This is a genomic window from Collinsella aerofaciens, from assembly GCF_002736145.1.
GTDB lineage: Bacteria > Actinomycetota > Coriobacteriia > Coriobacteriales > Coriobacteriaceae > Collinsella > Collinsella aerofaciens_A.
Map to the genome: position 1 here is coordinate 2,075,319 of NZ_CP024160.1, position 57,671 is coordinate 2,132,989.

Sequence of the window (57,671 nt, forward strand, 5' to 3'; positions counted from 1 at the left end):
TGGTCGAGCCAAACATCGTATGGGTCGCGCTTGGGGTCCATGAGCTCGGCCTGATGCTTAAGTTGGGCGACGATTCTATCCACATAGGGCTCAAAGCTCGCCCAGTCATTGGCCGTCTTGGCCTTGTGCCACACGGCGTCGGCCTCGCAGGTGAGCCTGGTCCAGGCCTCGGCCTCCTCGGTGGGAATGACGCTCGCTTCGCGCTGGTCGCGGCCGAGTACGCGGATCTCGTCGAGCAGCTGCGGGTCGTCGATCTTGCCGCCGGCGACGGTTTCGCGTGCCAGCGAGCGCACAAGTTCGACAGACTTTTCGCTGGTCAGGAGCTTATGATGCTCGCCGGCAAGGGTGCCCATGGCGTCGGCGCGCGCTGCGGCGCCGTTGGCGGGGGCAATGGTCGCGCCGTCAAACTCGGCAATCTTGAGCAGGTACTCGCGGGTCCACAGCTTGCCCTCGAGCTTGCGGAATTTTTTGACGGCCTTATCGACCTTCATGCTTTTGGGCGTCTTGCCCGCTGCGGGCTCGGCCTTCTTATCGTGCTTCTTTCCCATACCATATCCTTGATCTCGCGAACCGAGCGCCACGGATGGGCGCACGGCCAGTTTACACAGCTACCTGCCTTGTACCCAGCACGAACAAAACGGAACGCGGCGATATGCCCAAACAATGTGGTATCCTGTAGCCCAATGCGTTGACGGAGAGGGTTTTGCCCGCCGCGTCGCCGGCAAGAGAGGGAAGGTCATGGGCTGTAAGCCTTCCTGCGGTGGCAAGGGCCAAGCGTTCACTCCCGAGCAGCGACCTCAACGGGCACGCGGCCGGCGGCGGCGATGTCCCCAGTAGGGAAGCCGTGAGCCTCGCGACAAGGGGCAAAGAGTGGGCGCGGCGGGCCAGACATCCGCCGGGTCAAACAAGGTGGTACCGCGGAATTCAACCGTCCTTGGGCAATGCACATGCCCGAGGACGGTTTTTTGTTACCGAACCGGGCCGCGTTTTCGCAACGTCAGACGGCGGCAGCCGCCTCGGCAAGCGGGGAGCGCGAGAGACGAAAGGGAAGACATGAGTCTGATTGATGATCTGGTCAAACTCGAGGAAGAGGCCAAGGAGCTCGTCGCAGGCGCCGACGACGCCGCAAAGCTCGAGGCCGCGCGCGTTGAGCTGCTCGGCCGCAAGGGCCGCATCACCGGCCTGATGCGCATGATGGGCAAGCTCGCCCCCGAGGATCGTCCCGTGATGGGCAAGCGCGCCAACGAGATGCGCCAGCTGATCGAGGGCATGCTCGACGAGCGCACCACCGAGATGAAGGCCGCCGCCCTCAAGCACGCACTCGAGCACGAGGCCGTCGACATCACGCTACCGGGTATCCGTCCGCAGATCGGCCACCAGCACCTGATCAAGCAGATCATCGAGGAGGCCGAGGACATCTTCTGCGGCATCGGCTACACCGTCGAGTCTGGCCCCATGGTCGACACCTCCTATTACAACTTCACCGCGCTCAACGCCCCCATGGATCACCCGAGCCGCTCGGCCCGCGATACCTTCTATGTGGTCGACAACAACCCCGGCAGCGTCGCGCACCCCGAGGCTCACGCCCACGGCGAGTCCGACGTGCTGCTGCGCACCCAGACCTCGGGCGTGCAGATCCACACCATGGAGTCGCAGAAGCCGCCCATCTACATGATCTGCCCGGGCACCGTCTACCGTCCCGACACGGCCGACGCCTGCCACCTGCCGCAGTTCAACCAGATCGAGGGCCTGGTCGTCGACGAGGGCATCACCTTTGGCGATCTTAAGGGCACGCTCGACTACTTTGTTAAGTGCATGTTTGGCGAGGACCGCAAGACGCGTTACCGCCCGCACTTCTTCCCCTTCACCGAGCCGAGCTGCGAGGTAGACGTGAGCTGCCACGTGTGCGGCGGCAAGGGCTGCAACTTCTGCAAGCACAGCGGCTGGATCGAGATTCTGGGCTGCGGCATGGTCGACCCCAACGTCCTGATTAACTGCGGCATCGACCCCGAGAAGTACACCGGCTTCGCCTTTGGTATTGGCGCCGAGCGCGTCGCGGCCCTGCGCTACGACCTGCCCGACCTGCGCACGCTCATGACAGGCGATATGCGCTTCCTGAACCAATTTTAGGCTGCGGCTTGCCCAAGCACGGCACCTCGGCGCTCATTCGTCGCTTGCGTACCAAAGTACGCGGCGCTCCTCTTTCGGGCCGATCTGCCGCACTTGGACAACCCTCGCTTTGTAAGGAATGTTCACAAAGTTGAAGTTTCCACCTGCATCTCTTCGCAGGCTTTCAGTATGAAAGGAGAGCTAGATGCGTGTTTCTTACGACTGGCTCAAGACCATGATCGATATTCCGGAGGATCCCAAGACCCTTTCGGACGAATATATCCGTACCGGCACCGAGGTCGAGGCGATCGACACCGTGGGCGAGTCCTTCGACCACGTGGTGACCGCCAAGGTGCTCACCAAGACCCCGCACCCCGATAGCGACCATATGTATGTGTGCTCGGTCGACGTGGGCGACAAGAACCTCGACGCCGACGGCAACCCCGCTCCGCTGCAGATCGTCTGCGGCGCGCAGAACTTCGAGGCCGGCGACCACATCGTCACGGCCATGATTGGCGCTGTCCTGCCCGGCGACGTCAAGATCAAGAAGAGCAAGCTTCGCGGCGTCGTGTCCATGGGCATGAACTGCTCCGCGCGCGAGCTCGGCCTGGGCGGCGACCACTCCGGCATCATGATCCTGCCCGAGGATACGCCCTGCGGCATGCCGTTTGCCGAGTACGTGGGCTCGAGCGATACCGTGCTTGACTGCGAGATCACGCCCAACCGTCCCGATTGCCTGTCCATGATCGGCATGGCCCGCGAGACCGGCGCCATCTTCGACCGCGATTTCCACGTTGAGCTGCCTGCCATCAAGGCCGAGACCGGCCGCGCGACCGACGACGAGCTTTCGGTCGAGATTGCCGACGAGGGCCTGTGCGACCGCTACGTCGCCCGCATCGTGCGCAACGTGAAGGTCGGCCCCTCGCCCGACTGGATGGTCAAGCGCCTCAACGCCCTGGGCGTGCGCCCGCACAACAACATTGTCGATATCACCAACTACGTGATGATGCTCACCGGTCAGCCGCTGCACGCCTTTGACCTGGACACCTTTGCCGAGCGCGATGGCCGCCGTCGTGTGGTGGTCCGCGCCGCCCAGCAGGATGAGAAGTTCACGACGCTCGACGGCGAGGAGCGCACGCTCGACGCCGGCATGGGTCTCATCACCGACGGCGAGCGCCCCGTGGCGCTGGCCGGCGTTATGGGCGGCATGGATTCCGAGATCGAGGACGACACCGTCGATGTGATGGTCGAGAGTGCCTGCTTCAACGCCGGTCGCACCTCGCACACCAGCCGCGACCTGTCCCTGATCTCCGACGCCTCCATTCGCTTTGAGCGCCAGGTTGACGAGACCGGCTGCGTGGACGTCGCCAACGTTGCCTGCGCGCTCATCGAGGAGATCGCCGGCGGCGAGGTTGCTCCCGGCTATGTCGACGTTTTCCCTGCGCCCAAGACTATCGACAGCATCAAGCTGCGCCTGGCCCGCGTGCATGCCATCTGCGGTGCCGACATCGAGCCCGAGTTTATCGAGCGTTCGCTCACCCGCCTGGGCTGCACCGTCGAGCGCGACGGCGATGACTTCATGGTCACCCCGCCGAGCTTCCGTCCCGACCTGCCGCGCGAGATCGACCTGATCGAGGAGGTCCTGCGCCTGTGGGGCATGGGCCGTGTGACGGCGACCATCCCGGCTGCCAAGAACCACATCGGCGGCCTGACCCGCGAGCAGAAGCTCACCCGCAAGGTCGGCGAGATCCTGCGCGCCTGCGGCCTCAACGAGACCACGACTTTCGGCTTTGCCGCCCCGGGCGACCTGGAGAAGATCGGTATGTCCACCGAGGGTCGCGGTTGCCCCGTGGTGCTCATGAACCCGCTGGTAGCCGAGCAGACCGAGATGCGTCGTTCGCTGTTGCCGGGCCTGCTGCAGTCCGTGGCCTATAACGAGGCCCACGGCACGCCCAACGTGCACCTGTACGAGGTCGGCAGCCTGTTCCACGGTCGCGAGAACGCCAGCCTGCCCAAGGAGACCAAGTCCGTGGCGGGCGTGCTCTCGGGCCAGTGGAGCGAGCAGTCCTGGAACATGAAGTACCGCAAGCTGCGTTTCTTCTTTGGCAAGGGCATTGTCGAGGAGCTGCTCGCCCAGCTGCGCATCGAGAAGGTTCGCTTCCGTCCCGTCGAGGGCGAGGGCTACGCTTTCTTGCAGCCGGGTCGTGCGGCCGAGGTTCTGTCCGGCGGCACCGTACTGGGCTGGGTCGGCGAGATTCACCCCGAGGCGCGCGAGGCGATGGGCATCGATGAGGTCGTCGTTGCCTTTGAGCTCGATCTGGACAAGCTGATCAAGGGCGCCCGCAATCAGGAGAACTACCGCGAGTTCTCGCAGTACCCGGCTGTTGAGCACGACCTTGCTATCGTGGTCGACAATGCTGTGACCTGCGAGGATCTTGAGCGCCGCATTACCAGCGCCGGCGGCAAGCTGCTCGAGGGCGTGCGCCTGTTCGACGTCTACCGCGATCCCATCCGCATCGGAGCGGGCAAGAAGTCCATGGCCTTTGCGCTTACGTATCGCTCCGACGACCACACGCTCACCAGCGAAGAGGTCGAGAAGGCGCACCAGAAGATCGTCACCAAGGTATGCAAGGGCGTAAACGGCGAGGTCCGCGGATAGGGCTTGCGCTGGGGTATGGGTCAGCGGTGGTTGCCGCCGAGTCTTACGTGACCGCTATGCTCGATATAAGGCACCGTTGAGCCTTCATATATGACACGCGCATTACATAACGGCGTGCTGCTTTGTCGGCAGTGCGCCGTTTTGCTATGATAGCCCGCGGCGTGTTACGAATCTTACAATGCGTAACACTGACAAGGTGATTTAAGCGGCGTTGCAATTCTGTGCGCCGATAACCGGGAGGCGCCCATGCACATTCCAGATAATTATCTGTCCCCGCAGACGGATGCCGTCATGGCAGTGGCAATGGTGCCCGTTTGGGTCCACTGCATCAAAAAGGTGCGTGCCACGCTCGATCGCGAGCACATGGCTTTCCTGGGCATCTGCGCCGCATTTTCCTTCTTGCTCATGATGTTCAACGTGCCGCTGCCCGGCGGCACCACGGGTCACGCCGTCGGCGGCGCGCTCATCGCGCTGCTGCTGGGCCCGGAGGCCGCGGCCATTGCTGTCTCGGTCGCGCTGGCGCTACAGGCACTACTGTTTGGCGACGGCGGCATCCTGTCCTTTGGCGCCAACTGCTTTAACATGGCCTTCGTGCTGCCGTTTGCCGCTGCTATCGTGTTCCGTGCGCTCAACAGCCGTCTGCACGACAAGAGCTGGGGCACCTCGGTTTCGGCCATCGTAAGCGGCTGGGTCGGCCTGTGCCTGGCGGCCCTGTGCGCGGCAATCGAGTTTGGTATTCAGCCGATGCTCTTTACCAACGCTTCGGGCGCGCCGCTGTACTGCCCCTTCCCGTTGTCTATTGCCATTCCTGCCATGATGATCCCGCATATGCTGGTTGCCGGCGTGGTCGAGGGCGTGGCGACGGCTGCGATTTACGGTTTCATTAAGAAGACGGCGCCGAGCGTTATCGTCGGGCCCGAGGCCGTCGATGGCCAGCTTGCTGCCGAGGGCGCTGCTGCCAAGAAGACCTCGCTGGTCCCCACACTCATCCTGGTTGCCGTGCTTGTCGTGGCCACGCCGCTGGGCCTGCTGGCCACGGGTGACGCCTGGGGTGAGTGGGACGCCGAGGGCGCCGCGACCGCCGTTCAGGAGGCTGGTGACAACAGTCTGCAGACTTCGGTCGGCCTCGATACCCCGACCTTTGCCGACGCTCTGCCCACGGGCGATTATCTGCAGGCCTATTCCGAGGAGCAGGGTCTTGGCTTTGCCGGCCAGGCCGCGATGTATATTCTTTCGGGCGTGATTGGCGTGGCGGTGCTCACCATCGCATTCCGTCTGATTTCGCTGACGGTCAAGGAAAGCGGTGCTCATGGCAATAGCCAAGCTGCCTAGCTGGCTTGCGGCCGAGGAGCGATACGAGCCCGCGGGGGTTCGGCATCGAGTGATGCAAAAGAATGTCCTGCACCTGGCGAGCCTGCTTGAGCGGGTTCGCCTGGGTGGAGGCGCGCACGAGGGCGGGTCGATGGTCGACCGCGCCCTTTCTTGCGTTTCGGCTCCGGTGCGCCTGGTGGGGATGTTCGTTTGCGTCCTGTGCGTGTGTCTGACGCAGAGCCCGCTGTACCTCATGCTGATGGCGGCTATCGCACTGGTGCTCGTTGCCGTGCGCCCCGTACGCGGACTGCGGGCAACCTTTGTGCCGGCGCTTGGCGCTGCGGGGCTCGCGGTGGTTCTGGCGCTGCCCGCCTTGCTGCTGGACGCTTCTGCCGCGGGCGCCATGCTCAAGATTGCGCTCAAGACCTTCATTAATGTGTCGCTAGTGCTGGGCGTTTCGTGGACCCTCACGTGGAGCCGCATGTCGGCGTCGCTCAAGATGCTGCATCTACCCGACGAAGTTATCTTTACGTTTGATATGGCGCTCAAGCACATCGAGGTGCTGGGTCGCACGGCGCACAATCTGTGCGAATCGGTCATGCTGCGCAGCGTGGGTCGTGCGCCTGCGGGTTTTTCGCGCACCGACTCGCTGGCGGGTATCATGGGCATGACGTTTATCAAGGCGATGGAATGCAGCCGCGCGATGGACGAGGCTATGCTTTGCCGCGGCTTTGCCGGTGCGTATCCGGCGCCCGCGCGTGTCGGGTTTGGCTGGCGCGATGCGGTCTATGCGGCCGGCGTGGCGCTGCTGGCAGTGTTGTGCGCCGTGCTGTAGACGCTGCTGGTTTCGACTGGGGATGCAAATAGGGAAGGGCGACGTTTTGACGATCGATATGAATAGTGCGGCGGGCACGAACGGCGCGCGCGCCGAGGCCATGCCGCTCATCGAGCTGCGCGACGTGGTGTTCTCCTATGCGGGGCATACGGTTGTCGATGGTGTGTCGCTGCAGGTCGATCGTGGTGAACTCGTTGCCCTGCTCGGTCCCAACGGCTGCGGCAAGACGACGATCATGCGCCTTATCAACGGCCTTGAGCTCGCGGACGCAGGGGCATACCTGTTCGACGGGCATGTGATCGATGCGGCGTTTCTAAAGGATTCCGCGGCTGCTCAGCGTTTTCATCAGCGCGTGGGCTTTGTGTTCCAGAATGCCGATGCCCAGCTCTTTTGCGCTACGGTGGGCGAGGAAGTTGCTTTTGGTCCCGCGCAGATGGGGCTGCCGGCAGACGAGCTCGAGCGCCGCGTGCGCGATGCCATGGAACTGTTCCAGGTTACCGATCTGGTCGATGCCTCGCCTTATCAGCTTTCGGGCGGGCAAAAGAAGCGTGTTGCGCTGGCTGCCGTCGTGTCGATGAACCCCGATATCCTGGTGCTCGACGAGCCTACCAATGGACTTGACGAGGACTCTTGCGACATCGTGGTCAACTTCCTGCTGGCCTATGTTGCTGCCGGTAAGACGGTCTTGATGAGTACACATCATCAGGATTTGGTGCGACGCCTGGGTGCCCGCGCCATCTATATCGATCGATACCACCATGTGGTCGAGGCACCTTCGCCGTCGTATGGAACCGAAAGCGGTGCTACGGACTAGTTGCTGCGTAGAGCGTGCGTAGCCGCCCGCGCGGCTTTGCCGTGATGGTATAGTTATCCAGGTTTTTATGGGGGTGGCTATGCCAAGCTGGAACATTCATATCGCTCAGACGGAGCGTTTGCTGGAGCGCACCGGTGCGCTTGCCAATAGCGTGCGCGACCGCAATGCCTTTTTGTTTGGCTGCGTGGTTCCGGATATCTTCGTGGGCTATATGGTCCCTGGCATCGCCGATCCCATCCCGTACCGCATTACGCACTTTGCCAAGCCTGAGCCCATCCCTAAGCCTCGTGAGCATGAGTTCTGGGATACCTATGTGGCACCGTTGCTTAATAGTTCGCCCACCGGTGCGCCGGCCGCAGCGACCTCGATTATCGAGGAACGCGAGCGACTGAACCGCGTGCACTATCCCCAGCGTTACAAGGATGCCGAGCCGGTTGCCGGTCCCGGCACCTGTGAGTTCTCGCTTGCGTCCGAAGATGTGGCGCAGTCGCTGCTCGATTTAACACTGGGCGTCTGGTCGCATCTGGTGGCCGATACCGTATGGAATACGCGCGTGAATCAGTACCTGGAGGCGCACGGCGGCAAGCCATGTGAGGAGTTCCGCATTAAAAAGCAAGGCGACTTTGACTGGTTTGGCAAGACGCTCGGCATTGTTTCCATCCCGCGTGCGACCGATCGCCTGTATACCGCCGCGACGCGTTTTGGGCAGTATCCCATCCATAAAGAATATGTGCTCAAGACCATCGGCGTTATGCACGAGATTGTACGCGAAAACCCCGGCGAGCCCGATCATCCGCCGTATCGCCTGCTAACTGAGGAGTTCTTCGACTCAACGTTTACCGAGGTCATCGAGCTGACCGAGGCAGGCTTTGCGGCTCGCGTTGCTGCTTCTGACGTTCCGGCAGTCCCCCTGATCGCTAGCTGCTAGCCGGCCGGCTTTACGGAGAACAGTTCATCCCAATTGACCAACAGCTCCCGTCGCAGGCGTCTTCGGTGGTGCGCTCGGCATCGGAGAGGCTTGCGACTGAACGCAAATCGATGAGGCGGCATATGAAGAAGGTCTTAAAAAAGCCCGGAAGGCAATGCCTTCCGGGCTTTTTGCAATGCAAATCTGCTTGCAAGTGCGATTTAGCGCACCTGAGCGACGTAAGCGACGTTGGTCGAGGAGACCTTGTCCTCGAGCTGGACGCTCATGCGGGGATCGCCGGCGGTAGCGACGGTCAGGTCGCCGGCCTCGACGTAGCCGAGCTCCTTGGCGGTCTCGATCGCCTTGACGATCGTGCCGTTGACGGTGCCCTGGGTAATCTCGGCCTGGTGCGGGATAACGCCCCAGTACATGATCATCTGCTGGACGGCCCACTCGTGGCGGGAGAATGCGCAGATCGGCATGTTGGGACGGAAGTGCGAGATCAGGCGAGCGGTACGACCGGTGGTCGTCGGCACGGTGATGCACTTGGCGCCAACGGTGGTAGCCATGTTCACAGCGGACATACCCACAACGTTGTTGACGACGCGGGTGCCGTGAGCGTCAGCCGGAACCTCGAGCGGAGCGTGGGCCGGGAGGTACTTCTCGGTCTCGAGAGCGATGCTGGCCTGCATCTTAACGGCCTCGACCGGGTACTTACCGGCAGCGGACTCGCCGGACAGCATAACGGCGTCGGTGCCGTCGTAAATGGCGTTAGCAACGTCGGCAACCTCGGCGCGCGTCGGGCGCGGGTTCTGCTGCATGGAGTCGAGCATCTGCGTAGCGGTGATAACGGGCTTGTAGGCCGCGTTGCACTTGGCGATGATCTCCTTCTGGATGTGGGGAACGAGCTCGGGCTTGATCTCGATGCCCAGGTCGCCACGGGCGACCATGATGCCGTCGGAAGCCTCGAGGATCTCGTCGAAGTTCTCGACGCCCAGGGCGCACTCGATCTTCGGGAAGATCGTCACGTGCTCGCCGCCGTTCTCGCGGCAAAGCTCGCGGATGCCGCGGACGGACTCGCCGTCACGGATGAAGGAAGCGGCGATGTAGTCGATGTTCTCGGTCAGGCCAAAGAGGATGTCCTGACGATCGCGCTCGGTGATGGCGGGCAGCGAGATGTTGACGTTGGGCATGTTGACGCCCTTGCGCTCGCCGATCAGGCCGTCGTTCTTAACGACGCAGGTCATGTCCTGGCCGTCGACGGACTCGACCTCGAGGGCAACCAGGCCGTCATCGATCAGGATGAGGGAGCCCTTCTCGACCTCGGAGGGCAGAGCCAGGTAATCGAGGGAGATGTGCTCAGCGGTGCCGTGGAAATCCTCGGACGTGGGCTGAGCGGTGACGACGATCTTGTCGCCGGTCTTGACGGCAACCTTCTTGCCATCGACCAAAAGGCCGGTGCGGACCTCGGGGCCCTTGGTGTCGAGCAGGATGCCGACGGGCATGCCGAGCTCCTTGGAAATACGGCGGACGCGCTCGATGCGACCGTGGTGCTCGTCGTAGGAGCCGTGCGAGAAGTTAAAACGGGCGACGTTCATGCCCGCCTTGATCATCTCGCGGATGGTCTCGTCGCTATCGCAGGCGGGACCCATGGTGCATACAATCTTGGTGCGCTTGTACATTCAGACCTCCATCTGACATCGTCTTGCGCTGATAGATAAACCATAAGAAATAAAACTGAGATGATTATAACGAAATGCCGACCGAATACCCCAAAAAATCGACCGTATGCCGAATTAGAAGTTCATTTTTTGCGGAAAAACGGTATATGCAAAAACTTTACCAACCGTTCTAACCGCTGCTATCTGGGCGATATTTCAGTCTGACGATGCGCCGAAGAAAAAACGTTTTATCAATGTTGAGCATCACACTGTCTGCACCGTTGCGCCTGTGCCGTGTTTCCAGATGGAATGTTTTGGCTAGACGCGTCGCTTTGGGGTACCATAGCTCCACTATCAACTGCCGCTCAGCACGGCAGCCTTGATGAGCCCTTGCCCTTCTCCTGGGAATTATGATCGGGCATCAATCTGCTGAGTGGCCCGAATCCCAGGAGGGGACTCTATATGCAAAAGGAATACCTGTCCGCCGCGGCGGAGGTGCTCAGCGACCAAGGTGTCGATGAGAACCTCGGCCTGAGCGACGACGAGGCGTCGTCGCGCCTCGCTAAGACAGGCCCTAACAAGCTCGAGGAAGCCGAGAAGACGCCGCTGTGGAAGCGCTTCTTTGAGCAGATGGCCGACCCCATGGTCATCATGCTGATCGTTGCCGCCGTCATCAGCGCGCTCACGGGCATGGTCAAGGGCGAGGCGGACTTTGCCGATGTCGCCATCATCATGTTCGTCGTTATCGTCAACTCGGTGCTGGGCGTGGTCCAGGAGGCTAAAAGCGAGGAGGCTCTCGAGGCCCTGCAGGAGATGAGCGCGGCGCAGTCCAAGGTGCTGCGCGACGGCAAGCTCGTGCACCTGCCGAGCGCCGAGCTCGTGCCCGGTGACGTGATCATGCTCGAGGCGGGCGACTCCGTCCCGGCCGACTGCCGCGTGCTCGAGAGCGCCACGATGAAGATCGAGGAGGCCGCCCTTACCGGCGAGTCCGTGCCCGTCGAGAAGCATGCCAACGTGATCGAGCTCGCCGCCGGCACCGACGACGTGCCGCTCGGCGACCGCAAGAACATGTGCTACATGGGCTCCACCGTGGTGTACGGCCGTGGCCGCGCCGTCGTAGTCGGTACCGGTATGAACACCGAGATGGGTAAGATCGCCGGCGCCCTGGCCGAGGCCAAGGAAGAGCTCACGCCGCTGCAGGTGAAGCTTGCCGAGCTCAGCCGCATCCTCACTATCATGGTTATCGTCATCTGCGTCGTTATCTTTGGCGTCGACATCATCCGCCACGGCGTGGGCAACGTTCTCACCGACCCGACCGCGCTGCTCGATACCTTTATGGTCGCTGTCTCGCTTGCCGTCGCCGCCATCCCTGAGGGTCTGGTTGCCGTCGTGACTATCGTGCTTTCGCTCGGCGTGACCAAAATGGCCAAGCGCCAGGCGATTATTCGCAAGCTCTCTGCCGTCGAGACCCTTGGCTGCACGCAGACCATCTGCTCCGACAAGACCGGTACCCTTACCCAAAACAAGATGACCGTCGTCAAGCACGAGCTCGCTGCGCCTAAGGAGAAGTTCCTGGCCGGTATGGCGCTGTGCTCCGATGCCCAGTGGGACGAGGACCTGGGCGAGGCCGTTGGTGAGCCGACTGAGTGCGCGCTCGTCAACGATGCCGGCAAGGCTGGTCTTACTGGCCTGACTGCCGAGCACCCGCGCGTGGGCGAGGCCCCGTTCGACTCGGGCCGTAAGATGATGTCCGTGGTCGTCGAGACCCTGGACGGCGAGTATGAGCAGTACACCAAGGGCGCGCCCGACGTGGTGATCGGCCTGTGCACCCATATCTACGACGGCGACAGGGTCGTTCCGCTGACCGAGGAGCGTCGCGCCGAGCTCGTGGCCGCCAACAAGGCCATGGCCGACGAGGCCCTGCGCGTGCTGGCGCTGGCAAGCCGCACCTACACCGAGGTCCCGAGCGACTGCAGCCCCGCTGCGCTCGAGCACGACCTGGTCTTCTGCGGCCTGTCCGGCATGATTGACCCTGTCCGCCCCGAGGTCTCCGACGCCATCCGCGAGGCCCACGACGCCGGTATTCGCACCGTCATGATCACGGGCGACCATATCGACACCGCCGTGGCCATTGCCAAGCAGCTGGGAATCGTCACCGATCGCAGCCATGCCATTACCGGTGCCGACCTCGACCGCATGAGCGACGAGGAGCTCGACGCGCACATCGAGGACTACGGCGTGTACGCCCGCGTCCAGCCCGAGCACAAGACGCGCATCGTCGAGGCCTGGAAGTCGCGCGACCAGATCGTCGCCATGACTGGCGACGGCGTCAACGACGCCCCGTCCATCAAGCGCGCCGACATCGGCGTGGGCATGGGCATCACCGGTACCGATGTCACCAAGAACGTCGCCGACATGGTGCTTGCCGACGACAACTTCGCCACCATCATCGGTGCCTGCGAAGAGGGCCGTCGCATCTACGACAACATCCGCAAGGTCATCCAGTTCCTGCTTTCGGCCAACCTTGCCGAGGTCTTCTCGGTGTTTATCGCCACGCTCATCGGCTTTACCATCTTCCAGCCGGTGCAGCTGCTGTGGGTGAACCTGGTCACCGACTGTTTCCCCGCGCTCGCGCTGGGCATGGAGGATGCCGAGGGCGACATCATGAAGCGCAAGCCGCGCAACGCCAAGGACGGCGTCTTTGCCGGACATATGGGTCTGGACTGCGTGGTCCAGGGCCTAATCATCACCGTGCTGGTGCTGGCGAGTTTCTTTGTGGGCGTGTACTTTGACATGGGCTACATCCACATCGCCGATATGATCGCCGGCAATGCCGACGAGGAAGGCGTGATGATGGCGTTCATCACGCTCAACATGGTCGAGATTTTCCACTGCTTCAATATGCGCAGCCGTCGTGCGTCGCTGTTCACCATGAAGAAGCAGAACAAGTGGCTGTGGGCTTCCGCCGCGCTGGCACTGGTGCTGACGGTGATCGTGACCGTGCAGCCGACGCTTGCCGAGATGTTCTTTGGTCCTGTGACGCTTGAGCTCAAGGGCGTTCTTGCCGCGCTGGGCCTGGCCTTCCTGATCATCCCGCTGATGGAGATCTACAAGGCGATCATGCGCGCGGTCGAGAAGGAGTAACGTTCCTGTCCGGGCCCGACCGCCTGCGGGGTTTCCACGGGCACGTCCTCGCCGCTTTGCGGCTGCGGGATGTGCCCTTAGGAAACCCCTCCCGGCGGGCGGGCCCTGCGGTGTCCTTGCTGCTTTTCTCCCGCGCGGATGAAAAAGGGCTGAGGGAAAGTGTGTGAGTCGGTCGAGCGGTTGCTCGACCGACTCTTTTTTGTGGGTAAAATACCTGCTCAGTTGTGATTTTGGCTGCTGGGAGGCGTTTGTGGCTAAGGCTAAGGCTAAAGCGAAGAAAAAGACGACGGGGGCGCGGGCTAAGCGTGACCGTCGTCGGAAACTCGCGACCGAAGCGCCCGCGTCTGCCGAGGAGTTGTTGGCGAGCGTACCGGGGCTCGATGCGCTGCAGGATGTTCCGGCGTTTGATGACCTGCCGGTCGATGAGGCCCAGCAGACTGCCTTTGATGATTTCTGCGCACATGCCGAGGAGCCCGAGCAGATGCAGCTGGGTGCCGTTATTCGCCTGGATCGCGGGTTTCCGCTGGTGGCCACTGCCGACGACACCTTTCGCGCCGAGCATGCCGTGGGGTTTGCCAAGTCGCGCGGCGAGGACGAGGTCCTGCTGCCTGCCGTGGGCGACCGTGTGGCGGTGCGCCGCGCTCCCGGGCACGATATGGGCGTGATTGAGTGCGTGCTGCCGCGCCGTACGAGCTTTGAGCGTTGGCGCGGCCGTGCCCGTGGAGAGCGCCAGGTGCTCTGCTCCAACGTGGATAGCGTGCTAATCGTGCAGGCGCTCGGTGCCGGTGAGGTGCTGCTCGACCGCGTGGCGCGCTCGCTGGTGTTGGCGCTCGACTGCGATGCCGAGCCGGTGGTGGTGCTTACCAAAGCTGACCGCTGCGATGCCGAGGAGCTCGAGCGCGATCTGGACCGCGTGCGCCGCCTGGTGGGTCCGGACGTGCGCGTGATCGTGACGTCCTCTGCCGAGGGCCGCGGCCTGGACGAGGTCCGTGCCTGCGTGCCCGCCGGGAGCTGTGCCATGATTCTGGGCGAGTCGGGTGCCGGTAAGTCGACGCTGCTCAATGCACTGCTGGGCCACGATACGTTGGCGACCGGCGGTGTGCGCGAACGCGACGACCAGGGCCGTCACACTACCGTTGCGCGCGTGATGGTGGCGCTGCCGGGCGACGCCGGCGTGATCGCCGATGCCCCGGGCCTGCGCAGCCTACCGCTCGTGGGTCACGAGCGGGGTCTGGCGCGCGCCTTCCCCGAGATTGTCGAGACATCGCGCGCGTGCCGGTTTGGCGATTGCACACATACCCATGAGCCGGGTTGCGCCGTTCGCGAGGCCGAGGACGCCGGGCAGATTGACAGCCTGCGTCTGGAAACGTTCCAAAACCTGGCGTCATCCATGCGCGTGAGCGCTCAAATGCTCGATCCCGATGTCCATCTGTAATTGATTTTTCCTATGACAGCCGTCTCCCAACTGTTCGGGAGACGGCTTTTTTTGCTGCGGAAAAGCCTCGAAACATGCAGCTTGCTGACGTGCTGACCAAAACCTTGCCATGAGCTTGACGGGCTGGTCAGCTTTTGGTCAGCGATTGGTTTGACATCGAAAACCAAGATCGCGATTGCGCCGCTTTGCACTCTGACCGCCCAGACAATGGTGGTACGGGCATTCGCCCGGCACTGCCATGAGAGGAGCGGCCGTGAACAAGAGCAAGCGCATCGCCATCAGTCTGGTCGCGGGCGTGCTCGCTGCTCTGCTCTGCATGGTTTACGGCTCGTCGATCCGCTCGCAAGCCGAACGGGTCCAGGCTGAGACCTTGGCCAAGTACGGTGGCGATCGCGTCGAGGTATGCGTCGCGGCGCGCGATATCGATGTGGGCGAGACCCTCGATGAGACCAATGTCATAACCCAGGAATGGCTGACGAGCCTGTTGCCGCGTGACGCGGCGACCGAGCTGCGCCAGGTGCGCGGCGACGTGACGACTTCGCGTATTCCCAAAAACGCCGTGATCTGCAATGTCTACACCAAGGCCGAGAGCCACAAGCTCGAGGTGCCTAAGGGCAAGGTTGCCGTTTCGGTGGCGGTCGATGCCGAGCACTCGGTCGGCGGTGCTACAGGCGTGGGCAGCTACGTGGATGTGTATGTGCAAAAAGACGGCGTAACCGATCGACTGTGCGGCGCGCACGTGATCGATACCAGTGAGGATTCCGGTGCCACGCGCGAGGGCAAGATCGAATGGGTGACGCTGGCGGCTGACCCCGAAGACGTCAAGGAACTGCTGGGAGCCTCGGGCAAGGGAACGGTCAGCTTGACGATTCCCGCCACGGCGCGCGGCAAAAAGAGCGGAGGCGACGAGTGATGAAGGCGATCTGGCTTGCGTGCTGCGCGTGCGGCGATTACGGGCTGTTGCAGCGGGAAGTCGAGGGCCGTGATGCGGGTGCACAGGTGCTTCGCGTGGGTGACCTGGACGGGCTGATTTCCATGGCGCGGGCGTTTCCGTCGCGCCGCGGGGCTGCCATCATCGCGGCGTCTCTGTTTGATACCGAAGATGTGCGCAAGACTGTTGCGCGCCTGACGGCCGAAGGCCGCGTGAGTCGCGTGGTCGTGTTGATAGAAGCGCTCGATCCGTCGGATATCGAGGGACTGTTTCGCGCGGGGGCGACCGAGGTCATCGCTGCGCACAGCATATGCGGCAACGGGCGCGCGGGCGAGGGAGCGGTTGATTCCGATCGGCGCATGACGATTGAGCCCGATGCTTTTGTTGATAGGGAACCCGGGGCGCCTCGCGCTACAAGAGGCCCGCGTGTTGATGATTATGGAAAAGCGGAAGCCGAGCATGGTCGGCGCCCCCGGAACCCCCTTGTATACGATGACGCTGGAGGGCCGGCACAGCATGCTGGCGACTCCCCGGCTGTAGATATGGGATACGTGCACGGCGTGAATCTGGCGGATGAACTCGACGAAGTTGAGGGCTTTGCCGGGTGCGGCGAGTTGTCGCTGATGCAGCATGAGCAGATTGCACAGAACGAGCCTGCCTTGCAGACCGAACAAGCTGCCATGCCGGCTTGGACGCAGCGTGTGGTTGCGGCGGGGGAGACGGGGACGCTGTCGCCGACGCCCGCCCCGCCGCCTCCGATGCCGCCGGCAGACGCTGCCGCTCCGCAGCATCGAGCTCCGGTCATCTGCGCCATTTCGGGTTCGGGCGGTTGCGGCAAGTCGACGATCGTTGCCACCATGGCACACATATCGTCGCTGTTGGGCTTGCGTGCCGCCGTGCTCGACCTGGACCTGATGTTTGGAAACCTTTACGACTTGTTAGGCGTCGATGCTCCGCGCGATATGGCGGCACTTATCGAGCCGTCGGCGGCGGGCGCGCTCACCGAGCCGGATATCGTAGCCACATCGATGCGCGTGGCGCCGGGCGTTACGCTCTGGGGTCCCGTCGCGGCGCCCGAGCAAGCCGAGCTCATGGCACGTCCGGTGGAGCTATTGCTTGATGTCCTGCGTCGCGAATCCGACGTGGTCTTTATCGATACCTCGGTCTTTTGGGGCGACGCCGTGGCGGCTGCGGTGGCGGCGAGCGACCGTTGCCTGGTCGTTGGCGATGCGGCGGTGTCGTCCGCGACATCGGCATCGCGCGTCATTGAACTGGCAAGTCGAGTAGGTGTGCCGCGCACGCGCATGAGCGCCGTGTTCAACCGGTTCGGTGCGCGCGGGGCAGACGAGGACGTCGCCATGCGCTTTGAGATTGCCTGTGCGTTGAGCTCCAAGATTCGTATCGCCGATGGCGGGCAGGATCTCGCCGCGCTCATGGCGTTTGGGCGCGCTGACGAGGCAGTGGGTCAGACGAGCGCTTTCGCGACCAGCGTGCGCGAGGCCACGCGCGAGATGCTCGTGGAACTGGGGTGCGCCGTCGGCCCTTGGAGCGATATGGTCGCCGACCGTGCAACGCGCACCGAACGCCCGCGTATCCGCCTTCCCTGGTCGCGCGAGGGTGATCAGCGATGAGCCTGCAAACGAGGATTAAGGCTGCCGGCGCTGCAGCGGCTGCAGCGCCTGTAGATGCGGGGCGTCGTCGCGCGGTGAAACGACGCACCAAGCGCGCTGTGATGGACCGCATGGGTTACGACGAAGTGGCGCGTATCAGCGCCTATATCGACCCGGCGCTTGCCCGCTCGGAATTGCGTCCCGCGGTGGAGGCGGCGCTCAATGTTGAGGAACCGACCGATCTCGCGACGTCCGAACGCGAGACCATCATCGACGAGATTTTGGATGACGTGGTGGGCCTGGGGCCGTTGCAGCCGCTCATCGAGGACGACACCGTTACCGAGATCATGATCAACGGCTGCCGCTCGGCCTTCTTTGAACGCGGCGGCGTCTTGTACCCTATCGAGCATGCGTTTGAGGATGATGAGCAGATCCGTGTGCTTATCGACCGCATCATCTCGCCACTTGGCCGCCGTATCGACGAGCGCAGCCCCATCGTCAACGCTCGCCTTAAAACGGGCTATCGCGTCAACGCGGTGATTCCGCCTGTGGCGATTGACGGACCGATTCTCACCATCCGAAAGTTCTCGGACCGCATCTGCTCGCTGGACGAGCTTGTGGGGCTGGGGTCACTGCCGCTTTGGTATGCGCAGCTGCTGTCGTGCGCGGTGTCGCTGCGACAGGACCTGGCGGTTGCGGGAGGCACGGGATCTGGTAAGACCACCCTGCTCAACGCGCTGTCATGCGAGATTTCCACCGGCGAGCGCATCGTGACGATCGAGGACTCTGCCGAGCTCAAGTTTGCGCATCATCCGCACGTGGTGCGCCTAGAGGCGCGCGAGGCTTCAATTGAGGGCGAGGGCGCGGTGACGATCCGCGACCTGGTGACCAATGCCCTGCGCATGCGCCCCGACCGCATCGTGGTGGGCGAGGTGCGCGGTGCCGAGTGCTGCGACATGTTGCAGGCCATGAATACGGGCCACGACGGGTCGCTCACCACACTTCATGCGGGTTCAGAACAGGAGACCGTGGTGCGTCTGACGTTGCTTGCACGTTATGGCATCGATCTGCCGAGCGAGCTCATCGAGGAGCAGATTGCCATGGCGCTCGACGGCATCGTGATGTCCGAGCGCCACGCCGATGGCAGGCGCTTCGTCTCCTCGTATTCGGGGGTGCGTCGCGCCGCGTCGGGCGGCGTAGAGCTCGAGCGCTATGTGACTTTCGATGCCGCCGAGCGCACCTGGGCGCTTGACCGCGAGCCGCCGTTTATCGCAGAAGGCCTGCGGTCGGGGACGCTCACACAAGAGGAGGTGGACGAATGGAGGTCGCTGTGCCCCTCGTCGTAGGGGGTTTGGCAGGGTTTTCTGTTGCGACGGCGTGCGGGGCGGAACCTCGTGTGCCGCAGGTACCGCCGGCGGAGCTGGCGCGTCAGGCGCTCGAGACGGTGGCAGAGAAGCTGCCGCGTGAGCTGGTGGAAAACGATCCGCTGAAAAAGATCGCCCGTTCGTGGGCATCGCTGGCTCCGGCGCGTCGCCTTGGCCTCGCGATCGAGGATGCTTCGGGGCGTTTGGCGTTTCTGCTGCTATCGAGCGGTGTCTGCTGCGTTTTGCTAACGATGGTGTCGTTATCGCCCCTCGGATTTGCCTTGGGACTTGTTGCTCCGTTTGCCGTTGGCGCCGCTCGGGATGGCTTTGAGAGCCGGCGCGAGCAACACGATGCAGAAGAGGCCATGCCCGAGGCGTTTACCGCACTTTCCATGTCGCTTGCCTCGGGACATTCGCTGGCCCAGGGCATGCGCTTTGTGGGCGCTCATGCGCAAGAACCGGTGCATACCGAGTTTTTGCGGGTGGCGGCGGCGATCGATTGCGGCATCTCGGCGACCGACGCGCTCGATGACTTGCTCGTGCGCATCGACGCCCCCGGTCTTTCGCTTGTGACCTTGGCGCTTAAGGTGTCACAGCGCACCGGCGCTCCGCTTGCCGACTTACTGTCCGAGGCGTCGAGCATGGTGGGGGAGCGCATTGAGCTCAAGCGCCGCCTAGATGTTAAGACGTCGCAGGCCCGCATGTCTGCGCATATGGTCGCGGCGATGCCGACGGGCATGTGCGCGGTGTTGGCGCTGCTTTCGGCAGATTTTCGTCGCGGTCTTGCGACGCCTGCCGGCGCGGGCGCTGTGGTGCTGGGTCTTGCCCTCAACGCCGTTGCCCTGGTGGTTATCAGGCGCATTATGCGGGTGGAGCTATGAGCGCCCCGGTTGCAGTTGCGGCTTGCCTGTGCGCTCTGAGTGTATTTGTCGCGACGGGTTTGGATCGGGCGGATGCACGCAAGATCGCAGAGGCCTGCAAGCGCGAGGCGGTGCTGGTCGCTGCCGCGGGTCGCTCGGTGGTCGATGCTCTGACCGCGCGAATGAAGGGCGCGGTTGGAGCGGGCGGCCCGGCGCGAGTGTCGCTCGGCGAAGTGTCCGAGATGATCGATGTTGTGCGCTTGGGTCTTTCGGCCGGTCTTTCGTTTGATGCGGCGCTTGAGATTTTCTGCGCCAACCGCCGGTCAGTGCTGGCTCTTCGACTTGAGCGGGCCTGCATGGCGTGGCAGGTGGGCGTGGGCACGCGTGAGGACGAGTTGTTGGCCGCCGCGCGCGACCTGGACGTGCGAGCGCTCGAGACCTTTGCCATCACGGTGGGACAGGCGCTCGCCCTGGGTGCCCCACTTGCCGAGACACTGGCCGCTCAAAGTCGCGAGATCCGTGCGGCTCATCGCGCCGCGGTCGAGCGCGAGATCGAGCGTGCGCCCATCAAGCTGCTGATTCCCACCGGCACACTCATCTTGCCGGCGTTGCTTCTGTCCATATTGGGCCCGCTGTTGGGAGCAGGCGGGATGATGTAGGGAGGAATACATGAACACGATGACTGACGTTGCTGGCAAGGTCTGGAGCTGGGCTGTTTGCCAGTCAATTCGCGCTCGCCAGCATGCCGGGGAGCTACTGCAGGAGGAGAGTGCGCAGGGCACCACCGAATACGCCATCTTGGTCGGCGTGCTCGTGGTGATCGCCATCATTGCCATTGTCGCATTTAAGGGCAAGGTCCAAGATCTATGGAACGCTATCAGCGAGGGCATCAACAGCCTGTAGAGGGCGAGCGCCCCATCGGGGTGCTGCTGGTGTTTGCTTGCCTGACCGTGGCGATAGCGGCGGTGCTTTGGGGGCTTAACGCCGCGCGGCAGCAGCGTCCTGGGGCCGCCTTCGATTCGGGCTCAGATTCGGCGGTGGCGTCTCAAAAAGATGAGATGCGAGATGCGGACGATTCGGATGTCGCTGTCACGGCGCAAACCTTTCTGCGGACGCTCGACAAGCGGTCTGGCACTGCGACGGATTCACCTGAGGACAACGCGATTGCGGTCCGGCTTGCATGGTCCGAGGACCGACCGATGACCGAGGCAGCGGCGGATATGTTACGCGCCTACCGCGAGGTGCCAACGGCCCAGCTCGCCCTGAGCGGCTATCTCGATATTAAGGGCAACGTATGGGGCGCCATTGTGCGCGATGGGCGCGGCTGGGTCGATATGGTGACGGTTGCCGCGGATGCCGGCGATGCCTCGTGCCGCCTGCGCGTGATCCGCCTGAGCCCGCAGGCATCGAACTCAAAGGAGGGGTCGTGAAATGCATGACGTCCTGCGCGAGGAATCTGCCCAGGCGACGGTCGAATACGCCATCGTCACGGTGGCGCTGCTTTCCATCGTGCTGGCGATCGCGGGGCTTTGGCGTGCCGGTGCCGACGGGCGCTTGGCGGCGCTGGTCGAGCGGGCGGCATCCCATGGCGTTGCCTCGACGTCGGTTATCGACGCCGCTGCGGGTGCTAAGGACATCGCGTTGTATTGATATCGCGCGCGAGGACCGGGCGCAGTCTACGGTCGAGGCCGCTTTTTTGCTGCCGACGTTTCTGATGCTCATCCTTCTCGCACTGCAACCGGTGTGCCTGCTCTATACGCGCGCGGTCATGGAGTCTGCCGCTGCCGAGACCGCGCGGCTCATGACCACGACGACGGCGGAGGACGACGATCTTAAGGAGTTCACCCGCCGCCGGCTTGCCGCAGTGCCCAACGTTTCGATCTTTCATGCCGGCGGGCCGTTGTCGTGGGATATCGAGCTTGGTCGGGCCGATGCGGGTGGCGTCTCGTCCGTGTCCGTTTCCGGCGAGGTCAAGCCGTTACCTGTGATCGGTGCGTTTGCGCAGGCTATGGGTGGTACCGCCGAGGGCGGCTACGTTGAGCTCAAGGTCGATGTCTCGTATCAATCACGTCCCGAATGGCTGGAGGGAGATTATGGTTCGTGGATTGCTGCATGGGATTAAGCGTTTCTGGTCTAGACGCGTTTTGACGCGCCGTCCGAGCTGCCATCGCAAGCGAGGCGGCTTTATGGGTCGAGCCGGTATCGACCTGTTTATCGAAGACGGTGCCTACACCACGCTTTCCTCTGCCGTGGTCATCCTAGTGGTGCTCACGTTGCTGTTTTCGTCGACCGCGGCGATATGGAGCATGTCACGCGCCGGAGACACCCAGGTGGCGGCCGATAGCGGTGCGCTGGCGGGCGCCAACGTGGTGTCGTCCTATCACACAGCCGCCACGGTGGTGGATGCGAGCATTTTGAGTTTGGGCCTGGCGGGGTTTGCCACGATCGGCACCGGCTTGGTTGCCATTCTCATTCCAGGCGCCGAGGTTGTCGGTAGCGATATCATCGATACGGGAACCCAGATCATTAAAACGCGTAACAAGTTTGCCAAAAGCGCGGCAAAGGGCCTGCAAAAGATTGAGACCGCCTTGCCGTACCTGGTTGCCGCGCGTGCCATGCAGGCAGTATCGGCGCAGGATACCGACGGCGTGACCTATACCGGTACGGCGCTTGCCGTGCCCAGGACATCCGAGTCGGATTTTGTTGCGCTCGAAGGATCCGAAATCTCGACCGATGCCATTAAAGATGCGTCGGAAGATCTGGAGCGCGCGGCCGAGGAGCTACAAAAAGCATCGGAGGAGACGGCGAAGGCCAAAGAGCGCGCCTGGCTAGCGGATTGCGGTGGATCGGATAAAGGTTCGGTCGGCAGCTGTTCGTGTATGTGGGAGCGCGCAAAAAGCCTAACGGATCTCTCCGGTGTTCATAATCCGCATTACTCATCGAGCATTACGTGGGAGCCTCAAGTTGCTCTTGATCGCTCGAAGGACTACTACCATCGGCGTCTGGCAAATGAGAAGCCCCAAGGCTCGAGTGTCGAGATGAAGGCAGAGTCTGCGGCGCGTAAGGCGTTTTATACCTATGCGAGCGCGGAAGTCGATCGGGCATATATAACCGAGAACGGAGACAGGGTTTCCTCCTATATTCCGCTGCTGCCGCGCAACTCTGATGAGGTTCGGGCGACGGAACTCTATACCGATGCGGTGTGGCCGACGAGCGTGAACGATGGCAAGGCGTATCTGCATTACGGGACGACCTGCCCTAGCTATAAGAAAGGAACGCCGAGCGGATTTGCTTCGGTTGCCGATTACGATGGGCAAGATAAATGCAGCAAATGCCATTTTGGCGTTTCGTCGCTTGGTGCTGTTGCGGCGCCTTCAACCTCTATCGAAAACGGCTTCGAGTATCACTTTGACAAGTTTAAAGACGCCCTGGAGGACTACGTCGACTGTCGCAACAAGGAGCTTGAGCTCGAGCGTCAGACCGAGGACGAAGCCGACCGTGCGGGCAATGCGTTCGATACCGCCATCAAAGAACTATCCGGTGAGCGTCCGCGCATCGCCCCGCCCGGTCGCAACGGCGTGGTCGCCTTTGCGGTCTCGGGCGATGTCACGAGTCCCGACGAGCTCAACTCTTCGTTTAACACGGCAGTTGAGCTTGGCGATCGTGGTGCAATTTCTGCTGCAGTGCTGGCGCCCGATGATGCGACGGCACAGAATAACGTTCTCTCGCGGTTTTTCTCGACGCTGGAGGAGCGTTCGGGCGGCGTTGCCGGCGTGCTCGATGGCGTTATGGATGTTTGGGGCCGCCTGCTTGTGGGGTACGGAGACATCCAGGGTGCGGCCGACGAGCTTATGGGAGAGCTGATCGGTGGCTTGGGAGGGGGTGGCGGCGCGTTGGGTTCCATCGCGTCCTGGCTCGGTGACACCGTCTCGTCCTCCGTGGCGGCGCTGGGACTCGAACCATGCGATTTACGTCTGCGAAAACCGGTGCTGACCGATACCGCCAATGTCATCAAAAGTCCGGGGTCCGATATCGCGGGCATCTCCAAAACTCAAAATACCCTGCGAAAAATCCCCTTGGGCGTGACTGACCCCAAGGCACTTTGCGAGGCCTTGGAATATCACGTCGAGCGCACCATCAGCGGCGCGGTGTTCACGCTTGCGGAGATCCCGCTGCCGGGAGGCGGCTCCATCCCGCTCACTGTCGATGTTGCCACGCTGGTGGGAGCTTTTGGCGGTGGGTCGTAATGGGCATTCGCGCGGGCTTGCGCGAGGAGCGTGCCCAGGCGACGGTCGAGATGGCCGTGGTCACGCCTGTCCTGCTCGTGCTGGCTCTCGTCGCGTACAACGTTATGATCTTTGCCGGCGCGGTCGCGCGCTTCGACCGCGTGGTGCCCGACATCGTGCTGGCGCACGCCGTGGCGCCGGGCGGGGAGGGTGACGAGAGCTCCATTGACGCTTCCGCGACCGTTCAAGCTCAGATTCAGGATGCCATGGAGAGATATGACCTACAGGTTGAGGTCTCGAGCGAGCAAGGCGCGGCGTCATCGGATGGTGGCCTGCTCTCTCTTTCTGGCACGTTTAGGACCTATACCTGCACCATGCACTACGAGCCGTGGCCGAGTTCGCTGAGCATCGCCGGCGTTTCGCTGGGGGCGCCGGCCGTGCTCACGCATGAGCGCGCGGTGACGGTCGATCCATGGCGTCCGGGGGTGGTCATGTGACCGCGGTCTCGTCCTATATCGCCTACGCGCGGGCGCTCAACAGGTTGGGCTGGACGCCGGCCGAGTTTGTGGTGGCGGAGTCGTTTACCGTGCGTCTGCGCGGCATGCTGGGACGGCGTCCGATTGCCGCCAGCGGACTGCCGTTTGTCATGGCGTTTCCGCGCTGCTTCTCGGTTCACACCTGCCTTATGACCTATCCCATCGACATCGCCTTTATCGATCGCAACGGCAATGTCCTTGCTTGCTGCGAAAACGTTCGCCCCTGGCGCACGTGCTCCCACCCAGGCGCCTGGGCAGTACTGGAGCGGCCTTCCATACTCGCTATACCTCCCGCCCTCCAACAAGTGCCGGCGTAAGAATTGGCGACAGCGGACTTTCGTCATACGAAATTTGGTAAGATGGAGGAGAAGATGCATGGATGTTGAGATCCATCCGAACGCCAAAAAAACACTTGACGGAAAAGCAGGTGCTTGGTGCCTGGTTCGCGGTTACTGAGTGCATTCGCCGCGAGTCGGAGGACGAGCCGCCGAGATGGCTTGCCATTGGATGGCTTCCAGATGGTCGAAGTGTGGAACTTGTTGCGGTCGAACTAATTCGTGGATGGCTCATTATTCATGCCCTGTCTCCGGTTCAGAAGAAATTCTGGCAAGAGATCGAGCGAGCTCGGCAGAGGGGTCGATGATGGGCAAGACGTATACGGCCGCTAATGGTCAGGTTGTAACGGATGAAATGATTGACGCGTGGTGCGAGTCGTACGAGCGCGGAGAGTTTCCGGATGGCGAACACACCGTTGGTGGGATCGTGCGTGGACGGCCCCCGCTCTCAGGTGAGGGGACGGCAACGCTGTCGGTCAAGATTCCTCTGGGAATGAAGGAGGCCATTCGTCGACGGGCGGCTGCCGAGGGGATGACGCCAAGTGAGTTTGCCCGTGCGGCTCTGAGCGAAAAACTTCTTGCTGCCGGCTGATGCCTCTGACGTGCCGATTTATAGAACCGAGGCTGTGCTCAAAAACTTTTTTAAAATTCTCGGTTGACCGGAACGCGTCCTTGGTTATACTAATCAAGCCTTGAAACAAGGCACACCTCAAATGGCTGGGTAGCTCAGTTGGTAGAGCAGAGGACTGAAAATCCTCGTGTCAGGGGTTCGATTCCCTTCCCCGCCACCTTGAATTGACTAGGACCTCTGCAAAGGGGTCCTTTTCTTTTATACAGCCCCCACATGGAATCGAACCCCGTGAGGGCGCGGAGCTGAGTAAACGCGTAAGCGTTTGCCAGCGCAGCTCGCAAGGCGCGTAAGCGCCACAGCGGTCCGTCCGCGCAGCGCGCGGACGCGATTCCCTTCCCCGCCACCTTGAATTGACTAGGACCTCTGCAAAGGGGTCCTTTTCTTTTATCGAGGGCTCTGCGAAACTGCGTCCCGGAATTTGGCTTCAGAGTGGGATGCGTTTTCCGCTTTGAGGCCGCTTGGGAAAGCGCGACCCGGAATCCGGCGTCAGAATGGGATGTGCTTTCCTTTTGCGGTCTTTGGCGGAAACTGCGTCCCAGATCCCGCGCTCAGAACGGGATGCGCTTTCCGGCGCGTACTTCCGACGTGCGTGCACATCTCGGCGCGCCATCTCGGGCCCGCTCAGACATTCCTCCCGCTTTTGCGCCACTTTACAGACCGTTCGGTCGTCTGTCCGCACGCGCGGGTATACTCAAAACGATACTTTTCCTATGCAATACGATGCAGGCTCGGCCTGCACGATCCGAAGGGGGCAGTGATGGAGAGGATACTCGGCGTTAATCTCTCTGGCTGGTTTATTCCCGAGCCTTGGGTGACCCCGTCGCTATACGCGGCGACCGGTGCATCCAATGCGGCCGAGCTGCAGGAGGCCATGGGCACCGCCGCCTATAACGAGCGCATGCGCCGTCATTACGAGACGTTTGTGAGCGAGGATGATTTCCGTCGCATGGCGCAGATCGGTCTCAACGCCGTGCGCCTGCCGGTGCCTTGGTATGCCTTTGGCTCACAGGAGTCCGATGCCTCCTACATCTCGGTTGTCGATTACATCGACCGCGCGATTGAGTGGGCTGCCAAGTACAACATTCGCGTGCTGCTTGACCTGGCAACTGTGCCCGGTGGCCAGGGCGATTCCAACGATTCGCCCGCCACGCCGGAGGCTGTTGCCGAGTGGCATTCGTCCACTAACGGCCGCCATGTCGCACTCGACGTGCTCGAGCGCTTGGCCGAGCGTTACGGCGAGGCCGAGAGCCTGCTGGGCATTGAGCTGCTGGATACGCCGCAGATGAGTGTCCGCAAGAGTCTCTTTGCCATGACGGATGGCATTCCGGCTCACTACCTGCGCAATTTCTATCGCGATGCCTACGAGCTCGTCCGTTCGTATATGCCCGAGGATAAGATCGTCGTCTTTTCGTCTTCGGGGCATCCCAGCGAGTGGAAGCATTTTATGCGCGGCGCCAAGTACAAGAACGTCTACATGGACCTTCACCTGTACCATTACCGCGACGAGTATGCGCTCGATATCACGAGCCCCCGCGGGCTGACGACGGCGATTTCCCGTAACAAGCGCGAGCTTAAAGAAGCGATTTCGACTGGGTTCCCCGTGCTGGTGGGCGAATGGTCGGGCGCGGCGATTTTTGCCAACTCGTCGGTTACGCCCGAAGGCCGCAATGCCTACGAGCGCGTGTTTATCGCCAATCAGCTGGCTTCGTTTGCGCCGGCTGCCGGTTGGTTCTTCCAAACGTGGAAGACCGAGAAGCGCATTGCAGCATGGGACGCCCGCGCGGCGCTCGGTACGCTCGAGCGCGGCATGATTGAATAGGTTGATATGACGCAAAACAGCGCCCATACGGGCAAACTCTATGTGGTCGGCACGCCCATCGGCAACCTGGGCGACCTGTCCCCGCGCGTTGGCGAAGCCTTTGCCGCTGCCGATGTCATCTGCTGCGAAGACACGCGTGTGACGTCAAAGCTGCTGATGCACCTGGGCATTTCCAAGCCGCTTGTCCGTTGCGACGAGAATGTGATCGCCAACCGCGCCGCCGGCCTGGTCGACCGTCTGCTGGCGGGGGAGACCCTCGCCTTTGCCTCGGACGCCGGCATGCCGAGCGTGTCCGATCCCGGCCAGGCGCTGGTCGAGGCGGCGCGTGAGGCCGATGTGCCCGTCGAAGTTATTCCCGGGCCTTCTGCTTGCGTCACGGCGCTCGTTTCGTCCGGCATTCCCTGCGAGCATTTTTTCTTCGAGGGCTTTTTGGGCCGAAAGCACGGCGACCGCGTGCGCCGTTTACAGCGCCTTGCCGTGGTGCCCGGCGCACTCATCTTCTACGAGTCTCCACATCGCATCGTGGCGACGCTCGAGGCCGTGGCGGAGGTCTTTCCCCAGCGTGAGGTTGCCGTCTGCCGCGAACTCACCAAGCTGCACGAGGAGGTCTTGCGCGGGCCCGCCGCCCAGCTTGCCGAGGAGCTGTGTGCTCGCGGCGAGGTAAAGGGCGAGATTGCGCTGGTCATCGCGCCGCCGAGCGAGGACGAAGAGGCCGGTATCGCGCCGGTTGGCGCCGCGGCAGCGGATCCCGACGAGGCCCTGCGCGAGGATATCCGCGCCGCGCTCGAGGAGGGGGAGCCCGCGTCTGCGGTGGCCAAGCGCCTGTCTCAGAAGTATTCGCGCCGCAAGCGCGATGTCTATGCCATGGTGCTCGATATGCAATAGATGGAGGATATCCAGCCCTTGCGCTAGAATCATCCTCTGTATGCAACGTTTTTCTGGAGGACAAACCCCATGGATCAAAGCAAGCCTTCGTTCTTTATCACGACGCCCATCTACTACGTCAACGCCGATCCGCACCTGGGCACGGCTTATTCCACCATCATCGCCGACGTTCAGGCTCGCTATCGCCGCTCCGCCGGCTATAACGTCAAGTTCCTGACCGGCATGGACGAGCACGGCGAGAAGGTCGCCGAGGCCGCAGCCAAGCACAACATGACGCCGCAGGAGTGGACCGATAGCCAGGCCCCGCACTTCAAGGAGCTTTGGAGCAAGCTCGAGATTTCCAACGACGACTTCATCCGCACCACCGAGCCGCGCCAACATCATGCCGTGCAGTACCTGTGGGAGCGCATGAAGGAGTCCGGCTACCTGTATAAGGGCAGCTACGACGGCTGGTATTGCGTGCCTGACGAGACCTACTTTACCGATACGCAGGTCCAGAAGGGCGACGAGGAGTACGGCAGCGTCGGCCAGCACCTGTGCCCCGACTGCCACCGTCCGCTTGAGCGCGTGCAGGAGGAGTCCTACTTCTTCAAGCTTTCCGCCTTCCAGGACAAGCTGCTTAAGCTCTATGACGAGCATCCCGACTTTGTCGAGCCTGCGTTCCGCATGAACGAGGTTCGCAGCTTTGTCGAGGGCGGCCTTAACGACCTTTCCGTGAGCCGTACGAGCTTTGACTGGGGCATTCAGGTCCCGTTTGACGAGGGTCACGTGACCTACGTGTGGTTCGATGCGCTGCTCAACTATATGACGGCCGTCGGCTACGGTGTCGACACCGACGAGGCGCGTGCCGAGCTGGCCTATCGCTGGCCCGCGCAGTTCCACATCGTGGGCAAGGACATCATCCGCTTCCACTGCGTCATTTGGCCTGCCATGCTCATGGCCATCGGCGAGGCCCTGCCCGAGCACGTCTTTGCCCACGGCTTCCTGACCGTGCGCAATGCCGAGACTGGCAAGGCCGAGAAGATGTCCAAGAGCCGCGGCAACGCCATCGCTCCGCAGGACGTTATCGACATGCTGGGCGTCGAGGGCTATCGCTACTACTTCATGACCGACGTCGTCCCCGGCACCGACGGTGCCATCAGCTTCGACCGCATGGAGCAGGTCTACAACGCCGACCTGGCCAACAGCTGGGGCAACCTCATCTCGCGTTCGCTCAACATGAGCGGCAAGTATTTTGATGGTTGCGCGCCCGCCAAGCCCGCATCGTTCGATGCGTTCGACAACCCGCTGGCAAAGATCGCCGATGGTCTGGTCGAGCGCTACATGGCCAAGATGGACGTGCTCGATTACGGCGGAGCCAAGGACGAGGTCATGGAGCTCATCCATGCCGCCAACCACTACATCGAGGACTCTGAGCCTTGGGCACTTGCCAAGGACGAGGCCAAGGCTGACGAGCTGGCGTTTGTGATCTACAACCTGCTCGAGGCCATCCGCATTGCCGCCCACCTGCTGATGCCGCTCATGCCTCAGACCTCTGCCGAGGCCCTGCGCCGCCTGTCCTGCGAGGACGAGGCCGCGACCGACGACCTCAAGGGCATTTGCGCTTGGGGCCTGCTTGCCGGTGGTCAGCCTGTCGAGAAGGGCGAGCCGCTGTTCCCGCGTCTGGGCTAAGACGCAGCGCGCCATATCGGCAATTTGCTGTTTAGCTGTAAGGGCATGGCCGCCACGGTCCATGCCCTTTTGTTTCAAGACGCCGCCATCATGCTAAGGAGGCAACCATGACAACTTCGCCTTTGGCAAACCCCACGGCCACCAGGGAGCTGCTGGAGGAGTTTGGCCTTGCGACCAAGCATCGCCTGGGCCAGAACTTCCTGATCGACAACCATGTAATTGAGCGGATTTGCGAGCTTGCCGAGCTTGCAGGCGATGAGCGCGTGCTCGAGGTTGGTCCGGGCGTTGGTACGCTCACGCTTGCGCTGTTGCAGGAGGCGGCGTGCGTCACGTCGATCGAGGCCGATCCCGAGCTCGAGCCGGTGCTCGATGCTCACGCCGCCGACTACGCCAACTTCCGCTTTATCATGGGCGACGCGCTTAAGGTGACGCCGGAGCAGATTGAGCAGGCCGCCGGCGGTGAGCCGACGGTATTTGTCGCGAACTTGCCCTATAACGTGGCGGCGACAATCATCCTGCAGTTCTTCCAGACGATGCCCGCGCTCAAGCGCGCCGTCGTCATGGTGCAAAAGGAGGTTGCCGATCGCATTGCCGCAGTGCCGGGCAACAAGACCTATGGCGGCTACACGGCAAAACTCGGCCTGTACGCGCAGGTGACGGGTCGCTTTGAGGTGCCGCCGCGTTGCTTTATGCCGGCGCCGCACGTGGACTCGGCCGTCGTGCGTATCGACCGTGTTGACAGCGTGGTGCCCGAGGGGCTCGATCGCGAATTTGTGGCCCGCGTGATTGATGCTGCATTTGCTCAGCGTCGCAAGACCATCCGCAATTCCATGAGCGCCAACGGCTTTGCCAAGGACGTGCTCGATGCCGCTTTTGAGGCTTGCGGTATTGCACCCACCACGCGCGCCGAGACGCTTGATGTTGCTGACTTTGTCCGTCTGGCCCAGGAGCTAATCCATGATGCCTAATGCCGAACGTGTGACGTTTACCAAGAAAAAGAAGACGGTTGCTTGTCCCGTGCCCTTGGCACCGCTTGCCGACACGCATGCGCATCTGCTTTCGTTCTGGGGCAAGGATGTGCCTGAGACGCTCGTGCGTGCCAAGGCGGCGGGCGTCGACCTGTTGGTGACGATGTTCGACCCCATCGCTGACAAACGCAGCGTGACGGACTATAGCGACTGGCTGACGCGCGAGATTCTGCCGATGCAGGATATCCCGCAGATCAAGTATCTTGCCGGCGTGCATCCGTATGGCGCGCCGGACTATACCGACGACGTTCACGCACAGGTCGTTGCCGCACTCGATGATCCCTTGTGCGCCGGTATTGGCGAAATCGGCCTGGACTACCACATGGACTATGACGACGATATCGCGCCGGCACCCCATAACGTGCAGATTGACTGCATGGCGCGCCAGCTCGAGCTTGCCGTGTGCCGTAACGTGCCGGTGGAGCTGCATCTGCGTCACGAGGACACGGACCGGGAGCGCACCTCGCACGTGGACGCCTACAACGTGCTTCGTGAGGTGGGCGTGCCCCAGGCCGGTTGTGTGCTGCACTGCTTTGGCGAGGACCGCGCCACGATGGAGCGCTTTGTGGAGCTGGGCTGCTATATCGCCTATGGTGGTGCGGCCACCTTTAAGCGCAACGACGATGTGCGTGAGGCATTTGCGGCAACCCCACTCGATCGAATTTTGTTCGAGACTGATTGCCCGTATATGGCTCCGGAGCCCATCCGCGGTCTTGAATGCGAGCCCGCAATGATCTCCATTACGGCAAACGCGCTGGTTAACGACCGTGTCGATCGCACAGGTGAGGACGCCGAAACAATCGCGCAAGCCGCTTGGGAAAATGCCTGCAAACTTTTTCAAAAATAGTTCTTGCGTTCGCGGTGGCGCTCCGTTATTCTAATTCCTGCACGCGGGCGTGGCGGAATTGGCAGACGCGTACGGTTCAGGTCCGTATGGGGGCAACCCCATGAAGGTTCAAGTCCTTTCGCCCGCACCATTGAATGAAAGAGCTCCCAGCAATGGGAGCTTTTTTGTTATGGGCCGTTTTTGGCAGATTTGGGCTTATAGGACAAAATGTGTGTCCACGTTGGGGGCATCGGCGCAGGTCGATGCCCCTTTTTCAGCCGTTTAAATTCCGTGCCCACTTTTAACCGCTCGGACAGAATGTGTGTCCGGTTGCCTATCGTTCCCGCAGGTAGATAACCTTTTCCGGAACCGTTAAATACCCTTTCGGAAGAGGTGCCCATGAAGGCCGTTTATTGCCCCTACTGCGGCGGTCGGACCAAGCGCAACGGCAGGACCTCATCGGGGTCCCAGCGGTGGAGGTGCACGGCCTGCGGCGCGTCGACGACGGTGAGGTACGACGACACGGCGACGAGGCTGGACGAGTTCCTCGGGTGGCTCCTCTCCAAGGACTCCCAGGCGGCGATGCCGGGCGGCGGACGGTCCTTCAGGCGCAGGACGGCCGAGTTCTGGGAGGTCTGGCCCATGCCCGTCCCCGACGGCGAGCTGCACCGCGTGCTCCACGTCGACGGGATCTGGGTCGCGCGCGACCTCGTCGTGCTCATATGCTGCAGCGGCGAGAGGGTGGTCTCCTGGTACATGGCGAGGTCGGAGAACTCGAGGGCGTGGTCGGCCCTCATGTCGCCGATCCCGGCGCCCGAGGTGGTCGTCACCGACGGCGGGAGCGGGTTCGCCAAGGCCGTGCGCGAGACCTGGCCGCGCACCAGGGTCCAGAGGTGCACCTTCCACGCCTTCTCGCAGGTCAAGCGCTACACGACGACGCGGCCGAAGCTCCAGGCGGGGCGCGAGCTCTACCTCATCGCGCGCGACCTCATGGGCATCGAGACGCTGCACCAGGCCGAGCTCTGGGTCGAGCGCTACCTCGACTGGTGCGGGTTCTGGGCCGACTTCCTGGAGGACAGGACCGTGGTGGACGGCAGGAGGGTCTACACCCACGAGAGGCTGAGGCGGGCGCGCTCGTCGCTGTCGTCGCTGGTGTCGGCGGGGACGCTGTTCACCTACCTCGACCCCGCCCTGGCCAAGGCCGGCCCGCTGCCGTCGACCAACAACATGATCGAGGGAGGGGTGAACTCGCAGCTGAGGGCCGTCCTGCGCAACCACCGGGGGCTGACGTCGGTCAAGCGCGTGAAGGCGGTATTCTGGTGGTGCCACGCGCACTCGGGGGACGCGAGGACGGCGCGCGAGAAGCTCGCCACGATGCCGACCGACGCGGACATCGACTTCCTGTTCAGCGTCTACTCCGCCTCGCCGTCGCGTGACGACGGAGGGCCGGAGTGGGGCGACAGGGCAGTGTGGGAGGACCTCCACCACAGGGACCCGTACCCGTTCTGGCTGGATTAATGGATGGAAACGGGTGTTCTATCGGGACACACATTTTGTCCTATAAGCCCAGATTTGACATATCGATTTCGCGCGGTAGATGCCCCTGTGGTCAAAAAGTGGCAAATATGAGTACTGACATGAAAATAGAGACATTCCATGAAGCCATTTTTGCTCATTTTACGCAACAGATGTACGCTAATTTGGCTCAACCTTGAGACAAAATGAAGTAATTTCGATAGATCTCGGGTTCAACGAGGCGATTTTGACCCAAATACGCTGTTACTAAACTGGTAACAGTACTCATATTTGGCCTTTTTTGACCACGGGTCCTCTTGTTGGTGTCACACAGCTGCTTCGTGCGGGTATCCTAGTCCCAACGTGTGCCTATCAGAGGAGAGACCATGCTGTTGTCCGGTATCATCGCCGCCCTTACCAGCCTTTTGATTCCCATCATCATTCTGTTGCTACTGCTTCCCAACGCCTGCTATGTCGTTGAACAACAGCATGCCGTGATCATCGAGCGCCTGGGCAAGTTTAACCGCATCGTCAACGCGGGCTTCCACATGAAGGTGCCCGTGATCGACCGCAAGGCCGCCACGGTGAGCCTGCGCACCATGAAAAACGGTTTTGGCATCGACGTTAAGACCCAGGACAACGTGACCATCGGCCTTGAGGTCTCTGCTCAGTACCACGTGAGCTATGACATGGGCGCCGGCCCGGCGGATTCGGGTATCTACAAGAGCTACTACATGCTGCAGGAGCCCGTCGACCAGATGCGTGACTTCATCACCGACGCCCTGCGCTCTTCGATTCCCGTCTACACACTCGATGAGGTCTTTGCCAAGAAGGATGACATCGCCAAGGATGTCAACGCTACCGTTTCCGAGCAGATGGCCGCCTACGGCTTCACCCTCGTCTCGACGCTCATCACCAAAATCGCACTGCCGACCGAGGTCGAGAACTCCATGAACGACATCAACGCCGCCCAGCGCAAGCGCGCTGCGGCACAGGAGCTCGCTGAGGCAGACCGCATCAAGCGCGTCACCGAGGCGACCGCCGAGGCTGAGGCTATGGAAAAGGCGGGCGAGGGCATCGCCAACCAGCGCAAGGCCATCGCGCTGGGTATCAAAGATTCGCTCGAGATCATCCAGGAGACGGGTGTCGGCAATGACGAGGCCAACCAACTGTTCATGTTTACGCAGTGGTCCGAGATGATGACGGAGTTCGCTCGCACGGGTAAAACCTCGACGGTCGTGCTGCCGAGCGACTTTTCGCAGTCGGCCTCTATGTTCGAGCAGATGCTGGCTGCCGGTAAGGTTCAGAACGAGTCAAAGGAGTAGACACGCGTGAAATACACCGTCGTTTGTGTCGGTAAGCTCAAGGAGCGCTTTTGGAAGGACGCGTGCGCTGAGTACACCAAGCGCTTGGGTGCCTATGCCAAGGTTGATATCCGCGAGGTGGCCGATATCGACCCGGCTAAGGCGGGCGGCGTGGATGCCGCGCGCGACAAGGAGGGGGCAGCGATTCTTGCTGCCTTGCCGTCTCGAGCGCATGTGATCCTGCTGGCCATTGAGGGTAAAGAGCGCTCGAGCGAGGAGTTTTCGGCGCGGCTCGATGATCTTATGCTGCGTGGTAACAGCGACATCGCCTTTGTGATTGGCGGATCGGACGGCGTGAGCGATGACGTGCGCGCCCGCGCCGACGAGATGCTCAGCTTTGGACGCATTACCTTGCCGCATAACCTGGCGCGTGTGGTGCTGCTAGAGCAGATTTACCGTGCCTGCAAGATCAGTCGTGGCGAGCCGTATCACAAATAGGTCGGCAATACGAAACAATGGCGTGGGACAATACCTTTCGTTTTGAGGAATGTGTCTGAAAGGACTATGCGATATGAAGATTGGATTTGTCGGTTTTGGCAATATGGCGAGCGCTATGGCCGATGGCTGGATCGCTGCCGGTGTAGCTGCGAGCGACATGTGCGCCTGCGCGGGTCGCTACGACGCACTGGTTGAGCGCTGCGAGGCGCGCGGCATGGTCGCCTGCCACGATGTCGCCGAGGTGGTCGCCGCATCCGATATCGTGGTCGCTGCGGTCAAACCGTACATGATCGAGAAGGTATTCGCCCCGCTCAAGGATGCTCTTGCCAAAAAGGTCGTTCTGTCGGTTGCCTGGACTTGGGACAGTGCCAAGTGGGAGCAGATCCTGCCGGGCGTCGCGCATATCTCGACGGTGCCCAACACACCGGTTTCGGTGGGCGAGGGCGTCATCGTCTGCGAGAAGGCTTCCACGCTTAGCGATGAGCAGCGTGCCACGGTGCTCGATCTGCTCGGAAAGCTTGGCACGGTGGTCGAGCTCGATACGAGCCTGCTGTTTGTGGGCGGCACGGTGGGTGGTTGCGCTCCGGCATTTGTCGCATTGGCAATCGAGGCCCTGGGCGATGCGGCGGTCAAGCACGGTATCCCGCGTGCCGATGCCTATCGCATTGTGAGCCAGATGGTGCTGGGTACGGCAAAGTTGCAGCTTGCAACTGGCCAGCATCCTGCGGCGATGAAGGATGCCGTATGCTCGCCCGGTGGTGCCACCATCAAGGGCGTCGTTGCGCTCGAGGATGCCGGCATGCGCAGCGCCCTGGTCAAGGCAATCGACGCAACTCTCCAGTAAAACCGACCAAAAAGGGACAGGTTTATTTTGGCAGGTTTTTTCTGCGGTTTTGTCCTTTTAGCGAAAAGCGCCCCGCAACTGGCTCAATTCCAGTTGCGGGGCGCTTGCGTTTGCCCAGATAAAACCGACCAAAATAAACCTGTCCCTTTTTGGCAGGTTAGTCCCAGAAGCTGTCTTCCTCATCCTCGGACTTGGGTCCGCGGTCGACGTACATCTTATGGGTACGCTTCTCCATTACAAAGGCAAGAATCGCAAATAACAGGATGCCGCCGGCGAAAAGGATGGCAAAACCGGTGCGGGTGCCAAACAAAAAGGAAAAAACTGCGTCCATTGGGTGCCTTCTTGCGTAGTTGAGTTGGGTCGTAAACGCTCATAAGTATATACTTGCCCATACATGTACAAGGTTGCAACCTAAATGGAATGTATATCGCCGGAGGATCTAATGCTTGATATCAAGTTTGTTCGCGAGAACCCCGATGCCATCGATGTCGCCATGGCTAACCGCCAGACGTCTTGGGATCGCGAGAAGTTCTTTGAGCTCGACGACGAGCGTCGTGCCGTCATCACCGAGGTCGAGGAGCTCCAGGCTACGCGCAATGCCGAGTCCAAGAAGATCGGCGCCCTGATGAAGGAGGGCAAGAAGGACGAGGCCGAGGCCGCCAAGGAGGCCGTGCGCGCCGTCAACGAGAAGATTGACGGTCTGGCCGAGCGCCGTACCGCCCTCGAGCAGGAGCAGTACGACTTCATGGCTCACCTGCCCAACATTCCTTGCGAGGCCACGCCGTACGGCAAGGACGAGGACGAGAACATTGAGCGCCGTCGTTGGGGCACCCCGCGCGAGTTCGACTTCGACTTTAAGCCGCACTGGGATCTGGGCACCGATCTGGACATCCTCGACTTCGAGCGCGGCAACAAGCTCTCCGGCAGCCGTTTTACCGTTCTCGGTGGCGCTGGCGCCCGCCTGGAGCGCGCCCTCATCAACTTCTTCCTCGATACGCACACCAGCCGTGGTTTTAAGGAGTGGTGGCCGCCCATCGTCGTCAAGCGTCAGACCATGTTTGGCACGGGTCAGCTGCCCAAGTTCGAGGACGACGCCTACCACGTCTCGGGCGACAACTTCCTGATCCCCACCGCCGAGGTCGTGCTCACCAACCTGCACGCCGGCGAGGTCCTCGACGCCGACACCCTGCCGCGCCGCTACACCGCCTTCACCCCCTGCTTCCGCGAGGAGGCCGGTTCCGCCGGTCGCGACACCCGCGGCATCATCCGTCAGCACGAGTTCGACAAGGTCGAGATGGTCAAGTTCGCTAAGCCGGAGGAGTCCGACGATGAGCTCGAGAGCATGACCGCCGAGGCCGAGTACCTGCTGCAGCAGCTGGGCCTTCCGTATCGCGTGATTAGCCTGTGCACCGGCGACTTGGGCTTCTCTGCCCGTCAGACCTACGACGTCGAGGTCTGGCTGCCGAGCTACAACGCCTACAAGGAGATCAGCTCCTGCTCCAACTGCGGTGACTTCCAGGCTCGCCGCGCCAACATCAAGTATCGCGACCCCGAGAACTTCAAGGGTTCGCGCTACCTGCACACTCTCAACGGTTCCGGCCTGCCGGCCGGCCGCACCATGGCCGCCATTCTGGAGAACTACCAGAACGCCGACGGCACCATCACGATCCCCGAGGTCCTGCGTCCTTACATGGGCGGTCTCGAGAAGATCGAGCCGGTCGCGTAAGTTGGCTGCATAGGGGATATGCAAGGGCGCTCCTTCGGGGGCGCCCTATTTCGTGCGCAGGTCCATACCATGCCGTGCGGACAGCTCAATAGAAAACACACGAACAACTGTTCTGTATACAGCCATCTACCTGCTATGCTTTTGCTAAATAAGAGCGAGAGAAAGGGGACGCGATGGAGTTGTTTGATGATCGGGTGGTTTTGTTTGAGAGCGACGAGGGCGGGGAGTACCTGCTTGTAACGTGTGAGCCGTCTGGCATGGGTGGCCTGGTGGTTCGGCAGGCGAGCGAGGGCCCGTTGACCCAATGGTGCTTTGAGGAGTCGCCGCATGTGGTCGAGACCTTTGTGACGCACGAGGGGCTTGTGGCGCTGGAGCACTTCTATGGAGTTGGGACTTCCAACCAGGTCGCGCGCATGCTGAGCATCTCGTTTGCCGATTATGACTGTGCCCAGCGGGTGAGATCGCTCCTGAGGGAACTTGATGCTAAGTTTGACGTGATCGAAAAGCCAATCGATCGTACGGGGAACGTCGGTATGTGCGGAGCAGCATGACAAAACTGCGTTTCACAAAAAAGTTTGAGATTGTGCTTGACTCCAATAAGCTAAAGTGGTTTTATATGTCTTGCGCTGCGGCGTTACCTCAGCTGGATAGAGGGTCTGACTACGAATCAGAACGTCATAGGTTCGAATCCTATACGCCGCACCAATTGAAATTGAAAGCCTCCGGCAACGGGGGCTTTTCTTTTATGGCAACACTGCCTGGATTCGAACCTCGGTCGAGGCGCGGGCGTAAAGAAAACGCGGAGCGTTTTTAGCCCGCGGGCGAGTCCGCCGGCAGGCGGGCGAAGCCGGTGCGGATCCGCGCAGCGGATGCGCGGAATCCTATACGCCGCACCAATTGAAATTGAAAGCCTCCGGCAACGGGGGCTTTTCTTTTTCGGAAACCATGCATTGATACGAACCTCGGTTGAGGCGCGAGCGTCTTAATCATCACTTCGTAAAATTTTTCCAAATTGTCGCTTGACCCATCGAGGGGTCACGTGCATAATAATCCGTGCGTTGCGGCGTTACCTCAGCTGGATAGAGGGTCTGACTACGAATCAGAACGTCATAGGTTCGAATCCTATACGCCGCACCAATTGAGTTTAAGCCTCCGGAAACGGGGGCTTTTCTTATATCGCGATGCGTCGAAGATCGCGCCAAGCCCTCCAAATGAGTAAAAATCAAATTCAATAACTTTTTTTGAAAAACGCTTGACGATTATTCAGTCCATGTGCATAATAATCAACAAGTCGCGGCGTTACCTCAGCTGGATAGAGGGTCTGACTACGAATCAGAACGTCATAGGTTCGAATCCTATACGCCGCACCATTTGAGATTAAAGCTCCCGGCAACGGGGGCTTTTCTTTTACGTAAACACCGCATTGATTCGAACCTCGGTCGAGGCGCGGGCGTAAAGAAAACGCGGAGCGTTTTTAGCCCGCGGGCGAGCACGCCGGCAGGCGGGCGAAGCCGGTGCGGATCCGCGCAGCGGATGCGCGGAATCCTATACGCCGCACCAATTGAAATTGAAAGCCTCCGGCGACGGGGGCTTTTCTTTTATGCCGCCACCGCATGGATTCGAACCTCGGTCGAGGCGCGGGCGTAAAGAAAACGCGGAGCGTTTTTAGCCCGCGGGCGAGCGCGCCGGCAGGCGGGCGAAGCCGGTGCGGATCCGCGCAGCGGATGCGCGGAATCCTATACGCCGCACCATTTGAGATTAAAGCTCCCGGCAACGGGGGCTTTTCTTTTACGCCAGCTTGAGTGCTTTCGTCCAAAGGGACGATTTCCTGTCGACTCGTGTAAGATTCCGAGTAGGTGTCGCGGCCCGTCCGCGACCACTCCTTCTCTCAACGACCGATCAGGGTGATATTTCGTGGCAGAGCGTCCGACATACAGGCTCAGGTTTCTCGATCCCAAAAAGCGCTTTCCGGCGATGCCCGAGCAGCCTGCGGGGCGCTCATATGGCGTGGTCTGGAAACTCTTTGGCGAGGACCAGCATGAATCTTGTTATGTCGTCGAATTCGTTGGCAAAAGTCATGTGTCGCTTTTGGGCTACGTAAGCGTTTCGGGTGAGGTGTACAAGGTGGACCGCCCCGTCTGCGAGGCTCCGCTGCCCAACGATCCCGACATGGAACTGGTCCTTGACGAGTCGGATTCCAGTATTGGTGAGATTATGGTAAGGGAAGCCAACGGTGCAATGCGCGCGTGTGCGCAAACTGCCGGCTCTCCCGAAGGCCCCATGCGCGAGCAGTCCGACCACGAGACATGGAATTCGACCCGCGCCCTTCCTTACGGCGAGTTCATGGCCTCGATGTTCTTGCGCTACGTGATATTTGCCAACTCCGAAAGCGCTATTGTGAACACGGCGGACGCCGGCGGACTCGACGAGGGTATGCAAAACGTAGTCGACAAGATCAAGCTCGTAAAGTTGCCCGAGCCGGTCGAGGTGTTTTTGGGCTTTAACACGGCACCGCTCCCCGATGCTATCGAGACGCTGCTTTACCGCGTTGACCATGCCGAGAATCCGAGCGGTATCGAGCGCTATGCCGCCGCCCTTATGAGCGAAATTGACTTGCCCCGCCTGCGCACCATCGCTGCCAAGTCCGAGATGAGCCTGGCTCGCATTGATCGCTCAAAGATTTTCTATCTCAATTTTGATCGTAGCCTGCTGGACCAGGACGAGATTGACATGCTGCTTGCCGTCGAGTGCCGTCTCAACCGCCTCTCCGGCATCCTTGAGCGCATCGGGGCCGGATTGGTCCCTACGGCATCCTCGCCGAGCCTTGAGGGCTGCGCGCTCTTTGATGCGTGGCATATCGCCAAGACGACCAACGATGTTCCCCGACTGCTCGATACGGCTTCGAGCGATAACCCGTGGGGCAAGCCGGGTACGGTGGCTTGCCAGCCGGGCGGCGAGTGGGACGTGCGCACCCGTTTTGCGCGAATCGTTGAGGCGCTCAACGTGGTCACGCGGCTCGACTATACCTATCGGGCAAACGTTGCCGAGGGGATTATGCTCGTTCGGTTTGGGCAGTCTGTCGTTGATGCCATGCCGCAACGTGAATACGACGCTCAGGATGACGCCTGGCGCGAGCTGGACGAGGACACGCGGGCGATCTGGGCCGCGGAGCACGATGCGCGCGTGGCACTCACGCTTGCGGCAGCGTGTTTTGCCGCGGGCACCTGCATCACGCGCTGCTATGTGCAGATTGCTGCTACCGACAGTGAGCAGGGCGAGCGCGTTGTCGCAACGTATTTCTTTGGGCGTGCGGCCTATCTGGCCGATTGCGTGCCTGTCGCCAAGGATCTTGAGAGCATGGACATGGACGATATGCCGTGCAAGCGTGTGCTTGAGGCGTATGAGTCAACCGCTCCGGAGACGATTGAGCCTGCGGAGGTTCATGCTCGTCCGCGTGATGACCATCGCACGCTGCCGCCGGCGCTGCGCAATCTGCTGCTTGCCGATACGGCTGACGAGTTGGAGGTCATGGAAGAGGACGACGACCCATACGTGGCCCGTGTTGTTGAATTGCGCGAGCAGGCAAAAGTCGACCGTACAGGTGCTTTTGAAGGCTTTTCCCGTCTTGTCGAGGAGTTGGAGGCTAAGTGCGCCGTCGCCGAGCTTTTGGCGACAGGTCCGGTTCAAACGCAGTTTTGCGATAACCAGCTGGTGCGCATGGTGCTACCGGTGTTGGAAGAAGACCGCTCGGTGCGGATCCTTCGTGCGCCCGATGCGCTGTACTTTGCCCAGCACGAGATTTGCAGCTTTTACGCCGAGCAAGAGGACTTTGAACGAGCACTGCCCGAGGTGCGCCATCTTTACGATCTGGCGCGCTCGTCCATGCAATCGCACTTTGCGCTCATCAACGTGCTTGCGCGTCTGGAGCGCTTTGACGAGATTATCGAGGTGGCGCGCCACGGCCTACGTATTGCCAGCGATCGTTCTGCAATTGGCTACCTGTTCTACCGCTTGGCGTTTGCCTATTGGAATTGCGATCAGCTCGACCTGGCGCTGGCTTGTTACCGTCTGGTGCCGCGCGGTGAGGAATCGGGCAGCAGCGCGCTGGAAGAAATGCAGGGCCTTATGAACGAGATGGGCGTCAGCGAGCCTCCGACGTTCGAGGAAGCGGTCGAGACCATCCGCAAGGCTGGACTCGAGCTGCCGCCAGTGTCCGCCGTGACGAATCAGCTTGCAGATGCCGCTGTTCAACTGGTCGACAACGGCTTCTTTTTCCTGGCACGCGGTTGCATCTTCCAAATGTGGCGCACCATGGGCAACGACGAGCTCGGCTCCTTCAACCGCTCGCTGGGGTAGGCGAAGCCTCCAAGGAGGAAAGGATGCTAGGCAATTAGAAAATTTCCTCTTGCCCATCCTTGGCTGTTTGGTTACTATAGAACGGCTGTTACGGAGAGCTGACCGAGAGGCCGAAGGTGCTCGCCTGCTAAGCGAGTATGCCCCAAAAGGGCATCTGGGGTTCGAATCCCCAGCTCTCCGCCAGTATGACTTGAAAGAAGGGTCCCATTTGGGGCCCTTTTTTGTGCGGAGAAAGGAGGCTGGGGATTCGAACCCTCAAAAAAAGGAGGCATCCTTTCGGACGCCTCCTTTCAGTGGGCTTATTATTCTTGCGCCCTACACCTCGGGCGCCTTGGCGACGGTCTCGCTTTCTGCCGTGAGTGGGCGGTTGTCGATGCGACGGCCCAAGCGATCGAGCTTCACGAGCAGCCATTCAATGGGATTCGGCCCTGCGCCTTCCTCGTCGGCAACTAGGTCCATGACGGCGATCTTGGTGCCGTCCTGCTTGAGCGTGACGCTACCCACCTTGTCGCCCACATGCACCGTGCCCGAAAGATCGTCGTAGCTAACCTTTTCGGTCACCTCGCCGGCAAGGGAAAACACGGTCGCTTGCGCCGTGGGATCGGCGAGTGTGGCGTCGATCGTCTTATCCGTCCAGTCGGTTTGGCCAATGCGCGCCATAAGCGGGTTGCCGTTGGCGGTCTTTTCCTGTGTGTTGGCGATTGCGACCGTCACCTTGTGGCCGTAGTACCAGTTGGCAAGGGTGGCGGTATCGGTAAAGCGCTGGTCGGTGGTGGTGGAGTTCAAAACGACGGTGTAGATCTCGTCGCCGTCGCGGTTGTAGGCGCTCGTGAAGCAGTAGCCCGCGTCGTCGGTGGTGCCGGTCTTGCCGCCAATGTTGCCATCTTGGCCCAGCAAATAGTTATGCGTGTCCATGGAATGCGAATGGTCGGTGCCGTCGGCGCCCGTGACCTCGATCCAGGAATCCTCGCTCGCTACGACCTCGCGGATCGTGTCGTTTTTCATGGCCTCCTGCATCATCAGCGCCACGTCATGTGCGGTTGAGTGCATATCGCCAGCCCACTCATCAAAGTCCAGACCATGCGGGTTTTCAAAAAGCGTACCGGTGCAGCCGAGCTTCTTAGCGCGCTCGTTCATGGCCTTCACAAATGTGGCCTCGGCGTCTTTGGTCTTAGGGTCGATCTTCTTGCCCACATATTCGGCGAGCACGATGGCGGCGTCGTTGCCCGAGGGAATCATCAGGCCGCGCAGTGCCTGCTCCACGGTAAGCTCGTCGCCTTCGAGCAAGCCGGCGGTCGAATTACCCACGGTGGCTGCGGCGTTGCTTACCGTGACCTTCTCGTCCATCTTGCAATTCTCGACGGTTAGGATCGCGGTCATGACCTTGGTGATCGAGGCGATCTTGACCTGCTCATCGGCGCCACGGGCATAGTAGACGGTGCCGTCTTTGCCCATGACGAGGGCATTGGTCGCATCGATATCGGGCAGGTTTTCGGCCGTGATGCCGCGCGCATCGGCGGTTTTGCCGCAAACATTGTCGGTCGTGAGCACTTGGGCGCCGGCGACGGTGGGCACGCCAGCGGCAAGGGCGATAGCGCAGACAAAGCCGGCGGCAAGCTGGGCTGAGCGCTTTGCAAAAGAGGTGAGGGACTTCACGGATTTCGCTTTCGACGGGATGGTCTCTTCTGGAACTAGAGTATATCGTTTGCCGGCGTCGGCGATCATCGCGTGCGTGCGTGGCCCACATCCGCGCCCGAACGGGCACAAGGGTGCTTAAGGCCGACTTAATCACCCACGCTTGTTGTGTGTGGCATGCGTCGCCTCGGGCATAATGGAGCGCGAGAGGAGCACGCATGAACGAGCGCATTTTGGTAGTTGATGACGAAAAGGCCATCGCCGACTTGGTTGGTATCTACCTTACAAAAGAGGGCTTTGATGTCCAGATTGCCTATAGCGGGGCCGATGCCGCCAAGGCAATCTTGGAGCAGGAGTTCGATCTGGCGCTGCTGGATGTCATGCTGCCCGATATCGATGGGTTTGAGCTGCTGCGTACAATCCGTTCCAGCCATACCTATCCCGTGATCATGCTGACGGCGCGCGATGCCCAGCAAGACAAGATCGAGGGCCTTTCGCTTGGCGCGGACGATTACGTGGTTAAGCCGTTCCGTCCGCTGGAGCTCATCGCGCGCGTGCACGCTCAACTTCGCCGCTACACCAGCTACGGTAGCCGTGCACAGGCGGCCGAGTCGCCGACCATTCAGCTCGACGGCCTGGAGATCAACCGCGATGCTCGTTCCGTGACAGTGGACGGTTCACCGGTTCGCCTCACGCCCATCGAGTATTCCATCTTGCTGTATCTGGTCGAGCATCGCGGCAGCGTGGCGGCCGTGGAGGACCTGTTCCGCGCGGTGTGGAACGAGGACTTTATGCCCGGCTCCAACAATACGGTGATGGTGCACATTCGCCACCTGCGCGAAAAGATCGGCGACGACGCACAAAAGCCGCGCTTTATCAAAAACGTCTGGGGCGTCGGCTACATAATCGAATAGCGCCTTTGATGGTGGGGAAGTGGATATGACAAAAGACGATAGGCAGGCATTCGAGGTGCCCGATCGACTCTTTGAATACGTGAGGTCGGTCGTCGACAACCGCGCGCTTGCAACGGTGCTGCTCTTTTTGCTGAGCCTGCTGCTGATTGGCATCGATAACATCGCCGGAATCTTGGCGGTGCTGCTTATCGGCTTTTTGCTGATCGATCGATTTGAGATCGTTCGCCGCTGCGTGGTGATTGGCGGCGCCGCGTGGGCCATGACGTTGGCGATTGGCGCCATGGCGCTCGGCGGCATTGAAGGGCCGGTGCTGTTCGATGCCGGCTTTGTATTCAACATGCTTGGCTTTGTGCTGGCGCTTGCCGTGTGCGTGCTGTTCTTGTGCGGCCGCGCCCTGTACTACCAGGGCTACGAGCAGGGCGAGCAGCATGCCGATTGTGTGCTGGCCGCTCGTATTCAAGATCGCCTGATCGATCACCCCGACACCTGGGACAACATTGACGGCGACTTCTTGGAGGTCGAGGGCGCCCTTAACCGCGTGCGTGACCGTGAGCACAAGGTGCAGCAAGCTCTGCGTGACGAGTCTCATCGCAAGGACGATTTGGTCACGTACTTGGCACATGACCTACGCACCCCGCTTGCCAGTGTGGTGGGCTATCTTTCGCTGCTGCAAGAGGCTCCCGAGCTGCCGGTTGAGCAACGTGCGCACTTTACGGGCGTGGCGCTCGACAAGGCGCACCGGCTCGATGCACTCATCGAAGAGTTCTTCGATATCACGCGCTTTGACTTCCACGATATCGTGCTCACGCGCGGCTATGTTGATCTGGGGTTGCTGCTGGCTCAGGTGGCTGACGAGTTCTATCCCATCCTCAACGAGCAGCATAAGGAAGCCCAAGTTGATATTCGCGAGGACCTGACGGTGCTCGTGGATGGCGACAAGATGGCTCGCGTGTTCAACAACATCATGAAAAACGCCGTTGCCTATAGCTATGAGGGCTCGACCATCACGATCGAGGCCAGACGCCGGGACGGCGGTGGCGTGCGCGTGCGCTTTATCAATCAGGGCGATCCCATCCCTGAGGCAAAGCTCAAGGTGATCTTTGAGAAGTTCTATCGCCTGGATGCGGCGCGTGCGACCAATCGCGGCGGCGCTGGACTGGGGCTTGCCATCGCCAAGGAGATCGTATGCGCGCACGGCGGTACCGTTGCATGTGAATCGACGCCCGAACACACGATATTCACCATCGAGCTGCCCGCCGCATAGCCAGTGTGCCCTTACAAACACTTGACAATGCGCTCACGTGCATATGAGCCGCGATTCCTACTATCGATACTGCTGAATTGATATCGATGTGGAGGTATGCGGTATGACGGCTGCTGCGGCTGTGGAGCCCACGGAGCTTGAAGAACTCATGAAAGCGCAGGCCGAGGCCGCGCACGAGCGCGAGGTTGGGGATGCGACTCGCCCCACGGCAGAGGATCTTGCCGCCTCGCCGACGCGAATCGATGTTGAGGGCCTCGACCTGTTCTATGGCGACCACCATGCGCTCAAGGACGTGAATATCAAGATCCGCGACAAGCAGATTACCTCGTTCATCGGGCCTTCGGGCTGCGGAAAGTCCACGTTGCTGCGCTGCTTTAACCGCATGAACGACGGCATCAAGGACTGCCGAATCGAGGGCAAGATTGCGCTCGATGGTCAAGATATCCTGGGCGACTACGACATCTGCCGCCTTCGCCAGCGCGTGGGCATGGTGTTCCAGCGCCCCAACCCGTTTCCCATGAGCATCTACGACAACGTCGCCTACGGTCCTCGCGGAATGGGAGTGCGCGATCGCGTCGTGCTCGACGAGCTGGTCGAAGACTCCCTGCGACGCGCCGCCCTGTGGGACGAGGCCAAGGACAAGCTCAAAGAGTCGGGTCTGGGTCTTTCGGGCGGCCAGCAGCAGCGTCTGTGCATCGCCCGCGCACTTGCCGTGCAGCCCGACATTCTGCTGATGGACGAGCCGACCTCGGCACTCGATCCTGTGTCGACGCTGGTGGTGGAGCAGCTGGCCTGCGAGCTCAAAGAGACCTGCACGCTCGTGGTCGTTACGCACAATATGCAGCAGGCGGCGCGTATCTCCGATTCGGTCGCATTCTTTTTGCTGGGTGAGCTGGTGGAGCACGCGCCCACCGCGCAACTCTTCAAGAATCCGACCGATCCGCGCACGGCGGATTATTTGACGGGGCGTTTTGGCTGATACCATCTAGTAAAGGTACCTTTAGGGTTAAGATGCGGTCATGCCGGCCGCAAAGGGGTTCAACATGATCTATTACGTCGAGGACGATGACAACATCAGGGATTTGACGGTCTATGCGCTGCGCAAGCAGGGGATTGAGGCCGAAGGCTTTTCGTGCGACGGTGAGTTTAAGGCTGCCGTGGCGCGACGGGTACCCGATGCCGTCCTGCTCGACATCATGCTGCCCGATACCGATGGCTTGGCGATTATGCGTCGACTGCGTGCCGATCGCCTGACGGCGACGGTGCCCATCATGATGCTTACCGCCAAGGATACCGAGCTCGACAAGGTGATGGCGCTCGATGGCGGTGCCGACGATTACCTGACTAAGCCGTTTTCGCTCATGGAGCTCGCCAGCCGCTGCCGCGCACTGCTGCGTCGCGGCGGCATGGTCAAACAGGCAAGCGATGTGCTCAGCGTGGGCGACATCGTGCTCTCGCCCAGCCATCGTGAGGTGACTGTTGCCGGCGAGTCGCTTAAGCTCACCCTGCGCGAGTTCGACCTGCTCGAGTACCTCATGCGCAAGCCCGGCGTGGTCTTTACCCGCGAGTCGTTGCTGCAGAGCGTGTGGGGCTGGGACTTCGACGGCGGTTCGCGCACCGTTGACGTGCACGTGCAGACGCTTCGCCAAAAACTGGGCGAGCATGCCAGCGCCATCGAGACCGTGCGCGGCGTGGGCTACCGCTTGGCCGAGCCTTCTGCCGGTGATGGTGCCGAAGGTGACGACACCGCGGCCACCGCATCGGAGGAGTAACCCGTGGTCTTCGCCCCCCAGGGAAAACATACGCTGTCGCACCGCGTTTTTGTGACGATCTTTGTCTGCGCCATGGCGGTTATCGTGGCGTTTACGGTGCTGGGTGCGTTCTTTGTGCAAAACACCTTGGCGGATGCCACGAGTGCCAACCTGGCGCAAGAAACCGAGCTCATTGCTGCCGCCCTCGACGAGCAGCAGGAGCCCATCCCGTTCTTGCGTAGCCTCGATCGAGAGGACTTGCGCATCACGCTGATTAACAAGGATGGATCGGTTGCCTACGACAACGAGGCGTCGCCTTCCACACTGCCCAACCATGGCGATCGCCCCGAGGTCATCGAGGCCTTTGAGAGTGGTTTGGGTTCCGCGGAGCGCGCAAGCTCTACGCTCGACGAGATTATGCTGTATCGCGCCGTCGCCCTTGATAACGGCCAGGTTGTCCGCTTGGCACAGGCCCAGCCTGGCGTTGCGGCGATTTTGCTGTCGATGGTGGCGCCGATGCTGCTTATCGCGGCAGCGGGTGCGGTACTCTCGTTTTTTATGGCGCGCCGCGAGTCCCGTGCCATCATCGCGCCTTTGCAAGAGGTTGATTTGGACCACCCACGCCGTAGCTATGAGCACGCCTATGCCGAGATGGTCCCCATGCTTGAGCGTATCGAGTCGCAGCGCCAGGAGCTCAAGCGCCAAATGGCGGTGCTAGCGGACAACGACCGTATGCGCCGCGAGTTCACGGCGAATATCACTCATGAGCTCAAGACGCCGCTTACGGCGATTTCGGGCTATGCCGAGCTCATCGCAAACGGCATGGTCGAGGGCGAGGACGACCTGCGCAACTTTGGCGGTCGCATCTATCGTGAGGCGGGCCGCTTGGCAGCGCTCGTCAACGACATCCTTACGCTGTCTAACTTGGACGAGGCCGAGCGTGCAACTGAGGGCGAGACGGTGCCCATTGGGTCCACGGAGCCTATTGAGCTCTCGCGCGCCGTCTATGCGGTTGAGCAGCGTCTTGAACAGGTCGCCCGTCAGGCGAATGTGACGATAAGTCATGAGACCAAGCCTGTGGTCATCGAGGGCGTGTCGCGCTTGATTGACGAGCTCATCTATAATCTGGCAAGCAACGCCATCCGCTACAATCGACCCGGCGGTACGGTTACGCTGCAGTGCGGCACCAACGACGAAGGCCATCCGTTCCTTGCGGTCGCCGACACGGGAATCGGTATCGCGCCTGAAGAACAGGGCAAGGTATTTGAGCGGTTCTATCGCGTGGACAAGAGTAGGTCCAAGGCGCGCGGCGGAACCGGTCTGGGGCTTGCAATTGTCAAGCATGCGGCCCTGTATCATCACGCCACGCTCGATTTGTCGAGCGAGTTGGGCGTGGGAACCACCATTACGGTGACGTTTCCCATACGGCAGGACGAGCCATTCGCATAGCGATACAACATAGATATTGATGCAGACGCCGCATTTGACTTTCGGGTGCGGCGTTGTTGTACAATTTTACGATTGCTTCCGACATTTTTACAGGAGAGCCTGTTTCTTATGTATAGAGTTTGGTCTCGGTAAAAAGATGCGATAACATACGGACAGTTTTGTCAATCCGAACTGGGGAAATGAAAGGCAAGCTGCATGACCCTTCTCGAACTGTTCCAGCTGCTGAAGAAGCACCTTCAGCTGGTCATCACCCTTCCGGTGGTCTGCGCGATCGCCATGGGCATCGTGTCCTTCGTTGCGATGGACAACACCTATACCGCGACGACGAGCATGTACATTCTCGCCAAGACCGACGATAGCGGTCAGATGAGCTACAACGATCTCTCGGCGAGTCAGATGCTTTCCAACGATATCGCCACGCTGCTGGATAGTGATAGCGTTAAGAGCGGCGCAGCCAATGAACTGGGCCTCACCGATCTGGATGACTACAAGGTGTCTGTTTCCTCCGAGACCACCACGCGTGTCATTACGCTTTCGGTTACCGGCACCGATGCCAAGGAGACGGCTAAGGTCGCAAAGGCCATGGCCAGCTCGGTGAGTACGGTCGCTCAGAACGTCGGCGCTGCCCAGAGCATCAACGTTATCGACGAGGCTAAGACCCCCGAAGCCCCCAGCGGTCCCAAGCGTATGCTGTACGTTGCTGTCGCGTTCCTCGCGGGCATCTTTATCGCAGTTGCCTATGTCGTTTTGGCAGACATGCTCAACACCCGCATCCGCGGTGCCGAAGAGGCAGAAGAGCTCCTGGGCATTCCCGTTGTTGGCCGAATTCCGGCTATGAAAGGTGGTAAATAGGCATGGCTAAGGCAAAGAACACCGATAAACTCGTTGTACAGAATGCCGCCAAGACCCTTCTGGCCAACATCCGCTTTGCGAGCGTGGACGACCCCATTCGCACCATCACCGTTACCTCCTCGATTCCCAACGAGGGCAAGTCTACGGTTTCCATTAACCTTGCTCAGGCAATCGCCACGAGCGGCAAGTCCGTGCTTCTGGTCGAGGCCGATATGCGCCGCAGGTCCCTTTCCGATATGCTCGGCGTTCGTTCGCGCGGCGGACTCTATGCGGTCCTTTCCGAGCAGATCTCCATTGACCAGGCAATTGTCGAGACGGGTCAGAAGAACTTCTACTTCCTCGATGCCGAGCCGCATATTCCCAATCCTGCCGACATCATCGTCTCTCACCGCTTTGCCAAGCTGGTAAAGGCGCTGTCCGCCAAGTTCCAGTACGTCATCTTTGATGCTCCCCCGGTCGGCACCTTCATCGATGCTGCCGAGATTGCCAGCCTGACCGACGGCACGCTGTTCGTGGTGCGTGAGGATTTCACCAAGCGCGAGGAGGCGCTCAACGCCATCGGTCAGCTAAAAAAGTCCGAGAAGGTCAAGCTCATCGGTACCGTTATGAACTACTGCGAGACCGAGACCAGCGAGTACTACTACTCCTACTACACCAAGGACGGTAAGAAGGTGAAGAAGGGCTCCGACGATCAGGGGACTTCCAAAAAGGGCATCTTCACCAACCGAGCAAACGTTTAGTTGATTAAGGCTGACCTATGCGTGACATTCATTGCCATATCTTGCCGGGTGTAGACGACGGCGCTGCCGATCTCGATGAGAGCTTGGCGATGCTCGAGGCTGCCAAGCGGGCTGGTGTAACCAGAATTGTTTGCACTCCTCACTGCCGTGATCCCTATTTTGATTACGACAAGATGTGGGATGCCTTTGAGCTGCTGCGCGATAACGCTGACGGTTTTCCGCTCCAGATGGGCTTCGAGGTCAACCATCGAAAGCTCGTTGAGCTTGGTATCGATGCCGCGGAGCACTTGCATTTCGATGGGACCAACGAGTTTCTGCTCGAGCTTTCGACGCATGCCGATGCGTATGCGTTTAGAGAGTACGAGAACACGATTTACGATTTGCAGTGCCGTGGCTACCAGGTGATCATCGCTCATCCTGAGCGCTATCGTGCGGTTCAAAAGGATGTAAGCGTGGCGGAGCGCCTGGTCGATATGGGCTGCAAGCTGCAGGCTTCGGCGGACTTTATTGCCGGCGGTCGCTTTGGTCGCGAGAAAAAGCCGGCACAGCGCCTGTTCGATCAGAACCTGTACAGCTTCATCGCGAGCGATGCCCATAACGTGGGTCATTACGATTGCCTGGCGAAGGCTCGCGCGAAGTTTAGCGTGCGCGGAGCTCATTTTCGCTAAAATCTGTCCCTAACGTTCGCATTGAATGAAAGGGCAGCCATGGATATCCAACTTAAGACGGGATGCTTTGATGACGCGGCGTTGGTGCGCCGCGTCATTTTTATGGACGAGCAGGGCTACGAGAATGAGTTCGACGCTATCGACGAGGATCCGAACTGCATTCATGTGACGCTCTATGTAGACGGCGAGCTTGCCGGTTGCTCGCGCGTGTTTCCCGAAGAGCTTGAGCGCGCGGCTGACGCAGAGGCTCCGGTGTCGCCGGCGTGCGACTTGGACGAAGGTGTCGCGGCGGGGGAGACCTACATTATGGGGCGCGTGGCCGTGCTGCCGAGCATGCGCCGTCGCGGTTTGGCGAGCAAGATTGTCGAGGCCAGTGATACGTGCGCGCGTGATGCCGGCGCCAAGCTCATTAAGCTGCATGCTCAGGAATACGTGCTGCCGCTCTATGCCAAGGCGGGCTACACGCAGATTGCCCCGGTGGACTACGAAGACGAGGGCCAGCCTCATGCCTGGATGGCCAAGCGCGTAGATGGCAGATAGGAACGTTCCTTTCCTGCCGGCAGTTTGGGACACTCCTTGGCAATTGGCGCATCAGAGCGCTCGGACATACAGTTTTTCGATTCCGTATGTATATATGCGCGTTAATGGGTTATAAAATCTAAGTCTGAACATAGCAGGTCTGCGATGCGGCTCGGGCGACCGAGCCGTTTTTGCGGACAGGGGTAGCGCGAAAGGACTGCACATGCGTCAATTTAAGACCGAGAGCAAAAAACTGCTCGACCTCATGATCAACTCCATCTACACCAATAAAGAAATCTTCCTGCGCGAGCTTATCTCTAACGCGAGCGACGCCGTCGACAAGCTCAACTTTAAGAGCCTGCAGGACCCGAGCGTCAAGATCGACCAGGGCGACCTGGCCATTCGCGTCTCCTTTGATAAAGACGCCCGCACCATTACCATCTCGGATAACGGCATTGGCATGACCGCCGAGGAGCTGGAGCGCAATCTGGGCACCATCGCCCATTCCGGCTCCGAGGAGTTTAAGACCGAGAACGCCGAGCAGCAGGGCTCCGATGTCGACATCATCGGTCAGTTTGGCGTGGGCTTCTACTCGGCTTTTATGGTCGCCAGCCATGTGAAGGTCGTCAGCCGCGCCTACGGCGAGGATGTCGCCCATGTGTGGGAATCCGACGGTCTTGAGGGCTACACCATCGAGGACGGCGAGCGCGCCGAGCACGGTACCGATGTCATCCTGACGCTGCGCGAGAACGAGAAGCTCGATGCCGACGGCGAGGCCGAGACCTACGATCGCTTCCTGACCGAGTGGGGTCTCAAGAGCCTGATTCAGCAGTACAGTAACTATGTGCGTTACCCGATCCAGATGATGGTGTCCAAGAGCCGCCAGAAACCCAAGCCCGAGGACGCCGGCGACGATTACAAGCCCGAGTACGAGGACTACCAGGAGCTCGAGACCGTCAATTCCATGACACCGATCTGGAAGAAGCACAGCTCCGATGTCGAGCAGAAGGACTACGACGAGTTCTACAAGTCCACGTTCCACGACTTTGACGATCCTGCGCGCACCATCAGCTTCCACGCCGAGGGCACGCTCGAGTATGACGCCCTGCTGTTTGTGCCGGGACGCGCGCCGTTCGATCTGTACAGCAAGGACTACGAGAAGGGTCTGGCGCTCTACAGCTCCAACGTCCTGATCATGGAGAAGTGCGACGACCTGCTGCCCGACTACTACAACTTTGTCCGCGGCGTCGTGGATTCCGCCGACGTGTCGCTCAACATCTCGCGCGAGACGCTGCAGCAGAACCGTCAGCTCAAGGCCATCGCCAAGCGTGTGGAAAAGAAGATTACCGCCGACCTTGAGGATATGCGTGACAACGACCGCGAGGCCTACGAGAAGTTCTTTGAGAACTTTGGCCGCGGTCTTAAGTACGGCATCTACTCGAGCTATGGCATGAAGGCCGATGAGCTCGCCGACCTGTTGCTGTTCTGGTCTGCCAAGGAACAGAAGATGATTACCCTGGCCGAGTATGCCAAGGGCATGCCTGAGGATCAGAAGGCCATCTACTACGCCGCCGGCGACTCGCGTGAGCGCTTGGCCAAGATGCCCGTGGTAAAGGGCGTGCTCGACCGCGGCTATGACGTGCTGCTGCTGACGCAGGATGTGGATGAGTTCACGTTCCAGGCTATGCGTGAGTACGTTGCCGCCGATATGCCCAAGATCTACGAGGACGATGCTGCCCGCGAGGCTGCCGAGAAGGCTGTGGCCGACGGTGCCGAGCCCGAGGTCGAGGATCGTCATCTAGAGCTCAAGAACGTTGCGACCGGTGATCTTGACCTGGCGACCGAGGACGAGAAGAAGGAGGCCGAGGACGCCACCAAGGAGAACGAGGACCTCTTTAGCGCTATGAAGGAGGCGCTCGGTGACAAGGTCGAGAAAGTCGCCGTCTCCGCGCGCCTGACCGATGCCCCCGCTTGTATCACCACCGAGGGCCCACTTTCGCTCGAGATGGAGAAGGTGCTCCAGAAGGGACCCGAGGGCGCGCCCGACGGCATGCCCAAGAGCCAACGCGTGCTCGAGCTCAACGCCAAGCACCCGGTCTTTGACAAGCTTGTCGCTGCCCAGAAGGCAGGCGACGCCGACAAGATCAAGCAGTACTCTGGTCTGCTCTACGATCAGGCCCTGCTGGTCGAGGGCATCCTCCCCGAGGACCCCGTTGCCTTCGCGGCGGCTGTTTGCAACTTGATGTAGTTAGGTAGTTACGCGGTTTTACCAAACCGCGTAACGGCTCGACGCTGCCCTCAGTTCCGCCGTTCTAACGAACGGCGGACCAGTCGACGCTGCGCGGGCGCCAGAGCGACAACTTGTCATTCAAAGAGGACGGCATGACCAGAAGGTCTATGCCGTCCTCTTTTCATGCCAATTTGTTCGCTCTGGCGCCCGCTCGCTGGCATTGCTAAAACATCGATGTTACCGTGGTCCAAACTAGTCGTTGGGGGCGTTCTTGTTTGACCAGTCGTTTAAGAACGTCCCCGATGACTATTTGAATTGCTAATTTGTGCGGGTTGTGGTTTTGTGACCTGCTGAAATTAAAGATACTGTACAACTGTACGTTAATTCGTCTTCGTAGTATATTGCTACCCGCAAAACTCAATACCATTGTGCTCTGAGACGCTAAAGCGCTTACGTACAATGGTTATCGATAGTACGATTCGATTCAACGACAGGATGGATGGTCCAAGCGTGAGTCTCGGCAGCAAACTATCCAATGCAAAGGTCTCCTTTGCGATATTTAAGCGCGACATTAAGCGACTGCTTGTGAACCCCGTCGCCTTGGTGGTTACCCTTGGCGTGTGCGTTATTCCCTCGCTGTATGCCTGGTACAACATCGTGGCCAACTGGGATCCGTACGGAAACACCCAGGGCATCAAGATTGCCATCGCCAACAACGATCGGGGCACCCAAAACGACCTGGTGGGCGAGCTCAATGCGGGCGACAAGGTTGTCGACCAGCTCAAAGAGAACGATCAGCTGGGCTGGACCTTCGTCGATTCGGCCGCCGATGCTAAAGAGGGCGTCGAGAGCGGTGAATATTACGCTGCCATCGTGATCCCCAAGAACTTCTCTGACAATCTTGTCTCAATGCTCGACGGCAATTACCATCAGCCCAAGCTCACGTACTACGTCAATGAGAAGAAGAGCGCTATTGCGCCCAAGGTCACCGACACTGGCGCCAATACCATCGAGGAGCAGATCAACTCGGAATTTGTCTCTACGGTGGGCGAGACTGTTGCCGGAATCGCGAAAGATGCCGGAGTCGATTTAAAGGACAAAGCGACCCAGACCCAGGATTCGCTGGCTGGTTCGGTGTCCGAAGCGTCTGATACCCTGGGCGAAGTACGTGATTCCATCGGCGACATGAACACCGCCATCGACAAGACAAGCAGCTCGATTGCTTCGGCCGATGCTGCGTTGGCGGGCCTGCAGGGACAGGCGCCTTCGCTAACGCAGGCAATCGCTCAGGGTAATGATTTGCTGGGCGAAGCTCGCACCACGGCTGGCAAGTCCATCACCTCGCTCTCCAAGGCACTTTCGGAGGGCAGCCTTGCGCTCACCAAGACGTCAGCCTCCGCGAACGCTGCGATTGGCAAGCTGACGGGTACGGTCACATCTACGACCACCCGCATCGACAACTCGCTCGGGTCTCTCCAAGCGACGATCGATCACAATAAGGCCGTTATCGGGCACTTGGAGATTCTCGTCAATGACACGTCGACAGGTTCCGAGGAAATTGACGCGCGCATTGTATCGACCATCGATTCGCTTCGCGAGCAAAACCAGAAGCTGCAGAGCATCAAGGATGGCCTTTCTGCACAGTCGCGCGCCATGACAAACGACGCTACGCTAATCTCGAACGCGAGCAACGCACTCAACACGGCAATTAAGACCGGTACGGCTAACCTCGGTCAGGCTCAGACCGATCTGGGGCAGAACGCGCTGCCGAAGGCTTCGAGCGCGCTTGACTCCTTTGCCGCCGTTTCGGGCGATTTGACCGGCATTGTATCGGGTATGACCCCCACGATAGCGAGCGCGCGCGGCACGCTGGCGCAGCTCGACGCCACGCTCAAGCAGGCAAAGACCACGCTGTCCCAAACCGATGCCTCCCTTGCCAAGGTTCAGGACAAGCTCGCGACCGCCGCTAATGACATTGCGGCGCTGCAGACCTCTGAGTCTATGGGCGAGTTAGCCGACCTCATGGACGTCGACGTCAATGACGTGGCAGATTTCATGGCATCTCCGGTTGAGCTGACGTCCAAGTCAATCTATCCGGTCAAGAGCTTTGGCTCGGGCATCGCGCCCTTCTACACCAATCTGGCGCTGTGGGTAGGCGGCTATGTGCTCATCGCTATCTACAAGCTCGAGGTCGACCGCGAGGGCATCGGTAGCTTTACGGCGCGTCAGGGCTACTTTGGCCGCTGGCTGCTGATGGTGATCCTGGGTGCGTTCCAGGCCATTATCGTTACGGTGGGCGACCTGGTCATTGGCGTTCAGTGCGTCAATCCGCTGCTCTTTGTGCTGGGCGGCATCGCTATCTCGTTCACTTACGTCAACATCATCTATGCGCTGTCCACCACCTTTAAGCATATCGGCAAGGCAATCGGCGTCATCCTCGTCATTGTGCAGATCCCCGGTTCGTCGGGCATGTATCCCATTGAGATGATGCCCGGCTTCTTCCAATGGCTGCATCCGCTGCTGCCCTTCACCTATGGCATCAACCTGCTGCGCGAGACCGTCGGTGGCATGTATTCGTTCAACTACCTGTTCAACCTGTGCATCCTGGGCGTGTTCCTGATCGTGGCGCTCTTTATCGGTCTGCAGCTGCGCCCGTTGCTGCTCAACCTCAATCTGCTCTTTGATAAGCAGCTTTCCACGACGGGCCTCATGATCTGCGAGTCCAACGACCTGCCGCGCCAGCGCTATTCGCTGCGCACGGCCATGCGCGTCATGCTCGATTCGGATTCGTACCGTCGCGAGCTGCTCGATCATGCCGTGGCGTTTGAGCATCGCTACCCGTACTACATCAAGGGCGGTTTTGCCGCCGTGGTAGGCGTCCAGGTCCTGCTCTTTGTACTTTCGACGGTGCTCGATATCGACAATAACGGCAAGATCATCCTGCTTGTTATCTGGATCATTTCGGTCATCGCCATCTGTGGCTGGCTCATCAACATCGAGTACATCCGTGCGAGCCTCAATACCCAGATGCGTATCTCGGCGCTTTCGGATGAGGACCTGCGTCGCGAGATGCGCGAGCACACGGCCGCCATTCCTGCTGCCCGTCGCATGTTTGGTCTCAACGCCAGCGAGCGGGGCACCAAGGACAGCGAACAGCCCACGAGCCGTCTGCCGCATACCGGTGCGCATCGTAAAGCTCATGATGCCGACGGCGTTGACAACGTAAACGGAAACGACGGGGACACCACCCCGCTTGGCAAGCACTCCAAAGGAGGTGAGGCATAAATGAAAAACATCCTGCACCTGTTTAAGCGCGATGTCCAAAACGTGTCTCGCTCCGTGATTGGCTTGATTGTCGTGATGGGTCTCATTATCGTGCCGTGCCTGTACGCGTGGTTTAACATCGCCGGAAGCTGGGATCCGTATGGCAACACCGGCAATCTCAAGATCGCCGTGGTCAACACCGACGAGGGCTACGAGAGCGATCTGATTCCCGTCGAGGTCAACGTGGGCGAAAACGTAACCTCCACCCTGCGCGGCAACGAGAACTTCGACTGGGTCGTCCTCAACGACCGCGATAAGGCGATTGAGGGCGTTAAGTCGGGCGCGTACTACGCTGCCGTCGTTATCCCTAAAACGTTTAGCGCCGACATGATGACGCTTTTCTCGACCGAGGTGAAGCACGCCGATATCGAGTTCTATGAGAATCAGAAGGCCAACGCCATCGCGCAGATCGTGACTGAAAAGGGTTCGAGCGCCGTCCAGAGTCAGGTCAACGAGACCTTTACCAAGACCATCACGACCATCGG

At 60.6% G+C, this 57,671-nt stretch carries 49 protein-coding genes and 6 tRNA genes (2 of these 55 cut by a window edge); 51 read left to right on the forward strand and 4 right to left on the reverse strand.

Annotation, left to right across the window (positions count from 1 at the left end; translation table 11 throughout):
* Positions 1-548: the 5' end (the start) of a carboxypeptidase M32 gene (locus tag CSV91_RS08995; protein ID WP_099432607.1), read on the reverse strand. Its footprint begins 1,027 nt before the window's first position; the window shows 548 of its 1,575 coding nt (coding positions 1-548); it begins with the start codon at positions 546-548; its stop codon lies beyond the left edge, outside the window.
* A gap of 505 nt (positions 549-1,053) precedes the next feature.
* Here CSV91_RS08995 and pheS point away from each other — a divergent pair.
* The 6 genes from pheS (at position 1,054) to CSV91_RS09025 (ending at position 8,656) form a co-directional block, all read left to right on the forward strand.
* A complete protein-coding gene (gene pheS / locus CSV91_RS09000; protein ID WP_040359117.1) occupies positions 1,054-2,130 on the forward strand; it encodes a phenylalanine--tRNA ligase subunit alpha in 1,077 nt (358 codons plus the stop codon).
* A 184-nt stretch (positions 2,131-2,314) separates the two neighbouring features.
* The gene (gene pheT, locus CSV91_RS09005) at positions 2,315-4,768 is read left to right on the forward strand and encodes a phenylalanine--tRNA ligase subunit beta (protein WP_099432608.1); all 2,454 of its coding nucleotides are present in this window, start codon (positions 2,315-2,317) and stop codon (positions 4,766-4,768) included.
* Positions 4,769-5,014: 246 nt separating this feature from the next.
* Positions 5,015-6,100: a cobalt transporter CbiM gene (gene cbiM, locus CSV91_RS09010; RefSeq protein WP_099432609.1), complete on the forward strand. Its 1,086-nt coding sequence runs from the start codon at positions 5,015-5,017 to the stop codon at positions 6,098-6,100.
* Positions 6,078-6,914 (forward strand): energy-coupling factor transporter transmembrane component T family protein, encoded by an 837-nt coding sequence (locus CSV91_RS09015; RefSeq protein WP_099432610.1) that lies wholly within the window; start codon positions 6,078-6,080, stop codon positions 6,912-6,914. The genes cbiM and CSV91_RS09015 overlap by 23 nt, the downstream gene beginning before the upstream one ends.
* Positions 6,915-6,960: 46 nt before the next feature.
* On the forward strand, positions 6,961-7,728 hold the full coding sequence (locus CSV91_RS09020) for an energy-coupling factor ABC transporter ATP-binding protein (RefSeq protein ID WP_229077260.1): 768 nt from the start codon (positions 6,961-6,963) through the stop codon (positions 7,726-7,728).
* A 79-nt stretch (positions 7,729-7,807) separates the two neighbouring features.
* Positions 7,808-8,656, forward strand: coding sequence for a hypothetical protein (locus CSV91_RS09025; RefSeq protein WP_099432612.1), 849 nt, complete (start codon positions 7,808-7,810; stop codon positions 8,654-8,656).
* A gap of 200 nt (positions 8,657-8,856) precedes the next feature.
* On the opposite strand, the gene pyk is transcribed toward CSV91_RS09025, so the two are convergent.
* Entirely contained in the window at positions 8,857-10,317 is a 1,461-nt protein-coding gene (gene pyk, locus CSV91_RS09030) for a pyruvate kinase (RefSeq protein WP_099432613.1), read from the reverse strand.
* 441 nt (positions 10,318-10,758) lie between these two features.
* On the opposite strand from pyk, the gene CSV91_RS09035 reads away from it, so the two are divergent.
* From CSV91_RS09035 to proC, 26 genes are all read left to right on the forward strand, one after another.
* A complete protein-coding gene (locus CSV91_RS09035) occupies positions 10,759-13,440 on the forward strand; it encodes a cation-translocating P-type ATPase (protein WP_099432614.1) in 2,682 nt (893 codons plus the stop codon).
* 481 nt (positions 13,441-13,921) lie between these two features.
* The gene (gene rsgA / locus CSV91_RS09040) at positions 13,922-14,875 is read left to right on the forward strand and encodes a ribosome small subunit-dependent GTPase A (RefSeq protein WP_172622506.1); all 954 of its coding nucleotides are present in this window, start codon (positions 13,922-13,924) and stop codon (positions 14,873-14,875) included.
* Positions 14,876-15,128: 253 nt separating this feature from the next.
* Positions 15,129-15,788 carry a Flp pilus assembly protein CpaB gene (gene cpaB, locus CSV91_RS09045; protein WP_232049602.1) on the forward strand — a complete coding sequence of 220 codons (660 nt, stop codon included), beginning with the start codon at positions 15,129-15,131 and terminating at the stop codon, positions 15,786-15,788.
* On the forward strand, positions 15,788-17,437 hold the full coding sequence (locus tag CSV91_RS09050) for a nucleotide-binding protein (protein ID WP_099432616.1): 1,650 nt from the start codon (positions 15,788-15,790) through the stop codon (positions 17,435-17,437). The genes cpaB and CSV91_RS09050 overlap by 1 nt, the downstream gene beginning before the upstream one ends.
* Entirely contained in the window at positions 17,434-18,762 is a 1,329-nt protein-coding gene (locus tag CSV91_RS09055; RefSeq protein WP_022094028.1) for a CpaF family protein, read from the forward strand. Before CSV91_RS09050 ends, CSV91_RS09055 begins: the two co-directional genes overlap by 4 nt.
* Before the next feature lie 50 nt (positions 18,763-18,812).
* Positions 18,813-19,661 (forward strand): type II secretion system F family protein, encoded by an 849-nt coding sequence (locus CSV91_RS09060; RefSeq protein WP_232049603.1) that lies wholly within the window; start codon positions 18,813-18,815, stop codon positions 19,659-19,661.
* Positions 19,658-20,299: a type II secretion system F family protein gene (locus tag CSV91_RS09065; RefSeq protein ID WP_006235093.1), complete on the forward strand. Its 642-nt coding sequence runs from the start codon at positions 19,658-19,660 to the stop codon at positions 20,297-20,299. The genes CSV91_RS09060 and CSV91_RS09065 overlap by 4 nt, the downstream gene beginning before the upstream one ends.
* A 10-nt stretch (positions 20,300-20,309) precedes the next feature.
* Positions 20,310-20,543, forward strand: a complete 234-nt coding sequence (locus CSV91_RS09070) for a hypothetical protein (RefSeq protein ID WP_006235091.1) — start codon at positions 20,310-20,312, stop codon at positions 20,541-20,543.
* The gene (locus tag CSV91_RS09075) at positions 20,507-21,070 is read left to right on the forward strand and encodes a hypothetical protein (RefSeq protein WP_147579406.1); all 564 of its coding nucleotides are present in this window, start codon (positions 20,507-20,509) and stop codon (positions 21,068-21,070) included. The genes CSV91_RS09070 and CSV91_RS09075 overlap by 37 nt, the downstream gene beginning before the upstream one ends.
* Before the next feature lies 1 nt (position 21,071).
* Complete coding sequence (locus CSV91_RS10065) at positions 21,072-21,290, forward strand: hypothetical protein (protein WP_147579407.1); 219 nt, start codon at positions 21,072-21,074, stop codon at positions 21,288-21,290.
* A complete protein-coding gene (locus tag CSV91_RS09080) occupies positions 21,226-21,762 on the forward strand; it encodes a TadE/TadG family type IV pilus assembly protein (protein WP_099432619.1) in 537 nt (178 codons plus the stop codon). The genes CSV91_RS10065 and CSV91_RS09080 overlap by 65 nt, the downstream gene beginning before the upstream one ends.
* Before the next feature lie 64 nt (positions 21,763-21,826).
* The gene (locus CSV91_RS09085) at positions 21,827-23,887 is read left to right on the forward strand and encodes a hypothetical protein (RefSeq protein WP_099432620.1); all 2,061 of its coding nucleotides are present in this window, start codon (positions 21,827-21,829) and stop codon (positions 23,885-23,887) included.
* Positions 23,887-24,363 (forward strand): hypothetical protein, encoded by a 477-nt coding sequence (locus CSV91_RS09090; protein ID WP_099432621.1) that lies wholly within the window; start codon positions 23,887-23,889, stop codon positions 24,361-24,363. The genes CSV91_RS09085 and CSV91_RS09090 overlap by 1 nt, the downstream gene beginning before the upstream one ends.
* Positions 24,360-24,719, forward strand: a complete 360-nt coding sequence (locus CSV91_RS09095) for a DUF192 domain-containing protein (RefSeq protein WP_232512976.1) — start codon at positions 24,360-24,362, stop codon at positions 24,717-24,719. The genes CSV91_RS09090 and CSV91_RS09095 overlap by 4 nt, the downstream gene beginning before the upstream one ends.
* A gap of 325 nt (positions 24,720-25,044) precedes the next feature.
* Positions 25,045-25,329, forward strand: a complete 285-nt coding sequence (locus CSV91_RS09105) for a ribbon-helix-helix domain-containing protein (RefSeq protein ID WP_099432624.1) — start codon at positions 25,045-25,047, stop codon at positions 25,327-25,329.
* Between the two features lie 123 nt (positions 25,330-25,452).
* Positions 25,453-25,525: transfer RNA gene (locus tag CSV91_RS09110), tRNA-Phe, on the forward strand.
* 600 nt (positions 25,526-26,125) lie between these two features.
* On the forward strand, positions 26,126-27,187 hold the full coding sequence (locus tag CSV91_RS09115; RefSeq protein WP_099432625.1) for a glycoside hydrolase family 5 protein: 1,062 nt from the start codon (positions 26,126-26,128) through the stop codon (positions 27,185-27,187).
* Between the two features lie 6 nt (positions 27,188-27,193).
* Positions 27,194-28,072, forward strand: a complete 879-nt coding sequence (rsmI, locus tag CSV91_RS09120; protein ID WP_099432626.1) for a 16S rRNA (cytidine(1402)-2'-O)-methyltransferase — start codon at positions 27,194-27,196, stop codon at positions 28,070-28,072.
* Between the two features lie 69 nt (positions 28,073-28,141).
* On the forward strand, positions 28,142-29,743 hold the full coding sequence (metG, locus tag CSV91_RS09125; RefSeq protein ID WP_055285920.1) for a methionine--tRNA ligase: 1,602 nt from the start codon (positions 28,142-28,144) through the stop codon (positions 29,741-29,743).
* A gap of 107 nt (positions 29,744-29,850) precedes the next feature.
* On the forward strand, positions 29,851-30,711 hold the full coding sequence (gene rsmA, locus CSV91_RS09130; protein ID WP_099432627.1) for a 16S rRNA (adenine(1518)-N(6)/adenine(1519)-N(6))-dimethyltransferase RsmA: 861 nt from the start codon (positions 29,851-29,853) through the stop codon (positions 30,709-30,711).
* Positions 30,701-31,618 carry a TatD family hydrolase gene (locus CSV91_RS09135; RefSeq protein ID WP_099432628.1) on the forward strand — a complete coding sequence of 306 codons (918 nt, stop codon included), beginning with the start codon at positions 30,701-30,703 and terminating at the stop codon, positions 31,616-31,618. Before rsmA ends, CSV91_RS09135 begins: the two co-directional genes overlap by 11 nt.
* A gap of 43 nt (positions 31,619-31,661) precedes the next feature.
* Positions 31,662-31,748 (forward strand) — tRNA-Leu (locus CSV91_RS09140).
* Between the two features lie 248 nt (positions 31,749-31,996).
* Entirely contained in the window at positions 31,997-33,115 is a 1,119-nt protein-coding gene (locus tag CSV91_RS09145; RefSeq protein WP_099432629.1) for an IS1249 family transposase, read from the forward strand.
* 383 nt (positions 33,116-33,498) lie between these two features.
* Positions 33,499-34,437 carry an SPFH domain-containing protein gene (locus CSV91_RS09150; protein ID WP_022094529.1) on the forward strand — a complete coding sequence of 313 codons (939 nt, stop codon included), beginning with the start codon at positions 33,499-33,501 and terminating at the stop codon, positions 34,435-34,437.
* A 6-nt stretch (positions 34,438-34,443) separates the two neighbouring features.
* A complete protein-coding gene (gene rlmH / locus CSV91_RS09155) occupies positions 34,444-34,914 on the forward strand; it encodes a 23S rRNA (pseudouridine(1915)-N(3))-methyltransferase RlmH (RefSeq protein ID WP_099432630.1) in 471 nt (156 codons plus the stop codon).
* 73 nt (positions 34,915-34,987) lie between these two features.
* Positions 34,988-35,758, forward strand: a complete 771-nt coding sequence (proC, locus tag CSV91_RS09160) for a pyrroline-5-carboxylate reductase (protein ID WP_099432631.1) — start codon at positions 34,988-34,990, stop codon at positions 35,756-35,758.
* A 157-nt stretch (positions 35,759-35,915) separates the two neighbouring features.
* Here the strand turns inward: proC and CSV91_RS10110 are convergent, their stop codons facing one another.
* Positions 35,916-36,089 carry a DUF6724 family protein gene (locus tag CSV91_RS10110; protein ID WP_006235069.1) on the reverse strand — a complete coding sequence of 58 codons (174 nt, stop codon included), beginning with the start codon at positions 36,087-36,089 and terminating at the stop codon, positions 35,916-35,918.
* A gap of 111 nt (positions 36,090-36,200) precedes the next feature.
* Here CSV91_RS10110 and serS point away from each other — a divergent pair, with 111 nt between their 5' ends.
* The 7 genes from serS (at position 36,201) to CSV91_RS09195 (ending at position 42,023) form a co-directional block, all read left to right on the forward strand.
* Positions 36,201-37,484, forward strand: a complete 1,284-nt coding sequence (serS, locus tag CSV91_RS09165; protein ID WP_022094532.1) for a serine--tRNA ligase — start codon at positions 36,201-36,203, stop codon at positions 37,482-37,484.
* 173 nt (positions 37,485-37,657) lie between these two features.
* Positions 37,658-38,035: a hypothetical protein gene (locus CSV91_RS09170; RefSeq protein WP_099432632.1), complete on the forward strand. Its 378-nt coding sequence runs from the start codon at positions 37,658-37,660 to the stop codon at positions 38,033-38,035.
* A 77-nt stretch (positions 38,036-38,112) separates the two neighbouring features.
* Positions 38,113-38,189, forward strand: a tRNA-Arg gene (locus CSV91_RS09175).
* 355 nt (positions 38,190-38,544) lie between these two features.
* A tRNA-Arg gene (locus CSV91_RS09180) sits at positions 38,545-38,621 on the forward strand.
* Positions 38,622-38,777: 156 nt separating this feature from the next.
* Positions 38,778-38,854: transfer RNA gene (locus tag CSV91_RS09185), tRNA-Arg, on the forward strand.
* Positions 38,855-39,398: 544 nt separating this feature from the next.
* Positions 39,399-41,840 (forward strand): tetratricopeptide repeat protein, encoded by a 2,442-nt coding sequence (locus CSV91_RS09190; RefSeq protein ID WP_147579408.1) that lies wholly within the window; start codon positions 39,399-39,401, stop codon positions 41,838-41,840.
* A 92-nt stretch (positions 41,841-41,932) separates the two neighbouring features.
* Positions 41,933-42,023 (forward strand) — tRNA-Ser (locus CSV91_RS09195).
* 132 nt (positions 42,024-42,155) lie between these two features.
* Here the strand turns inward: CSV91_RS09195 and CSV91_RS09200 are convergent.
* Positions 42,156-43,496, reverse strand: coding sequence for a D-alanyl-D-alanine carboxypeptidase family protein (locus CSV91_RS09200; RefSeq protein WP_157758021.1), 1,341 nt, complete (start codon positions 43,494-43,496; stop codon positions 42,156-42,158).
* Positions 43,497-43,693: 197 nt separating this feature from the next.
* On the opposite strand from CSV91_RS09200, the gene CSV91_RS09205 reads away from it, so the two are divergent.
* The 12 genes from CSV91_RS09205 to CSV91_RS09260 form a co-directional block, all read left to right on the forward strand.
* Positions 43,694-44,389 carry a response regulator transcription factor gene (locus CSV91_RS09205; protein WP_099432635.1) on the forward strand — a complete coding sequence of 232 codons (696 nt, stop codon included), beginning with the start codon at positions 43,694-43,696 and terminating at the stop codon, positions 44,387-44,389.
* A gap of 25 nt (positions 44,390-44,414) precedes the next feature.
* Positions 44,415-45,653 carry a sensor histidine kinase gene (locus tag CSV91_RS09210; RefSeq protein ID WP_099432843.1) on the forward strand — a complete coding sequence of 413 codons (1,239 nt, stop codon included), beginning with the start codon at positions 44,415-44,417 and terminating at the stop codon, positions 45,651-45,653.
* Between the two features lie 103 nt (positions 45,654-45,756).
* On the forward strand, positions 45,757-46,632 hold the full coding sequence (gene pstB, locus CSV91_RS09215) for a phosphate ABC transporter ATP-binding protein PstB (protein WP_006234803.1): 876 nt from the start codon (positions 45,757-45,759) through the stop codon (positions 46,630-46,632).
* A 64-nt stretch (positions 46,633-46,696) separates the two neighbouring features.
* On the forward strand, positions 46,697-47,425 hold the full coding sequence (locus CSV91_RS09220) for a response regulator transcription factor (protein WP_050766101.1): 729 nt from the start codon (positions 46,697-46,699) through the stop codon (positions 47,423-47,425).
* A gap of 3 nt (positions 47,426-47,428) precedes the next feature.
* Positions 47,429-48,853 carry a sensor histidine kinase gene (locus CSV91_RS09225; protein ID WP_099432636.1) on the forward strand — a complete coding sequence of 475 codons (1,425 nt, stop codon included), beginning with the start codon at positions 47,429-47,431 and terminating at the stop codon, positions 48,851-48,853.
* A gap of 195 nt (positions 48,854-49,048) precedes the next feature.
* On the forward strand, positions 49,049-49,705 hold the full coding sequence (locus CSV91_RS09230) for a YveK family protein (protein ID WP_022094058.1): 657 nt from the start codon (positions 49,049-49,051) through the stop codon (positions 49,703-49,705).
* A 2-nt stretch (positions 49,706-49,707) separates the two neighbouring features.
* The gene (locus CSV91_RS09235) at positions 49,708-50,445 is read left to right on the forward strand and encodes a CpsD/CapB family tyrosine-protein kinase (RefSeq protein WP_055309657.1); all 738 of its coding nucleotides are present in this window, start codon (positions 49,708-49,710) and stop codon (positions 50,443-50,445) included.
* 17 nt (positions 50,446-50,462) lie between these two features.
* On the forward strand, positions 50,463-51,113 hold the full coding sequence (locus tag CSV91_RS09240) for a tyrosine-protein phosphatase (RefSeq protein ID WP_022094060.1): 651 nt from the start codon (positions 50,463-50,465) through the stop codon (positions 51,111-51,113).
* Positions 51,114-51,152: 39 nt separating this feature from the next.
* A complete protein-coding gene (locus CSV91_RS09245) occupies positions 51,153-51,653 on the forward strand; it encodes a GNAT family N-acetyltransferase (protein WP_099432637.1) in 501 nt (166 codons plus the stop codon).
* Between the two features lie 202 nt (positions 51,654-51,855).
* Positions 51,856-53,880 carry a molecular chaperone HtpG gene (gene htpG / locus CSV91_RS09250; RefSeq protein ID WP_099432638.1) on the forward strand — a complete coding sequence of 675 codons (2,025 nt, stop codon included), beginning with the start codon at positions 51,856-51,858 and terminating at the stop codon, positions 53,878-53,880.
* A 492-nt stretch (positions 53,881-54,372) separates the two neighbouring features.
* The gene (locus CSV91_RS09255; RefSeq protein WP_232049605.1) at positions 54,373-57,147 is read left to right on the forward strand and encodes a YhgE/Pip domain-containing protein; all 2,775 of its coding nucleotides are present in this window, start codon (positions 54,373-54,375) and stop codon (positions 57,145-57,147) included.
* Positions 57,148-57,671, forward strand: partial view of a YhgE/Pip domain-containing protein gene (locus CSV91_RS09260; protein ID WP_099432640.1) — the start only. It continues 1,666 nt past the right edge of the window; 524 of the gene's 2,190 nt are visible here — the first part of the coding sequence; its start codon is at positions 57,148-57,150; its stop codon lies beyond the right edge, outside the window.

Coding starts and splice junctions, on each gene's coding strand:
- serS (WP_022094532.1), top strand. CDS start 36,201: ATGCTTGATATCAAGTTTGTTCGCGAGAACCCCGATGCCATCGATGTC.
- CSV91_RS09170 (WP_099432632.1), top strand. CDS start 37,658: ATGGAGTTGTTTGATGATCGGGTGGTTTTGTTTGAGAGCGACGAGGGC.
- CSV91_RS09150 (WP_022094529.1), top strand. CDS start 33,499: ATGCTGTTGTCCGGTATCATCGCCGCCCTTACCAGCCTTTTGATTCCC.
- CSV91_RS09065 (WP_006235093.1), top strand. CDS start 19,658: ATGAGCGCCCCGGTTGCAGTTGCGGCTTGCCTGTGCGCTCTGAGTGTA.
- pyk (WP_099432613.1), bottom strand. CDS start 10,317: ATGTACAAGCGCACCAAGATTGTATGCACCATGGGTCCCGCCTGCGAT.
- rsmI (WP_099432626.1), top strand. CDS start 27,194: ATGACGCAAAACAGCGCCCATACGGGCAAACTCTATGTGGTCGGCACG.
- CSV91_RS09035 (WP_099432614.1), top strand. CDS start 10,759: ATGCAAAAGGAATACCTGTCCGCCGCGGCGGAGGTGCTCAGCGACCAA.
- CSV91_RS09085 (WP_099432620.1), top strand. CDS start 21,827: ATGGGTCGAGCCGGTATCGACCTGTTTATCGAAGACGGTGCCTACACC.
- CSV91_RS10065 (WP_147579407.1), top strand. CDS start 21,072: ATGCATGACGTCCTGCGCGAGGAATCTGCCCAGGCGACGGTCGAATAC.
- CSV91_RS09245 (WP_099432637.1), top strand. CDS start 51,153: ATGGATATCCAACTTAAGACGGGATGCTTTGATGACGCGGCGTTGGTG.
- CSV91_RS09240 (WP_022094060.1), top strand. CDS start 50,463: ATGCGTGACATTCATTGCCATATCTTGCCGGGTGTAGACGACGGCGCT.
- CSV91_RS09115 (WP_099432625.1), top strand. CDS start 26,126: ATGGAGAGGATACTCGGCGTTAATCTCTCTGGCTGGTTTATTCCCGAG.
- cbiM (WP_099432609.1), top strand. CDS start 5,015: ATGCACATTCCAGATAATTATCTGTCCCCGCAGACGGATGCCGTCATG.
- CSV91_RS09055 (WP_022094028.1), top strand. CDS start 17,434: ATGAGCCTGCAAACGAGGATTAAGGCTGCCGGCGCTGCAGCGGCTGCA.
- CSV91_RS09220 (WP_050766101.1), top strand. CDS start 46,697: ATGATCTATTACGTCGAGGACGATGACAACATCAGGGATTTGACGGTC.
- htpG (WP_099432638.1), top strand. CDS start 51,856: ATGCGTCAATTTAAGACCGAGAGCAAAAAACTGCTCGACCTCATGATC.
- CSV91_RS09230 (WP_022094058.1), top strand. CDS start 49,049: ATGACCCTTCTCGAACTGTTCCAGCTGCTGAAGAAGCACCTTCAGCTG.
- CSV91_RS09090 (WP_099432621.1), top strand. CDS start 23,887: ATGGGCATTCGCGCGGGCTTGCGCGAGGAGCGTGCCCAGGCGACGGTC.
- CSV91_RS09235 (WP_055309657.1), top strand. CDS start 49,708: ATGGCTAAGGCAAAGAACACCGATAAACTCGTTGTACAGAATGCCGCC.
- rsgA (WP_172622506.1), top strand. CDS start 13,922: ATGCAGCTGGGTGCCGTTATTCGCCTGGATCGCGGGTTTCCGCTGGTG.
- CSV91_RS09050 (WP_099432616.1), top strand. CDS start 15,788: ATGAAGGCGATCTGGCTTGCGTGCTGCGCGTGCGGCGATTACGGGCTG.
- metG (WP_055285920.1), top strand. CDS start 28,142: ATGGATCAAAGCAAGCCTTCGTTCTTTATCACGACGCCCATCTACTAC.
- pheT (WP_099432608.1), top strand. CDS start 2,315: ATGCGTGTTTCTTACGACTGGCTCAAGACCATGATCGATATTCCGGAG.
- CSV91_RS09210 (WP_099432843.1), top strand. CDS start 44,415: ATGACAAAAGACGATAGGCAGGCATTCGAGGTGCCCGATCGACTCTTT.
- CSV91_RS09135 (WP_099432628.1), top strand. CDS start 30,701: ATGATGCCTAATGCCGAACGTGTGACGTTTACCAAGAAAAAGAAGACG.
- pstB (WP_006234803.1), top strand. CDS start 45,757: ATGACGGCTGCTGCGGCTGTGGAGCCCACGGAGCTTGAAGAACTCATG.
- CSV91_RS09075 (WP_147579406.1), top strand. CDS start 20,507: ATGGAACGCTATCAGCGAGGGCATCAACAGCCTGTAGAGGGCGAGCGC.
- CSV91_RS09070 (WP_006235091.1), top strand. CDS start 20,310: ATGAACACGATGACTGACGTTGCTGGCAAGGTCTGGAGCTGGGCTGTT.
- CSV91_RS09025 (WP_099432612.1), top strand. CDS start 7,808: ATGCCAAGCTGGAACATTCATATCGCTCAGACGGAGCGTTTGCTGGAG.
- CSV91_RS09145 (WP_099432629.1), top strand. CDS start 31,997: ATGAAGGCCGTTTATTGCCCCTACTGCGGCGGTCGGACCAAGCGCAAC.
- rsmA (WP_099432627.1), top strand. CDS start 29,851: ATGACAACTTCGCCTTTGGCAAACCCCACGGCCACCAGGGAGCTGCTG.
- CSV91_RS09015 (WP_099432610.1), top strand. CDS start 6,078: ATGGCAATAGCCAAGCTGCCTAGCTGGCTTGCGGCCGAGGAGCGATAC.
- CSV91_RS09080 (WP_099432619.1), top strand. CDS start 21,226: ATGGCGTTGCCTCGACGTCGGTTATCGACGCCGCTGCGGGTGCTAAGG.
- proC (WP_099432631.1), top strand. CDS start 34,988: ATGAAGATTGGATTTGTCGGTTTTGGCAATATGGCGAGCGCTATGGCC.
- pheS (WP_040359117.1), top strand. CDS start 1,054: ATGAGTCTGATTGATGATCTGGTCAAACTCGAGGAAGAGGCCAAGGAG.
- CSV91_RS09205 (WP_099432635.1), top strand. CDS start 43,694: ATGAACGAGCGCATTTTGGTAGTTGATGACGAAAAGGCCATCGCCGAC.
- CSV91_RS09105 (WP_099432624.1), top strand. CDS start 25,045: ATGGGCAAGACGTATACGGCCGCTAATGGTCAGGTTGTAACGGATGAA.
- CSV91_RS10110 (WP_006235069.1), bottom strand. CDS start 36,089: ATGGACGCAGTTTTTTCCTTTTTGTTTGGCACCCGCACCGGTTTTGCC.